At 74.4% G+C, this 57,671-nt stretch carries 45 protein-coding genes and 1 riboswitch (2 of these 46 only partly in view); of the genes, 24 read left to right on the top strand and 21 right to left on the bottom strand.

Annotated elements, in window-relative coordinates; genetic code table 11:
- The 6 genes from ACFVUY_RS06190 to ACFVUY_RS06165 all read left to right on the top strand — a co-directional run.
- Nucleotides 1–292, top strand: partial view of a gamma-glutamylcyclotransferase family protein gene (locus ACFVUY_RS06190; RefSeq protein ID WP_387727714.1) — the 3' portion only. Its footprint begins 149 nt before the window's first position; only the last 292 of its 441 coding nucleotides appear in the window; the start codon falls outside the window, past its left edge; the stop codon is at nucleotides 290–292.
- 88 nt (nucleotides 293–380) lie between these two features.
- Nucleotides 381–1,619 (top strand): precorrin-6y C5,15-methyltransferase (decarboxylating) subunit CbiE, encoded by a 1,239-nt coding sequence (gene cbiE / locus ACFVUY_RS06185; protein WP_387727712.1) that lies wholly within the window; start codon nucleotides 381–383, stop codon nucleotides 1,617–1,619.
- On the top strand, nucleotides 1,616–2,377 hold the full coding sequence (cobM, locus tag ACFVUY_RS06180) for a precorrin-4 C(11)-methyltransferase (protein WP_387727710.1): 762 nt from the start codon (nucleotides 1,616–1,618) through the stop codon (nucleotides 2,375–2,377). The genes cbiE and cobM overlap by 4 nt, the downstream gene beginning before the upstream one ends.
- Nucleotides 2,377–3,114: a cobalt-precorrin-6A reductase gene (locus ACFVUY_RS06175; RefSeq protein WP_387727821.1), complete on the top strand. Its 738-nt coding sequence runs from the start codon at nucleotides 2,377–2,379 to the stop codon at nucleotides 3,112–3,114. Before cobM ends, ACFVUY_RS06175 begins: the two co-directional genes overlap by 1 nt.
- A gap of 154 nt (nucleotides 3,115–3,268) precedes the next feature.
- A complete protein-coding gene (locus tag ACFVUY_RS06170) occupies nucleotides 3,269–3,772 on the top strand; it encodes a DinB family protein (protein WP_387685211.1) in 504 nt (167 codons plus the stop codon).
- A 102-nt stretch (nucleotides 3,773–3,874) separates the two neighbouring features.
- Nucleotides 3,875–4,381 carry a protein phosphatase gene (locus tag ACFVUY_RS06165; protein ID WP_387727709.1) on the top strand — a complete coding sequence of 169 codons (507 nt, stop codon included), beginning with the start codon at nucleotides 3,875–3,877 and terminating at the stop codon, nucleotides 4,379–4,381.
- Between the two features lie 34 nt (nucleotides 4,382–4,415).
- Here the strand turns inward: ACFVUY_RS06165 and ACFVUY_RS06160 are convergent, their stop codons facing one another.
- Both ACFVUY_RS06160 and ACFVUY_RS06155 read right to left on the bottom strand, forming a co-directional pair.
- On the bottom strand, nucleotides 4,416–5,945 hold the full coding sequence (locus tag ACFVUY_RS06160; protein WP_380348769.1) for a UDP-N-acetylglucosamine 1-carboxyvinyltransferase: 1,530 nt from the start codon (nucleotides 5,943–5,945) through the stop codon (nucleotides 4,416–4,418).
- Nucleotides 5,946–6,172: 227 nt separating this feature from the next.
- The gene (locus ACFVUY_RS06155) at nucleotides 6,173–7,459 is read right to left on the bottom strand and encodes a cobalt-precorrin-5B (C(1))-methyltransferase (RefSeq protein WP_387727707.1); all 1,287 of its coding nucleotides are present in this window, start codon (nucleotides 7,457–7,459) and stop codon (nucleotides 6,173–6,175) included.
- A gap of 331 nt (nucleotides 7,460–7,790) precedes the next feature.
- On the opposite strand from ACFVUY_RS06155, the gene ACFVUY_RS06150 reads away from it, so the two are divergent.
- Complete coding sequence (locus tag ACFVUY_RS06150; RefSeq protein WP_387727705.1) at nucleotides 7,791–9,530, top strand: TIGR03767 family metallophosphoesterase; 1,740 nt, start codon at nucleotides 7,791–7,793, stop codon at nucleotides 9,528–9,530.
- 131 nt (nucleotides 9,531–9,661) lie between these two features.
- Here ACFVUY_RS06150 and ACFVUY_RS06145 read toward each other — a convergent pair whose 3' ends face one another.
- Genes ACFVUY_RS06145 through ACFVUY_RS06135 form a run of 3 tightly spaced genes read right to left on the bottom strand, consistent with a single transcriptional unit; the run spans nucleotide 9,662 to nucleotide 13,082 of the window.
- Nucleotides 9,662–11,179, bottom strand: coding sequence for a precorrin-2 C(20)-methyltransferase (locus ACFVUY_RS06145; RefSeq protein ID WP_387727703.1), 1,518 nt, complete (start codon nucleotides 11,177–11,179; stop codon nucleotides 9,662–9,664).
- Nucleotides 11,176–11,802, bottom strand: a complete 627-nt coding sequence (locus tag ACFVUY_RS06140; protein ID WP_359901678.1) for a precorrin-8X methylmutase — start codon at nucleotides 11,800–11,802, stop codon at nucleotides 11,176–11,178. The genes ACFVUY_RS06145 and ACFVUY_RS06140 overlap by 4 nt, the downstream gene beginning before the upstream one ends.
- Nucleotides 11,799–13,082, bottom strand: coding sequence for a hypothetical protein (locus tag ACFVUY_RS06135; RefSeq protein WP_387727702.1), 1,284 nt, complete (start codon nucleotides 13,080–13,082; stop codon nucleotides 11,799–11,801). The genes ACFVUY_RS06140 and ACFVUY_RS06135 overlap by 4 nt, the downstream gene beginning before the upstream one ends.
- Nucleotides 13,083–13,407: 325 nt before the next feature.
- Nucleotides 13,408–13,493, top strand: a riboswitch (cobalamin riboswitch).
- A gap of 47 nt (nucleotides 13,494–13,540) precedes the next feature.
- Here ACFVUY_RS06135 and ACFVUY_RS06130 point away from each other — a divergent pair.
- Nucleotides 13,541–13,717, top strand: a complete 177-nt coding sequence (locus ACFVUY_RS06130) for a hypothetical protein (protein WP_387685200.1) — start codon at nucleotides 13,541–13,543, stop codon at nucleotides 13,715–13,717.
- Nucleotides 13,714–17,337, top strand: coding sequence for a cobaltochelatase subunit CobN (gene cobN, locus ACFVUY_RS06125; protein ID WP_387727700.1), 3,624 nt, complete (start codon nucleotides 13,714–13,716; stop codon nucleotides 17,335–17,337). Before ACFVUY_RS06130 ends, cobN begins: the two co-directional genes overlap by 4 nt.
- Before the next feature lie 27 nt (nucleotides 17,338–17,364).
- Here the strand turns inward: cobN and ACFVUY_RS06120 are convergent, their stop codons facing one another.
- Nucleotides 17,365–18,510, bottom strand: coding sequence for a tetratricopeptide repeat protein (locus ACFVUY_RS06120; RefSeq protein ID WP_387685196.1), 1,146 nt, complete (start codon nucleotides 18,508–18,510; stop codon nucleotides 17,365–17,367).
- A 134-nt stretch (nucleotides 18,511–18,644) separates the two neighbouring features.
- On the opposite strand from ACFVUY_RS06120, the gene ACFVUY_RS06115 reads away from it, so the two are divergent.
- Nucleotides 18,645–18,779: a hypothetical protein gene (locus ACFVUY_RS06115; RefSeq protein WP_387685194.1), complete on the top strand. Its 135-nt coding sequence runs from the start codon at nucleotides 18,645–18,647 to the stop codon at nucleotides 18,777–18,779.
- Between the two features lie 79 nt (nucleotides 18,780–18,858).
- A complete protein-coding gene (lnt, locus tag ACFVUY_RS06110; RefSeq protein ID WP_387727698.1) occupies nucleotides 18,859–20,475 on the top strand; it encodes an apolipoprotein N-acyltransferase in 1,617 nt (538 codons plus the stop codon).
- Here the strand turns inward: lnt and ACFVUY_RS06105 are convergent.
- From ACFVUY_RS06105 to gdhA, 3 genes are all read right to left on the bottom strand, one after another.
- Nucleotides 20,451–21,215: a VOC family protein gene (locus ACFVUY_RS06105; protein ID WP_387727696.1), complete on the bottom strand. Its 765-nt coding sequence runs from the start codon at nucleotides 21,213–21,215 to the stop codon at nucleotides 20,451–20,453. The genes lnt and ACFVUY_RS06105 overlap by 25 nt on opposite strands.
- A gap of 286 nt (nucleotides 21,216–21,501) precedes the next feature.
- Nucleotides 21,502–22,377 (bottom strand): GyrI-like domain-containing protein, encoded by an 876-nt coding sequence (locus tag ACFVUY_RS06100; protein ID WP_387727695.1) that lies wholly within the window; start codon nucleotides 22,375–22,377, stop codon nucleotides 21,502–21,504.
- Between the two features lie 215 nt (nucleotides 22,378–22,592).
- Nucleotides 22,593–23,987, bottom strand: coding sequence for an NADP-specific glutamate dehydrogenase (gene gdhA, locus ACFVUY_RS06095; protein ID WP_387727693.1), 1,395 nt, complete (start codon nucleotides 23,985–23,987; stop codon nucleotides 22,593–22,595).
- Nucleotides 23,988–24,330: 343 nt separating this feature from the next.
- On the opposite strand from gdhA, the gene ribA reads away from it, so the two are divergent.
- Nucleotides 24,331–24,960 (top strand): GTP cyclohydrolase II, encoded by a 630-nt coding sequence (gene ribA / locus ACFVUY_RS06090; RefSeq protein ID WP_387727691.1) that lies wholly within the window; start codon nucleotides 24,331–24,333, stop codon nucleotides 24,958–24,960.
- Nucleotides 24,961–25,102: 142 nt separating this feature from the next.
- Here the strand turns inward: ribA and ACFVUY_RS06085 are convergent, their stop codons facing one another.
- From ACFVUY_RS06085 to ACFVUY_RS06075, 3 genes are all read right to left on the bottom strand, one after another.
- On the bottom strand, nucleotides 25,103–28,483 hold the full coding sequence (locus ACFVUY_RS06085; protein WP_387727689.1) for a hypothetical protein: 3,381 nt from the start codon (nucleotides 28,481–28,483) through the stop codon (nucleotides 25,103–25,105).
- Nucleotides 28,484–28,908: 425 nt separating this feature from the next.
- Nucleotides 28,909–31,026, bottom strand: coding sequence for a putative bifunctional diguanylate cyclase/phosphodiesterase (locus ACFVUY_RS06080; RefSeq protein ID WP_387727687.1), 2,118 nt, complete (start codon nucleotides 31,024–31,026; stop codon nucleotides 28,909–28,911).
- A gap of 169 nt (nucleotides 31,027–31,195) precedes the next feature.
- On the bottom strand, nucleotides 31,196–32,002 hold the full coding sequence (locus ACFVUY_RS06075) for an SAM-dependent methyltransferase (protein WP_387727685.1): 807 nt from the start codon (nucleotides 32,000–32,002) through the stop codon (nucleotides 31,196–31,198).
- Between the two features lie 249 nt (nucleotides 32,003–32,251).
- On the opposite strand from ACFVUY_RS06075, the gene ACFVUY_RS06070 reads away from it, so the two are divergent.
- From ACFVUY_RS06070 to ACFVUY_RS06040, 7 genes are all read left to right on the top strand, one after another.
- Nucleotides 32,252–32,764 (top strand): SRPBCC family protein, encoded by a 513-nt coding sequence (locus tag ACFVUY_RS06070; RefSeq protein ID WP_387727683.1) that lies wholly within the window; start codon nucleotides 32,252–32,254, stop codon nucleotides 32,762–32,764.
- Complete coding sequence (locus ACFVUY_RS06065; RefSeq protein ID WP_387727681.1) at nucleotides 32,761–34,014, top strand: MalY/PatB family protein; 1,254 nt, start codon at nucleotides 32,761–32,763, stop codon at nucleotides 34,012–34,014. The genes ACFVUY_RS06070 and ACFVUY_RS06065 overlap by 4 nt, the downstream gene beginning before the upstream one ends.
- Before the next feature lie 188 nt (nucleotides 34,015–34,202).
- Nucleotides 34,203–35,579: an ergothioneine biosynthesis glutamate--cysteine ligase EgtA gene (gene egtA, locus ACFVUY_RS06060; protein ID WP_387727679.1), complete on the top strand. Its 1,377-nt coding sequence runs from the start codon at nucleotides 34,203–34,205 to the stop codon at nucleotides 35,577–35,579.
- Nucleotides 35,576–37,018 (top strand): ergothioneine biosynthesis protein EgtB, encoded by a 1,443-nt coding sequence (gene egtB / locus ACFVUY_RS06055; protein ID WP_387727677.1) that lies wholly within the window; start codon nucleotides 35,576–35,578, stop codon nucleotides 37,016–37,018. The genes egtA and egtB overlap by 4 nt, the downstream gene beginning before the upstream one ends.
- The gene (gene egtC / locus ACFVUY_RS06050; protein WP_359901730.1) at nucleotides 37,018–37,767 is read left to right on the top strand and encodes an ergothioneine biosynthesis protein EgtC; all 750 of its coding nucleotides are present in this window, start codon (nucleotides 37,018–37,020) and stop codon (nucleotides 37,765–37,767) included. Before egtB ends, egtC begins: the two co-directional genes overlap by 1 nt.
- Before the next feature lie 44 nt (nucleotides 37,768–37,811).
- Entirely contained in the window at nucleotides 37,812–38,783 is a 972-nt protein-coding gene (gene egtD, locus ACFVUY_RS06045; protein ID WP_387727675.1) for an L-histidine N(alpha)-methyltransferase, read from the top strand.
- Between the two features lie 143 nt (nucleotides 38,784–38,926).
- Nucleotides 38,927–40,351 (top strand): sugar porter family MFS transporter, encoded by a 1,425-nt coding sequence (locus ACFVUY_RS06040; RefSeq protein WP_387685166.1) that lies wholly within the window; start codon nucleotides 38,927–38,929, stop codon nucleotides 40,349–40,351.
- Between the two features lie 180 nt (nucleotides 40,352–40,531).
- On the opposite strand, the gene ACFVUY_RS06035 is transcribed toward ACFVUY_RS06040, so the two are convergent.
- Entirely contained in the window at nucleotides 40,532–41,251 is a 720-nt protein-coding gene (locus tag ACFVUY_RS06035) for a TetR/AcrR family transcriptional regulator (protein ID WP_387727673.1), read from the bottom strand.
- A gap of 173 nt (nucleotides 41,252–41,424) precedes the next feature.
- Between ACFVUY_RS06035 and ACFVUY_RS06030 the strand changes: the two genes are divergently transcribed.
- The 4 genes from ACFVUY_RS06030 to ACFVUY_RS06015 all read left to right on the top strand — a co-directional run bounded on the left by ACFVUY_RS06030 (nucleotide 41,425) and on the right by ACFVUY_RS06015 (nucleotide 46,261).
- Nucleotides 41,425–42,588, top strand: a complete 1,164-nt coding sequence (locus tag ACFVUY_RS06030; protein ID WP_387727671.1) for an acyl-CoA dehydrogenase family protein — start codon at nucleotides 41,425–41,427, stop codon at nucleotides 42,586–42,588.
- A 50-nt stretch (nucleotides 42,589–42,638) separates the two neighbouring features.
- On the top strand, nucleotides 42,639–43,838 hold the full coding sequence (locus ACFVUY_RS06025) for a thiolase family protein (RefSeq protein WP_387727669.1): 1,200 nt from the start codon (nucleotides 42,639–42,641) through the stop codon (nucleotides 43,836–43,838).
- Between the two features lie 84 nt (nucleotides 43,839–43,922).
- Nucleotides 43,923–44,681 carry a 3-oxoacyl-ACP reductase FabG gene (gene fabG, locus ACFVUY_RS06020; protein ID WP_387685159.1) on the top strand — a complete coding sequence of 253 codons (759 nt, stop codon included), beginning with the start codon at nucleotides 43,923–43,925 and terminating at the stop codon, nucleotides 44,679–44,681.
- A 209-nt stretch (nucleotides 44,682–44,890) separates the two neighbouring features.
- Nucleotides 44,891–46,261 carry a S8 family serine peptidase gene (locus tag ACFVUY_RS06015; protein WP_387685157.1) on the top strand — a complete coding sequence of 457 codons (1,371 nt, stop codon included), beginning with the start codon at nucleotides 44,891–44,893 and terminating at the stop codon, nucleotides 46,259–46,261.
- 192 nt (nucleotides 46,262–46,453) lie between these two features.
- Here ACFVUY_RS06015 and ACFVUY_RS06010 read toward each other — a convergent pair whose 3' ends face one another.
- A complete protein-coding gene (locus ACFVUY_RS06010) occupies nucleotides 46,454–48,757 on the bottom strand; it encodes a hypothetical protein (RefSeq protein ID WP_387727667.1) in 2,304 nt (767 codons plus the stop codon).
- A 406-nt stretch (nucleotides 48,758–49,163) separates the two neighbouring features.
- On the opposite strand from ACFVUY_RS06010, the gene ACFVUY_RS06005 reads away from it, so the two are divergent.
- The gene (locus tag ACFVUY_RS06005) at nucleotides 49,164–49,757 is read left to right on the top strand and encodes a hypothetical protein (protein ID WP_387685152.1); all 594 of its coding nucleotides are present in this window, start codon (nucleotides 49,164–49,166) and stop codon (nucleotides 49,755–49,757) included.
- A gap of 201 nt (nucleotides 49,758–49,958) precedes the next feature.
- On the opposite strand, the gene ACFVUY_RS06000 is transcribed toward ACFVUY_RS06005, so the two are convergent.
- From ACFVUY_RS06000 to ACFVUY_RS05970, 7 genes are all read right to left on the bottom strand, one after another.
- Nucleotides 49,959–53,927 (bottom strand): LysM peptidoglycan-binding domain-containing protein, encoded by a 3,969-nt coding sequence (locus tag ACFVUY_RS06000; RefSeq protein ID WP_387727665.1) that lies wholly within the window; start codon nucleotides 53,925–53,927, stop codon nucleotides 49,959–49,961.
- Nucleotides 53,927–54,376: a hypothetical protein gene (locus ACFVUY_RS05995; RefSeq protein ID WP_387685149.1), complete on the bottom strand. Its 450-nt coding sequence runs from the start codon at nucleotides 54,374–54,376 to the stop codon at nucleotides 53,927–53,929. Before ACFVUY_RS05995 ends, ACFVUY_RS06000 begins: the two co-directional genes overlap by 1 nt.
- 160 nt (nucleotides 54,377–54,536) lie before the next feature.
- Nucleotides 54,537–54,914, bottom strand: coding sequence for a pilus assembly protein (locus ACFVUY_RS05990; protein ID WP_387727663.1), 378 nt, complete (start codon nucleotides 54,912–54,914; stop codon nucleotides 54,537–54,539).
- Nucleotides 54,915–55,033: 119 nt separating this feature from the next.
- Nucleotides 55,034–55,408 (bottom strand): TadE/TadG family type IV pilus assembly protein, encoded by a 375-nt coding sequence (locus tag ACFVUY_RS05985; protein WP_387685144.1) that lies wholly within the window; start codon nucleotides 55,406–55,408, stop codon nucleotides 55,034–55,036.
- Nucleotides 55,409–55,446: 38 nt separating this feature from the next.
- A complete protein-coding gene (locus ACFVUY_RS05980) occupies nucleotides 55,447–55,737 on the bottom strand; it encodes a hypothetical protein (protein ID WP_359913790.1) in 291 nt (96 codons plus the stop codon).
- 110 nt (nucleotides 55,738–55,847) lie between these two features.
- The gene (locus tag ACFVUY_RS05975; RefSeq protein WP_359913793.1) at nucleotides 55,848–56,726 is read right to left on the bottom strand and encodes a hypothetical protein; all 879 of its coding nucleotides are present in this window, start codon (nucleotides 56,724–56,726) and stop codon (nucleotides 55,848–55,850) included.
- Nucleotides 56,723–57,671 carry the 3' portion of a type II secretion system F family protein gene (locus ACFVUY_RS05970; protein WP_387727661.1) on the bottom strand. Its footprint extends 17 nt past the window's final position, so 949 of the gene's 966 nt are visible here — the last part of the coding sequence; its start codon lies off the right edge, out of view; the stop codon is at nucleotides 56,723–56,725. Before ACFVUY_RS05970 ends, ACFVUY_RS05975 begins: the two co-directional genes overlap by 4 nt.

Here is a 57,671-nt window from a genome sequence, read left to right as displayed (position 1 = left end):
CCCGTACGCGGTGCCGGATCCGGCGCCCGGGCGCCGGATCCTGGGCGAGCTCGTCACCGTACGCCCGGGCGCGTACGCCGGAGCCCTGGCCGCCCTGGACCGGCTGGAGGACTGCCGGGCGGACGGGACCGGGCTGTACGTGCGGCGGCGGATGGCGGTGCGGACGGCGGCGGGCGAGCTGCGGGAGGCCTGGGTCTACCTCGCCGGACCGAGGGCCGAGGCACGGCTGCGGGAGCGGCCGGCGCTGATCGAATCGGGGGACTGGGGAGCGACCGGGGGGAGGGTGGGATGACGGGTGGCGGATGACAACCGCCAGGTAGGCTGCCCCGGCCAATGAGATTTCCCGCTCATCGGCCCATCGAACGACGAGGAGCCACCCGGTGCCCGAGCTGCCACCCCCGATCACCGTCGTCGGGATCGGGGCCGACGGCTGGCCCGGCCTCGCCGCCGGCTCCCGGGCCGCGCTGCGGGAGGCCGGGACCGTCGTCGGCGGCCCCCGCCAGCTGGACCTGCTCCCCCACGACGAGGTCACCGCCGAGCGCGTCCCCTGGCCGTCCCCGCTGCGCCCCGCCGTCCCCGGACTGCTCGCCGCCCACGCCGGCCGCCGCATCGCCGTCCTGGCCAGCGGCGATCCGATGTTCTACGGCATCGGCCGCACCCTCGCCGAGACCGTCGGCGCCGAGCGCCTGCGCGTCCTGCCGCACCCCTCCTCCGTCTCCTACGCCTGCGCCCGGCTCGGCTGGCCGCTGGAGGCCACCGAGGTAGTCAGCCTGGTCGGCCGGCCGCTGGACACCCTCTCCCTCGCCCTCCACCCCGGCCGCCGCCTGCTGGTGCTCAGCGCCGACGCCGCCACCCCGGCCGCCGTCGCCGAGCTGCTCACCGCACGCGGCTTCGGCGGCGCCCGCCTGCGGGTGCTCGAACAGCTCGGCGCCCCCGCCGAACGCCACCTCGACGGCCCCGCCGACGGCTGGCCGCACCCGCCCGGCGACCCGCTGAACGTCATCGCCGTCGACCTCGGCGACGGCCCCCGCGCCTCCCTCGTCCCCGGCCTGCCCGACGCCGCGTACGAGAGCGACGGCCAGCTCACCAAGCGCCACGTCCGCGCCGCGACCCTCGCCACGCTGGCGCCCTCCCCCGGCGAGCTGCTCTGGGACGTCGGCGGCGGCTCCGGCTCGATCGCCGTCGAGTGGCTGCGCGCCCACCGCGACTGCCGGGCCGTCGGCATCGAGCGCGACCCGGCGCGGGCCGAGCGGATCGTCCGCAACGCCGCCGCGCTCGGAGTGCCCCGGCTCCGCGTGGTGACCGGCCCCGCCCCCGCCGCTCTCGCCGGACTCCCCACCCCCGACGCCGTGTTCATCGGCGGCGGCCTCACCGCGCCCGGCCTGCTGGACGCCTGCTGGGCCGCGCTGCGCCCGGGCGGCCGGATCGTCGCCAACACCGTGACGCTGGAGTCCGAGGCGCTGCTCACCGAGTGGTACCGGCGCCACGGCGGGGAGCTCGTCAAACTCGCCGTCGCCCACGCCGTCCCGGTGGGCGGCTTCACCGGGTGGCGCCAGGCCATGCCGGTCACCCAGTGGTCCGCCATCAAGCCCGAAACCCCTCAGGAGAACGCCTCGTGACCGTCCACTTCATCGGAGCCGGCCCGGGCGCCGCCGATCTGATCACCCTGCGCGGCCAGCGCATCCTGGCCCGCGCCGAGGTCTGCCTGTACGCGGGCAGCCTCGTCCCGCGCGAGCTGCTGGACGAGTGCCCGCCCGGCGCCCGCCTGATCGACACCGCCCAGCTCAACCTGGACCAGATCACCGCCGAGCTGGTCGCCGCCCACCGGGCCGGCCAGGACGTCGCCCGGCTGCACTCCGGCGACCCGTCCGTCTTCTCCGCCGTCGCCGAGCAGATGCGCCGCCTGGACGCGGCCGGCGTGCCGTACGAGGTGGTCCCCGGCGTGCCCGCCTTCGCCGCCGCCGCGGCCGCGCTCAAGCGGGAGCTGACCGTCCCGACCGTCGGCCAGACCGTCATCCTCACCCGGATCGCCAAGCGCGCCACCCCGATGCCCGAGGGCGAGGATCTCGCCACCCTCGGCCGCAGCGGCGCCCTGCTGGTGCTGCACCTGGCCGCCGGCTACGTGGACGACGTGGTCGAGCAACTGCTCCCCCACTACGGCGCGGACTGCCCGGCCGCCGTGGTCGCGATGGCCAGCCGCCCCGACGAGCTGGTGCTGCGCGGCACCGTCGGCGACATCGCCGAGCAGGTCAAGGCGGCGGGCGTGGTCCGCACCGCCGTCATCCTCGTCGGCCGCACGCTGGCCGCCGGGCAGTTCCGCGACAGCCACCTCTACTCGACGGACCGCGAGCGCCCGCACGAGCCCTGCGGGGCGTGATGCGGCACGTCCTGATCCTCGGCGGCACCACCGAAGGGCGGGCGCTGGCCGCCGAGCTCGCCCCGACCGCGCACCGGGTCACCAGTTCGCTGGCCGGCCGGGTCGCCCAGCCGCGGCTGCCCGCCGGGGAGGTGCGGATCGGCGGCTTCGGCGGACCGGAGGGTCTGGCCGACTGGCTGCGCACCGAGCAGGTGGACGCGGTGGTGGACGCCACCCACCCGTTCGCCGCCGGCATCTCCCGGAACGCCGCCCTCGCGGCCGCCGCCACCGCGGTCCCGCTGCTGGTGCTGCGCCGCCCCGGCTTCACCCGCGTCGACGGCGACCACTGGCTCCCCGTCCCCTCCCTCGCCGCGGCGGCCGACCTGCTGCCCCGGCGCGGGGAACGGGTCTTCCTCACCGTCGGACGACAGGGCGTCGGCGCCTTCGCCCACCTGGACGGGGTCCACTTCCTCGCCCGCTCGGTGGACCCGCCCGAGCCCCCGGTGCCGCCCTCGTTCGAAGTCCTGCTGGACCGGGGGCCGTTCACGATCCACGGCGAAGAGGCACTGCTGCGCGGACACGACATCGACGTCCTGGTCACCAAGGACAGCGGCGGCGCCGCGACCGCCCCCAAGCTGACCGCCGCGCGCGGACTCGGCCTGCCCGTCATCATCGTGGAACGCCCGCCGGTCACGGAAGGCGTCCCGGTCGCACCGGACGTCCCCGGCGCACTGCGCTGGCTGGAGCACCTGGGCTAGCCGGTTCGGGCGCCGGACGGTCCGGGCACCGGCCGGCGTGGGCACCGGCCGGCGTCGGCGCTGCGGCTGCTCACCGTCGTGCTGGAGCCCGCTCGCCCGGTCGTCCCGCGGAAATTGCGGGGCGGCCCCGGTGGACGTCGGGAAGGATGGCCCGATGACCGATGACCAGCGTACGCAGACTCCCCGCACCGCCGACGAACGCGCCACCCTGGCGGGCTTCCTGGACTACCAGCGCGACACCCTCGCGATGAAGTGCGCGGGCCTCACCGCGGAGCAGCTCCGCGCCCGCGTGCTGGAGCCGTCCGGGCTCTCCCTGCTCGGGCTGGTCCGCCACCTCGCCGAGGTGGAGCGCAGCTGGTTCCGCAACGTCCTCGACGACGAGGGCCTGCCGGGCTTCTGGAAGCACCCGGACGGGTCCTTCGCCGAGTTCGACGCCGACACCGCCGACCCCGACGAGGCCTTCGCGATCTGGCGCCGGGAGTGCGACCACGCCCGGGAACTCGTCTCCGCCGCCGAGTCGTTGGACGTCCTGGGCCACTACGGCGACGAGGTCTTCTCGCTCCGCTGGATCCTCACCCACATGATCGAGGAGTACGCCCGCCACAACGGCCACGCCGATCTGCTCCGCGAGCACCTCGACGGCACCACCGGCGAGTAGCACCGAACGCCACCGGGCGGCACCGGACGGAACCGGGCAACGCCAGGACCGGCACCGGACGCAGCGCCGGACGCAGCCGGGCGACGAGGGAGCGAGCAGAGCATGCGGACCCGCCAGAAGGAACGCGACACCTCCGGGCCGTCCGAGCCCTGGAACGAGATCGTCCCCGGGCTCTGGATGGGCGGGCACTACTTCACCCGGCCCGGCGGCGAGCTGGAACTCGCGATCGTACGGGCCGAGTTCGACCTGGTGGTCAGCCTGTTCACCCGTTCCGGGCACGGTCCGGCACCGGGGGTGGAGCACGTCCTCCGGGAGGTGCCCGACGCCCCGCTCTCCCCCGGTCAGCTGCTCGCCGTCCAGGAGGCGGCCGAGCTCACCGAGGCGGCCGTCCGCCGGGGCCGGCGGACGCTGGTGCGCTGCCACTCGGGGTACAACCGCTCGGGCCTGGTGGTGGCGCAGGCGCTGATCGGCCTCGGCCACGAGAGCGGCGAGGCGGTCCGGCTGGTCCGGGAACGGCGCTCGCCCTGGGCACTGAACAACCCGGTGTTCGTGGACTACCTGGACACCGGGCTGGAGGTCGCCGTGCTGCTGACCGGCCTCAACGGGTGAGGCCGGTCAGCAGCATGACGTTCCGTCAGATTACTCAGATGTCGCGGAAGGTCTCGATCTGGGCGCCGATGGAGTTGAGGCGCTCGGCGAGGTCCTCGTAACCGCGGTTGATGACATAGACGTTGCGCAGCACCGAGGTGCCCTTGGCGGCGAGCATGGCGAGCAGGATGACCACGGCGGGGCGCAGGGCCGGCGGGCACATCATCTCGGCGGCGCGCCACCGGGTGGGCCCCTGGACCAGCACCCGGTGCGGGTCGAGGAGCTTGACGTCGGCGCCGAGGCGGGTCAGCTCGGTCAGGTAGATCGCGCGGTTGTCGTACACCCAGTCGTGGATCATCGTGGTGCCGTGCGCGGCCGCGGCGATGGCGGCGAAGAACGGCACGTTGTCGATGTTGATGCCGGGGAACGGCATCGGGTGGATGGTGTCGATCGGCGCGGTCAGCTTGGACGGGCGCACGGTGAGGTCAACCAGCCGGGTGTGACCGTTGTGGGCCCGGTACTCGGGGGTGCGGTCGTAGTCGAGACCCATGCCCTCCAGCACGGCGAGCTCGATCTCCAGGAACTCGATCGGTACCCGGCGGACGGTCAGCTCGGAGGAGGTGACGACGGCGGCGGCCAGCAGGCTCATCGCCTCCACCGGGTCCTCGGCCGGGGTGTAGTCGACGTCGCAGGTGATCTGCGGGACGCCGTGCACGGTGAGGGTGGTGGTGCCGATGCCCTCGATCCTCACGCCCAGCTTCTCCAGGAAGAAGCAGAGGTCCTGGACCATGTAGTTGGGCGAAGCGTTGCGAATGACACTGACGCCGTCGTGCCGGGCGGCGGCCAGCAGGGCGTTCTCGGTGACGGTGTCCCCGCGCTCGGTCAGCACGATCGGGCGGTCCATCGGGGCGCCCGGCTCGACCGAGGCGTGGTAGGCGCCGCCGGTGGTGGCGACCTCCAGGCCGAAGCGGCGCAGCGCGGTCAGGTGCGGCTGCACGGTGCGGGTGCCGAGGTCGCAGCCGCCCGCGTACGGGATGGCGAAGTGCTGGGCGCGGTGCATCAGCGGGCCGAGGAACATCAGCACGCTGCGGGTGCGGCGGGCCGCCTCGACGTCCATCGCCGCGAGGTCCAGCTCGGCGGGCGGGGTGAGTTCGAGGTCGCGGCCCTCGTTGATCCAGCGGCTCTTGACGCCGATGCTGGTGAGCACCTCGAGGATGCGGTAGACCTCCTCGATCCGCGCGACGCTGCGGATCGTGGTGCGGCCGGTGGTCAGCAGCGAGGCGCAGAGGATCGCCACGCAGGCGTTCTTGCTGCTGCGGACGTCGATCGCACCGGAGAGCCGGGTGCCGCCGGCGACGCGCAGGTGCATCGGGCCGGAGTAGCCGAGGGAGACGATCTCGCTGTCGAGGGCTTCGCCGATGCGGGCGATCATCTCAAGGCTGACGTTCTGCTTGCCCTGTTCGATGCGGTTGACCGCGCTCTGGCTGGTTCCGAGGGCCTCTCCGAGCTGCGCCTGGGACCAGCCGCGGTGCTGGCGCGCGGTACGGATGAGGGTGCCGATACGGGTGAGGTAGTCGCCTGTCACTCGCCAGACGATATCTCATGGTTGAGATGGCGACAGAACCGGGGCCCGGCGTGGTACTCCATTTGTCCGTTTCTCGCCCCGTATGGGCGTCAGTTCTTCACATCACCAGGTGAGGTTGTCACGCCGTCGTGACACTCGTGACAGTGTCACGGCCCCACGAGGTCACGACCCCGCGAGGTCACGGCCCGACGTCCTCACGGGCAGGACGTGCGACGGGCGGGCAAGGGTCACGGCCCGAGCAGCTCCGCCCGGCCGACGACGGTGCCCGCCCGGTCGATGCAGATGACGTCCACCGCGACCGGCGAGCCCAGCAGCACGCCGAGCGCCGTCGCCCGGGCCGCCTCGGCGACCAGATCCCCGAGCGGCACCCCGGCCGCCCGGCACAACTGCACCGCTTCCAGTGCGGTGTTGGCGCCCGCGACCGCCCCGGCCAGCGCCTCGTCGGCCCCGCCCCGACGGGCCAGTTCGGCCAAGTACCCCTTGTCCACCTGGGAGCGCGCCGAGTGGAGGTCGAGGTGGCCGGCCGCGAGCTTGGACAGCTTGGCGAAGCCGCCCGCGATGGTCAGCCGGGGCACCGGGTGGCGCTTGAGGTACTTGAGCACGGCGCCGGCGAAATCGCCCATGTCCAGCAGCGCGTCCTCTGGCAGCCCGTGCTCCGCGACCGCGACCTTCTCCGAGGTCGACCCGGTGCAGCCGGCCACGTGGGTGCGCCCCGCCGCCCGGGCCACGTCCACCCCTCGGCGGATCGAGTCGATCCAGGCCGAGCACGAGTAGGGGACGACCACCCCGGTCGTGCCGAGGATGGACAGACCCCCGAGGATGCCGAGTCGGGGGTTCCAGGTGGAACGGGCGATCTCCTCGCCGTGGTCGACCGAGATCTCCACCACCACGTCCCCGCTGCCGCCGCAGGCGGCGGCCACCTCGGCGACCGCGTCCCGGATCATCTGCCGGGGCACCGGGTTGATGGCGGGCTCGCCGACCGGCAGCGGCAGGCCGGCCTTGGTGACCGTCCCCACTCCGGGACCGGCCCGGAACACCACCCCGGTGCCGGGCGCGCCGGGCCGTACGGTCGAGCGGATCAGCGCGCCGTGGGTGACGTCGGGGTCGTCGCCCGCGTCCTTGACCACCCCGGCCATGGCGGCGATGCGCCGGTCGGGGCCGGGCGCACCGGGCACACCAGTCGTACCGGGCGCACCGGGCGTACCAGCCGGCTCTCCGGCGGTGGGGTTCGCGACGGTGGCCGGCTCCTCGGTGGTGGCCGGCTCTCCGACGGTGGCCGGCGCATGGGCGGCGGTCAGTTCCTCGGCGGCGAGGGCGAAGGCGGGCTGCTGACCCTTGGGCAGGGTGATGACCACCGGGTCCGGGAACTCGCCGGTGAGCAGCGCGGTGTACGCGGCCTTGGTGGCCGCGGTGGCGCAGGCCCCCGTCGTCCAGCCGGGCCGCAGGCCGCTGCTCTTCAGCTGGCCGGCCCGGCCTCCTGCCCCGGTTCCCGCCTCGGCTCCCGCTGCGGCCACCTGCGCCCCGTTTCCGACGGCGCCCGCGCCGTCCTGCTCCGCTCCGGCGGCCACACCGGCCGCCGCCGCCGATTTTCCCCCACCGGGCCGGGTGGGACCCGACCGGGGTGGGGGCACCCGCGTCCCGCGCGGTGCGGAGGAATCCCGCGCACGAGCTGCACGGGGCCGCTGCCCCGCGTTCCCGAAGAGTTCTCTGCACGGGCCTCGCCCACCGTGCCTACCAGTGAGTAATCTGGCGGTCCGCCAGAAGCGGGTTCATGACAGACGTGGGCCCGGCCGGGGTCGAAGCGCCCCGCCGGGCCATCAGCATGTGGGGGTTTTTGTGGCAGGGATGAGTCGGCGTACGTTCCTCACCGGTACGTCGGTGGCCGCCGCCTGGTCGGCCTTGTCGCTGGGCGGCGCGCAGTTCGCCTCGGCCGCGGCGCGCGACCGGGCGCTGGCGACGACGGCCGAGCGGGCCGTCAGGATCACCGGGACCACGCTGGAGCAGGTGGCCACCCCGGTCGGCACCGGTGGCTACAAGCGGCTGACGGCCGGACCGGGCTGGCCGCTGATGGTGCGCGGCGACCTGGCGTCGGCGACCACCGGACGGGACGACCGCCGGACCGGCCTCGCCAGCTTCGTCCAGTTCAGCGACCTGCACCTGGTGGACACCGAGTCCCCGGTGCGCTTCGAGTACCTGGCCAAGCTCAACGGCAGCGCCTACCGGCCGCAGGAGGCCCTGAACGCCCGCGGTGTCTCGGCCCTCGTCGAGCGGGTCAACTCGCTCGCCGGCGGCCCCTACACCGGGATGCCGTTCAGCATGGTGATGGCCACCGGCGACAACACCGACAACCACGAGCTCGCCGAACTCGACTGGTACCTCAAGGTCATGGGCGGCGGCCGGCTGGCCCAGAACACCGGTGACCCGAGCCGCTACGAAGGGGTGCAGAACTCCGGCAACGCGGCCTACTGGAACCCCGAACTCTCCTACAGCGACGGCTACAAGGCGAAGGGCTTCCCGCAGATACCCGGCTTCCTGTCCGCCGCCGGCCGCCCCTTCGACGCGCCGGGCCTGCGCACGCCCTGGTACACCACGGTCGGCAACCACGACGACAGCATCGAGGGCTCGCTGCCGGACCTCGGACTGCTGAACGACCTGTACACCGGCCAGTACAAGCTGGAGGGCTGCGACGACGCCACGGCAGCCCAGCTGACGGACTCGCTGCGCCGCGACCCGGCGGGCGCCGTGCTGCTGCTGGCGAAGCTGATCGCCAGCGGCGACCTGGTGCGCAAGGTCACCCCGGACGAGCGCCGCCGGCCGTTCACGCTCAAGGAGTTCGCCAAGGCCCACCTGAACCCGGCGGTCACCGGCGCCGGCCCCTACGGGCACGGCTTCACCTCGGACATGGCCAACAGCGGCAAGCTCTACTACACCTTCCGCATCTCGGAGAAGGTGGTCGGCATCAGCCTGGACAGCACCAACCAGGCCGGGTTCGCCGACGGTTCGCTGGGCACCGCGCAACTGCGCTGGCTGGAGCAGCAGTTGAAGGCGCACAGCGGACACTGGTACGACGCCGACGGACGCAAGGTGACCGGTGGGAGCACGGACGAGCTGATCCTCGTCTTCAGCCACCACACCAGCGGCACGATGGGCAACCTGCTGCCGGACCCGCGCAACATCTTCGAGGGGCGGCACGACGGCAACGAGCTGGTGGCGCTGCTCCAGCGCTACCCGAACGTGGTCGCGTGGGTGAACGGGCACACCCACATGAACAAGATCACGCCGCACGGCCACGCGGTGCCGGAGCGGGCGTTCTGGGAGATCAACACCGCCTCGCACATCGACTACCCGCAGCACGGGCGGATCATCGAGATCGCGGACAACGGGGACGGCACGCTCTCGCTGTTCACCACGCTGATCGAGTCCTCCGCGCCGTACGGGACGGACTTCGGCGGCACCTCGGACGCCAACCTCGCGGCGCTCTACCGCGAGCTGTCGTACAACGACCCGAACGGCCGGCCGACGGCGCTGCTGGGCACGGACGGGGACCACAACACGGAGCTGCTGCTCACCAAGCCGACCCGGTAGCAGCGGCCGGGGTCCGGCGGGTGACGGCCAACGGGTGACGGCCGACAGCCGACGACTGACAGCTGACGAATGACAAATAACGGATGACAGCGAACAGATGATGAAATCTGTTCGCTGTCATCCGTCGCCCGTCACTCCTCCGGGTACCGACGCGGCGTCCAGACGACCTCCACGCCGCCGCCCCGCTCGACCGCCCGGGTCTGCGAGGAGCCGATCAGCAGGACGGTCCGCATGTCGACCAGCGCCGGGTCCAGCTCGCCCAGCCGGACGATCCGCACCCGCTCGGTCGGGCCGCCGACGTCGCGGGCCATCACCACCGGGGTCTCCGGCGCCCGGTACTCCAGCAGCAGGTCCCGGGCGAGCCCGACCTGGGTGGTCCGGGACTTCGAGCCCGGGTTGTACAGCGCGAGCACCAGGTCCGCCCCGGCGGCGGCGCGCAGCCGCTTCGCCACCACGTCCCAGGGCTTGAGCCGGTCCGAGAGCGAGATCGTCGCGTAGTCGTGCCCGAGCGGGGCGCCGACCCGGGAGGCGGCCGCATGGGCGGCGGTCATCCCCGGGAGCACCCGCACCGGGACGTCCCGGTACACCTCCTCGCAGGCGACCTCCAGCACCGCGGTGGCCATCGCGAACACCCCCGGGTCGCCCGAGGAGACCACCGCGACGCGGTGCCCGCGCCGGGCGAGGTCCAGGGCGTACTCGGCGCGCTCCGACTCCACCTTGTTGTCCGAGCCGTGCCGCCGCTGCCCCGGCCGCTCCGGCACCCGGTCCAGGTACGTGGTGTAGCCGACCAGGTCGGTGGCCTCGGACAGCGCGCCGCGAGCCTCGGCGGTCAGCCAGAGCGGTCCGGCCGGCCCGGTGCCGACCACAGTCACACTGCCGACGCCGTCCGACAGCCGGATCTCCGGCTCCAGCGGCGCGACCTTGCTCGGCAGCACCGCGACCGAGAAGTACGGGACCGTTTCGTCCTCGACCTCGGCGAGCGGCGCGACCCGCTCCCCCGCCATGAAGGCCCGCTCCACGTACTGCGCGTCCGCCAGCCGCCCGGCCCGCTCCAGGGCCCGGCGGACGGTCGGGAAGGTGCGCCCCAGCTTCATGATCACGGCCGAGTCGGCGGCCGCGATCCGCGCCGTCAGCTCCTCCTCGGGCAGCGTGCCGGGGATGACGGTGAGCGTCTCCTCCGCCTCGGTCAGCGGCTGTCCGAGCCGGGCGGCGGCCGCGCTGAGCGAGGTCACGCCCGGCACCACCTCGGTCGGGTAGCGGTGCGCGAGCCGCTTGTGCATGTGCTGGTAGGAGCCGTAGAAGAGCGGGTCGCCCTCGGCGAGGACCACCACGTCGCGGCCGGCGTCCAGGTGGGCGGCCAGCCGGGCGGCGGCCTCCTCGTAGAAGTCGTCCAGCGCGCCGCGGTAGCCGCCCGGGTGGTCGGTGGTCTCGACGGTGAGCGGGTAGACCAGCTTCTCCTCGACCTGACCGCCCGTCAGGTACCGCTCGGCGATCGAGCGCGCGATGGACCGCCCGTGCCGGGCGCTGTGGTACGCCACCACGTCGGCCTTGCCGATGAGTTCGGCGGCCCGGACTGTCACCAGCGACGGGTCGCCCGGGCCGAGTCCGACACCGTACAGTCGGCCCGTGGGGTTCTGATGCTCCGTCACTCTTCTTCACTCGCAATCGCGTTGACGGCGGCGGCGGCCATCGCGCTGCCGCCTCGCCGGCCGCGCACCACCAGGTGCTCCAGGCCGGACGGGTGCTCGGCCAGGGCCTGCTTGGACTCGGCGGCGCCGATGAAGCCGACCGGAACGCCGATCACCGCGGCCGGTCGCGGTGCGCCCGCCTCGATCATCTCCAGCAGCCGGAACAGCGAGGTCGGCGCGTTGCCGACGGCGACCACCGCGCCCTCCAGCCGGGGCAGCCACAGCTCCATGGCCGCGGCGCTGCGGGTGTTGCCCATCTTCCGGGCGAGTTCGGGCACCGACGGGTCGGTGAGGGTGCAGATCACCTCGTTGTCGGCGGGCAGCCGCTTGCGGGTGACGCCGCTCGCGACCATGTTGACGTCGCAGAGGATGGGCGCACCGGCATGCAGCGCGGCGCGCGCGGAGGCGACCACACCGGGCGAGTACACCAGGTCCTCGACCAGGTCGACCATCCCGCAGGCGTGGATCATCCGCACCGCGACCTGGGAGACGTCCGCCGGGAGGGCGGCCAGATCGGCCTCCGCGCGGATGGTGGCAAAGGACTGGCGGTAGATGGACGCGCCGTCCTTCTCGTACTCGATCACTTCGTGGTCCTCCTGGCCTCGGCGACCGCCTCGGCCATCTCCTCGTTCGTCACGTCGACGCCCGTCGCGTCCTTGACGTCCACCGCATCGGCAGCCGTCGCACCGGCTCCCGCGGCGTTCACCGTCACCCGGTAGCCGCGCCCTGTGGCGAGCACGTCCACCCAGCGCCCGGCCGGGTGGCCGCAGCGCCGTTCACAGCCCGACCAGTGGACGGGCAGCACACCTGTGGGCCCGGCACCGGAGTCCAACGCCCGGGCCGCGTCCGAGCGGACGTCGGCCAGCGACTTGGCGCAGCCCGGCAGCCCGGTGCAGGCGGTGGCCCGCTCCCAGGCCGAGCCGGGCTCGGTACGGAAGCCGGCCGCGGCGAGCGCCGGCAGCCGGTCGGCCGGAGCACCGGGCAGCACCGCCCCGCGCCAGGGGGTCAGTCGCAGTTCGCCGGCCGAGGCGGCGACCAGCGCCCGCCACTGCCCGGCGCCCGCCCGGCCGAAGCGCAGTCCCACCGAGAGCCCGCCGGGCAGCGCGCCGACGGCGGGCGCGGCACCGGCGAAGGCGGGCAGCGGCACCGGGCCGGCCGGCAGCAGGTCGGGGACCTCGCGCAGGTGCCAGGCCTTGCGCCCATTGGTCCGCAGCGCCGCCAGGAAGGAGCGGGCCGCGTCCAGCACGGCCGTCACCTCCTGCCCGGCCTCGACCGGGTGTCCGCGGTCGGCTCGCCCGAGGCGCAGCAGCCGGGTGCCGTCCGGGCCTGCGATCAATGTCACATCGGCGTCGAGCGCGGCGACGTCGCCCCGCCCGTCGTCCAGCGCGAACAGGAACTTGCCGGAGAGCCCGGCCGCCCAGTCGCTCGCGCACAGTCGTGCGTCCAACTCCCGCACCCAGGCCTGTACATCGGCTCTGCCGGGGCCGCCCGCGGCGTCCAGTCCGGCCGCCGGTGAGGCGACGATGTTGCGGACCCGCTCGTGGGTGTCCGAGGGCAGCAGTCCGACGGCGCGCAGCCGGTCGGCGAGCTCGGCCGCGCAGTGCGGGGCCAGGCCGCGCAGCTGGACGTTGCCGCGCGAGGTGGTCTCCAGCTCGCCGTCGCCGAGGGCCTCGGCCGCCTCGGCGAGGGCGAGGGCCTGACGGTCCGTCAGCAGCCCGCCGGGCAGGCGGATCCGGGCGAGGGCGCCGTCGTCAGCCGTATGCAGACGAAGCGCTCCGGGGCAGGCGTCCGCACGCCCCCGGTCGGGCACCTCCCGGTCGGGTCCTGCGGCGCCCGGCGCGGTGGCGTCGGGTGTCGGTGGCATGGCGGCGAGCATACAGATGATCCGATCGCTTGCCTCCGTCCGCTGCATCACACCCGGGCCGCACCCCGGCCGCACCCCGACCACCTCGTCGGCTTCACCACCGGCCCCGCCCCCCGCTTCGGCCCCGCTGTGCCCCCGCCTCGGCCCCGCTTCGTCGCACTTCGGCCCCGCTTCGGCCCCGCTTCGCCCCCGCTTCACCGCCGCCTCGTCGTCGCCTCGCATGCCCGAACGTCCGAAAGCTCACTCTCCCCCAGGTCAGCCGTACCCCGTACGATGCTGACGGGCGGTCCCAGCGGGCCGCCCACACGCCAGCGACGGCGCAGGGGAGGAAACCGGTGCGAACCCGGTGCGGTCCCGCCACTGTGACCGCGGTTCACCGGTAGACCGGTCGGCCGCGGGAGCCAGGAACTCCTGCCGTCCTCCACCGGCCCGGGGCGCGGACCCCGAGGAAGGCAGACATGTTCCAGCGCTGTCGCATGCCCGCGCCCGCGTCCCCGGCCGCCATTACGGCCGTTCCGGCCGCCGCCACGACCACCCCGGTCGACCGCGCGGCCGTTCCGGCCACCTCAGCGGCCGACCCGGCCCAGATCCCGGCCGCCCTGGCCACCGACAAGGCCGGGAGGGCCTTCACATGATCCTGCTGCTGTCGACGTCCGACACCGACCTGCTCAGCGCCCGCGCTTCCGAGGGCCCGGTGCGCTACCGGCTCGGCAACCCGGCCCGACTCACCCCCGAGGACCTGCCCGCGCTGCTGGAGGGCACCGAACTCGTCGTGGTCCGCCTGCTCGGCGGGCGCCGCGCCTGGCAGGAGGGCCTGGACACGCTGCTGGCCGGCCCCCGCCCGGTCATCGTGCTGACGGGTGAGCAGGCCCCCGACGCCCAGCTGATGGAGCTGTCCACCGTCCCGGCCGGCATCGCCGCCGAGGCGCACGCCTACCTGGCCCACGGCGGCGCGGCCAACCTGGCCGAGCTGGGCGCCTTCCTCTCCGACACCGTGCTGCTGACCGGCCACGGCTTCGCCCCGCCCGCCTCCGCCCCGGCCTGGGGCCCGCTGGAGCGCGAAGCCCGTACGACCGAGGGCCCGACCGTCGCGGTGCTCTACTACCGCGCCCACCACATGAGCGGCAACACCGCCTTCGTGGAGACGCTCTGCCGGGCCGTCGAGGACCAGGGAGCCCGGGCCAAGGCCTACTACTGCGCCTCGCTGCGCGGCGCCGAGCCCGAGCTGCTGGCCGCGCTCGGCGAGGCCGACGCGATCGTCACCACCGTGCTCGCCGCCGGCGGCACCCGCCCGGCCGACGCCCAGGCCGGCGGGGACGAGGAGGCCTGGGACGCGGGCGCGCTGGCCGCCCTCGACCGCCCGATCCTCCAGGCGCTCTGCCTCACCTGGTCGCGCGCCCAGTGGGAGGCCAGCGACGACGGCCTGTCCCCGCTGGACACCGCCACCCAGATCGCCGTGCCGGAGTTCGACGGCCGCCTGATCAGCGTCCCGTTCTCCTTCAAGGAACTGGACGAGGACGGCCTCACCGTCTACGCCGCCGACCCGGAGCGCGCCGCCCGCGTCGCCGGCACCGCCGTCAAGCACGCCCGGCTGCGGCACGTTCCGGCCGCCGAGCGCCGCCTCGCCCTGGTGCTGTCCGCGTACCCGACCAAGCACGCCCGGGTCGGCAACGCCGTCGGCCTGGACACCCCGGCCAGTGCGGTGCGGCTGCTGGAGCGGCTGCGCGCGGAGGGCATGGACCTCGGGAACGACCTCCCCTCGTTCGACGGCGGCGAGGGCGGCCACGAGGGCGACGCGCTGATCCACGCCCTGATCGCGGCCGGCGGCTACGACCAGGACTGGCTCACCGAGGACCAGCTGGCCCGCAACCCGGTGCGCATCCCCGCGGCCGACTACCGCCGCTGGTACGCCACCCTGCCGCAGGGCCTGCGCGAGCACGTCGAGGAGCACTGGGGCCCGGCCCCCGGCGAGCTGTACGTCGACCGCTCGCAGAACCCGGACGGCGACATCGTGCTGGCCGCGATCCGCTCCGGGAACCTGCTCGTGCTGATCCAGCCGCCGCGCGGCTTCGGCGAGAACCCGGTCGCCATCTACCACGACCCCGACCTGCCGCCGAGCCACCACTACCTGGCCGCCTACCGCTGGATCGAGGCCGCCCAGGAGGACGGCGGCTTCGGCGCCCACGCGGTGATCCACCTCGGCAAGCACGGCAACCTGGAGTGGCTGCCCGGCAAGACCGCCGCGCTGTCCGCCGAGTGCGGCCCGGACGCCGTCCTCGGCGACCTGCCGCTGGTCTACCCCTTCCTGGTCAACGACCCGGGCGAGGGCACCCAGGCCAAGCGCCGCGCCCACGCCACGCTCGTCGACCACCTCGTCCCGCCGATGGCCCGCGCCGACTCCTACGGCGACATCGCGCGCCTGGAGCAGCTGCTGGACGAGCACTCCAACATCGCCGCGATGGACCCGGCCAAGCTGCCGGCGATCCGCGCCCAGATCTGGACCCTGATCCAGGCCGCCAAGCTCGACCACGACCTCGGCCTGGACGAGCGCCCCGAGGACGACGGCTTCGACGACTTCCTGCTGCACGTCGACGGCTGGCTCTGCGAGGTCAAGGACGCCCAGATCCGCGACGGTCTGCACGTCCTCGGCCAGGCTCCGGCCGGCACCGACCGGGTCAACATCGTGCTCGCCATCCTGCGCGCCCGGCAGATCTGGGGCGGCGTCAGTGCCCTGCCCGGCCTGCGCGAGGCGCTCGGCCTGGACGAGGCGGCGCTCACCCTCGGCGCCACCGACGCGGCCGAGGCCAAGGCGCGCGCCCTGGTCGAGGCCATGGAGGCGGAGGACTGGGCGCCCGAGGCGGTCGAGAAGGTCACCGCCGAGCTGCCGGAGACCGTCCAGGACGCCGTCCGCCAGGTGCTGGACTTCGCCGCCACCCAGGTGGTGCCGCGGCTGTCCGCCACCACCGACGAGCTGGACGCCGTGCTGCACGCGCTCCAGGGCGGCTTCGTCCCGGCCGGCCCGTCCGGCTCGCCGCTGCGCGGCCTGGTCAACGTGCTGCCGACCGGCCGCAACTTCTACTCCGTCGACCCGAAGGCCGTCCCCAGCAAGCTCGCCTGGGAGACCGGCCAGGCCCTCGCCACCTCGCTGGTCGAGCGGTACACCGCCGACAACGACGGCGCCTACCCGCCCTCGGTCGGGCTCTCGCTCTGGGGCACCAGCGCGATGCGCACGGCCGGCGACGACATCGCCGAGGCCTTCGCCCTGCTCGGCGTGCGCCCGGTCTGGGACGACGCCTCGCGCCGGGTCACCGGCCTGGAGCCGATCCCGCTGGAGGAGCTGGGCCGCCCGCGCATCGATGTCACGCTGCGCATCTCCGGCTTCTTCCGGGACGCCTTCCCGCACGTCGTCGCCCTGCTGGACGACGCGGTGCGCCTGGCCGCCGCCCAGGAGGAGTCTCCCGAGTCGAACTACGTGCGCGCCCACGTCCAGGCCGACCTCGCCGTCCACGGCGACGAGCGCAAGGCCACCGTCCGGGTCTTCGGCTCCCGCCCGGGCACGTACGGGGCGGGCCTGCTGCAGCTGATCGACAGCCGGGACTGGCGCACCGACGCCGACCTGGCCGAGGTGTACACGGTCTGGGGCGGCTACGCGTACGGCCGCGGGCTGGACGGGCGCCCGGCGCGCGAGGAGATGGAGACCGCGTACAAGCGGATCACCGTCGCCGCGAAGAACACCGACACCCGCGAGCACGACATCGCCGACTCGGACGACTACTTCCAGTACCACGGCGGCATGGTGGCCACCGTGCGCGCCCTCACCGGCAAGGCGCCGACCGCCTACATCGGCGACTCGACCCGCCCGGAGACGGTCCGCACCCGCACCCTGACCGAGGAGGCCGCCCGCGTCTTCCGCGCCCGGGTGGTCAACCCGCGCTGGATCGAGGCGATGCGCCGCCACGGCTACAAGGGCGCCTTCGAGATGGCCGCGACGGTGGACTACCTGTTCGGCTACGACGCCACCACGGGCGTGGTCGCGGACTGGATGTACGAGAAGCTGACCCAGGAGTACGTCCTCGACCCGGTCAACCGGGAGTTCCTCACGGGCGCCAACCCGTGGGCGCTGCACGGGATCAGCGAGCGGCTGCTGGAGGCGGCGAGCCGCGGGCTGTGGGAGCAGCCGGACCCGCAGCTGATCGAGCAGCTGCAGGCCGCGTTCCTGGAGACCGAGGGTGACCTGGAGGGCGGCGAGGAGTGACGCCCCGCTGAGCGGAGGCCGCCGGTGTCAGGACCGGCGGCCTTCGCGTTCCCACCACTGCGCTTCGAGGCGGGCCCGCCGGCGTTCGGCCTCCTCGGTCCGGCCGGCGGCGATCAGGACGTCCAGGTAGGTGGCCTGGAAGGCGAGACCGACGTGGTCGTCGTCGACGCGTCGTTCCACCAGCTTCAGCGCGTCGTCGTACCTCTCGGCGGTCAGCAGAATCCGGGCCAGGATCTGCGCGATGTACGCCCGGTCCGTCAACGGGCGCAGCTCCTGCTCCGCCTCGTCGAACTTCCCTTGGAGTGCCAGGGCCTGGGCAAGCCACTCCTTGACCTCGATGTCGTCGCTGCCCGACGACCGGGCGACCCGCTCGGCCTCGGCGAACTGGCCGGCCTTGACCAACGCCCTGGCACAGCCGGCCACGCAGAGGTTGTCGGTCGGGAAGAGCTCGGCGCCCCGCCGGTAGTACGGCAGAGCCTCCTCCGGACGGTTCAGGTAGTCGAGATAGCCCGCCACGGACCAGGCGTAGAGCCCGTTGCCGGGGTCGAGCCGAAGGGCGTTCAGCATGTGTCCGAGCGACGCCTCGACGTCCCCGAGGTGGTCCTCCAGGTAATCGGCGACCGCTTCGGCCGCGTCCGCCGACTCCATGTCCACGCCCCGGAGCATCTTCAGAACAGCTGTGATCCCGCTGTCGTTCGACTTGGCCAGAGCGCGCAGGTACAACACCGTCAACGAGCTCCGAGGGCTCCCTTCGAATTCCTTCTTCAGGAATTCCGCAGCTTCTTGATGATTTCCGGAGTCGAGCATTCTCTCGGCGATGCGGTACGCAATGCGCTGCCTCCCCAGACCCGTTTCCGTCCCTTCCGACAGCCGATAGCGGCGACTGCCTGCGGGCATCGCCCGGTCGGCGGGTTCCTCCGGGCGGTCCTCCTGAAGCCGAGCGGACTTCCAGGCGGCGCGGAACTCCTCCGGATCTCCCCCGAGCGCCTCCACGATCAGCTCCAGCGCACCCCACCTGGGCAGGCGCCTGCCGGTCAGCGCCTGGTGGACGGTGCTGTGGCTCACCGCGCCGGCGGTCCCGGCGGCGATCCGGCGGGTGCTGGGCTCGCCGGCGTTGAGGTGCAGCTCACGAAGTCGCATGGTCAGGTCGGCGAGCGCTCCACCATTTTGCACGTATTGCCCCCTTTTTCCGTAATCCCTCGTAAAACGTTACACCACTCCCGTCCCGCCGGGTCCCGCCACGTATCACTCGGTAACGCTTTGCCCGGCCCCGTATTCGACACGTCCCGGTACACCAGATTTGAAGCATGACGACGAACACCGAAACCAGCACGGCCGGGAACGGGAAACTCCTCGAGCGCATCAAGGTCACGGTCGGCCTCCTTTCCGCGGCCAATCTCCTCACGCAGGTGATTTCGGGGGTGATCCAGCTGTTCCGATGATTCGCCTGTCCGCCGATCCGCGTCGGCCTCGCGTGCGGCCCTCTGGCACCGAGGGCGGTCCGAGCGGACAATACGGGGCATGTCGCGCCGCACCGCTCCCACCGGCCCTGCTCCGACCACGACGACCACGACGACCACGCCCCCCACCGAGGGGCGGGAGCCGCACGCGCCACACCGGTACCGGGGGCGGGTCGGAGCGCTGGCGGCCGGAGCGGTTCCGGTGCTCGCCTTCCCCGAACCCGGGCAGGCGTGGCTGGCGTGGATCGCGCTGGTGCCCGGGCTGCTGCTGATGCAGCGGGCGCCGTCGGGCCGGGAGGCGGCGGTGCGCGGCTGGTGGTTCGGGGCGGGGTTCATCCTCGCGGCGATGTCCTGGCTGGTCCCGTCCATCGGGCCGGGGCTGCCGGTGCTCGCGGTGCTGCTCGGGGCGCTCCAGAGCGGCGTCGGGTACACCGTGCACCGGCTGCTGCACCCCCCGCTCTCCGCCCGGCGGGCGCTCCTGGCGCTCCTGGTCGTCCCGGCGGTCTGGGTGACCACCGAGTACGCGCGGTCCTGGCCCGCGCTCGGCGGCCCGTGGGCACTGCTCGGTGCCACCCAGTGGCGGCACCCGGCGATCCTCGCCCTGGCCTCGGCCGGCGGGATCTGGCTGGTCAGCGCGGCGGTGGCGGCGGTGAACACCGGGGTGCTGATCGCGCTGACCGCGGTGCACCGGCGGCCGCGGGCCGTCGCCGCCGGCTCCGTCGTGCTGGTGCTGGCCTCCGGCCCGCTGCTGTTCGCACTGCGCGAGGCACCCGCCAGGGACGGGGCCGCCACCGTGGCACTGGTCCAGCCCGGCATCGTGGAGGACCCCGGGGCCCGGTTCGAGGCGAGCGCGCGGATCACGGCCGGACTCGTCGGGCAGCCGGTGGACCTGGTCGTGTGGGGCGAGAGCAGCACCACCGCCGACCTGGACCGCGACCCGGCCGCGCTGGACACTCTGCGCGGGCTCGCCGCGACCACCGGCGCCGAGGTCGTCGCCGGGGAGGACGCGCGCAAGGCGGACGGGCGGATCTCCAAGGACGCGGTACTGGTCTCCCCCGCCGGCGTGGTGGACCGCTACCGCAAGATCCGGCTGGTGCCGTTCGGCGAGTACATCCCGCTGCGGCCGGCGCTCGGCTGGATCGCCGGGGTCAGCCGGGCGGCGGGCGAGAACCGGGCGCCCGGCACGTCCTTCCACGTCCTGCCCGCCACCGACCGGGCGGGCGCGCCGCTGCCCGTCGGGGCGCTGATCTGCTTCGAGTCGGCCTTCCCCGACATGGCCCGCACCGCCGCCCGGGACGGCGCCCGGGTGCTGGTCTACCAGTCCTCGACCTCGACCTTCCAGCGCACCTGGGCGCCCGAGCAGCACGTCTCGCTGGCGGCGATCCGGGCCGCCGAGACCGGGCGGCCGGCCGTGCAGGGTTCGCTGACCGGGGTCTCGGCCGCCTTCGACGCCCAGGGCCGGGAGCTCGCCCGGCTCGGTACCGGCGGCACCGGCGCGCTGAGCGTCCGGCTGCCGCTCACCGCGCCCGGAACCCTGACCTGGTACGACCGGATCGGCGACGTGGTGCCGCTCGGGGCACTGCTGGTCACGGCGGGGGCGACGCTGGTGGCCGTGGCCGGGTGGCGGCGCTCGCGCGGCGCCCGGCGGGCCGGTCAGCCCTCGGCGCCGGCGGTGTAGACCCCGAACGCGGCGCCCTGGGGGTCGCGCAGCACGGCGATCCGCCGTCCCCCCGGCAGTCCGGTGGCGGGCATCAGGACGTCCCCGCCGAGCGCCGTCGCCCGCCCGACGGTGTTGTCGACGTCGGCGACCGCGAAGTACGGCAGCCAGTGCGGCGGCACCTGGGGCGGGAAGCGGTCGTCCATCGTCAGCATGCCGCCGAAGTCCCGTCCGTCCAGGCCCCATTGGGGGTAGTGCTCGGACGGGGCGACGGACCAGCCGAAGACCTTCGGGTAGAAGGCGAGCGCGCCGGCCGGGTCACGGGTGAGCAGCTCCACCCAGCCGAGCGAGCCGGGCTCGTTGAACACCCCGGCGCCCCGGAAGGCGCGGGCCTGCCAGACGATGAGCACCGCGCCGGAGGGGTCGGCGGCCACCGAGAAGCGGCCGAAGTCGGAGACGTCGGTGGGGTCCTTCAGGACCCGCCCGCCGGACTCCTTGACCCTCGCGGCGGTGGCGTCGGCATCGGCGACCGCGATGCAGACCGTCCAGGCGATCGGCTGCTGCGGGGCGTAGCGCGGGGTGATGGCGGCGGCCGGGGCGCCCCCGACCAGCACCTGGGTGTAGTCGCCGTGCCCGGGGCGGGCCGTGTCGTCCACCTGCCAGCCGAAGAGCTCGGTGTAGAAGGCCAGGGCGGCGGGCGGGTCGGAGGTGCCCAGCTCCGTCCAGCAGGGGGCGTTGGTGGTCACGGAGGTCTGCTTCATGGCGTCTGTCCTCGCAGCTTGCTCGGGAACTCCCGGGTTTTTCGGCGCCTCGGCCCCCGCACCTCCCGCCCCAGCATGCGGGGCGGGGGCGGAGCTTGGCGGGCGGTGGTGGGCCGAACGGGGTGGACGAACAGATGACAGCTGACAGATTTCGAAATCTGTCAGCTGTCATCTGTTATTCGTCATCTGTTATCTGTCGGCTTTGTCCGACGGCGGGCGTCCGGCGACGGGCGTCCGGCGACGGGCGTCCGACAGCAGGAGCCCGCCGGCTGCCGCCCGCCATCCATCAGCTGCGCACGGGCCGTGCCACCGGGATCCACAGCTCCGCCTCGGCGTCGCCCGTCCCCGGCACGGGGCGGACCCGGAGGATCTCCGGACCCGGCCGGGCCTCGTACGGGTTGGACGGGAACCACTGGCTCGCCACGTCCCCCCACATCTCCTGCAGGGCCTGCGGGAACGGCCCGGTGTTGGTGAACACCGCCCAGGTGCCGGCCGGGACGTCGAGCACGTCCAGATCCGCCGGGACGGCGACACCGTCGCGCGCCACCACCGCGTGCCAGTAGTCGAGTTCGGACCCCTCCTCGCGGTTCGGCGAGAAGTCGTCGCTCACCGAGAGGATCCCGGCCGGGTCGTCCCCGGACAGGGCCGCGATCCGAGCGACCGTGTCCTTGTCGAGCCCCTTGATGAACTCGGCGATCCCCGGGTTGATCCCCACGTAGATCAGGGTGACCCGGGCCTTCTTGCCGACGATCCGGAAGTCCGGCTTCTCCACGATCCGGTATTCCATGCTGCTGCTCCCCTCCACGACGAGTCGGAAGGACATCCGGGGCTGGGAGACGAGCACCGCACCGTCGCGCCGGACCTCGCCCGGCCCGACTCCGTGCATGGCCCGGAACGCCCGGGCGAACGCCTCTCCCGAGGAGTACCCGTACCGGACCGCGATGTCGAGCAACGTCTGCTCACCGTCGAGGACTTCGGCCCCGGCGACGGTGAGCCGCCGACGCCGGACGTACTCCGACAACGGCATCCCGGCGAGCATCGAGAACAGCCGCCGGAAGTGGTACTCCGACGTCATCGCGATCCGCGCCAGCTCGGCCACGTCGACCTCGCGGTCCAGGTCTCGTTCGATCCGGTCCATCGCCCGGTTCAGGTGCTCCAGCACGCCAACCCCGTCCTTCCCTTGTGACACTCACCGTAGGAAGGACCCACCCTGCCGCACCCGACAATCGGTGCCCGCTCCGGTCGGGTACCGATCGCCGGCTACCGATCGCCGGGTGACGGCCGTCGGGTGACGGCCGTCGGCGGCCCGGATTCGGCGGTGCCGCCTCGGCGGCGCCGAGGCAGCGGCCTTGCGCCGGCGGGCCTCGCGTCAGCGGCTCAGATCAGGCCCTGGGCCAGCATCGCGTCGGCGACCAGCTCGAAGCCGGCGATGTTCGCACCGACCACGTAGTTGCCCGGGTGGCCGTAGCGCTCGGCGGTGGTGAAGCAGGAGTCATGGACGTGCTTCATGATCCCGGCCAGCCGCTCCTCGGTGTGCTCGAAGGTCCAGGAGTCGCGCGAGGCGTTCTGCTGCATCTCCAGGGCGCTGGTCGCGACGCCGCCGGCGTTCGCCGCCTTGCCCGGACCGAAGGCCACCCCGGCCTCCTGGAACACCCGCACCGCCTCCGGGGTGGTGGGCATGTTCGCGCCCTCGGCGACGGCCAGCACCCCGTTGCGCACCAGGGCCAGCGCGTCGGTCTCCGCCAGCTCGTTCTGGGTGGCGCAGGGCAGCGCGACGTCGCAGGGAACGCTCCACACCCCCGGGCCCTCGACGAACCGGACGTGGCCACCGCGCAGTCGGGCGTAGTCGGAGACCCGGCCTCGCCGGACCTCCTTGACCTCCTTGAGCAGGTCGAGGTCGATGCCCTTCTCGTCCACCACGTAACCGGAGGAGTCGGAGCAGGTGAGCACGGTCGCGCCGAGCTGCTGGGCCTTCTCGATCGCGTAGACCGCGACGTTTCCGGCCCCGGAGACGACCACCCGGCGCCCGTCCAGGCTCTCGCCGCGACTGTGCAGCATCTCGGAGGTGAACATGACGCAGCCGTAGCCGGTGGCTTCGGTACGGACCTGCGCGCCGCCCCAGCCGAGGCCCTTTCCGGTGAGCACGCCGCTCTCGTACCGGTTGGTGATCCGCTTGTACTGGCCGAAGAGGTAGCCGATCTCCCGGCCGCCGACGCCGATGTCCCCGGCCGGCACGTCGGTGTACTCGCCGAGGTGGCGGTAGAGCTCGGTCATGAAGGACTGGCAGAACCGCATGATCTCGGCATCCGACCGGCCCTTGGGGTCGAAGTCGGAGCCGCCCTTGCCCCCGCCGATGGGCAGACCGGTGAGCGCGTTCTTGAAGATCTGCTCGAAGCCCAGGAACTTGACGATCCCGAGGTTCACCGAGGGGTGGAAGCGCAGCCCGCCCTTGTACGGCCCGAGGGCGCTGCTGAACTCCACCCGGAAGCCGCGGTTGACGTGGATGTCGCCGGAGTCGTCCGTCCACGGCACCCGGAACATCAGCTGCCGCTCGGGCTCGCAGATCCGCTCGATGATCCGGGCGTCGAGGAGCTCGGGGCGGTGGGCCAGCACCGGCGCGAGGGTCTCCAGCACCTCGTGGACGGCCTGGTGGAACTCGTCCTCGCCCCGGTTGCGGCGGACCACGTCCGCGTAGAGCGCCTCTATCGCGCGCCGCTCGGCGTCGAGGGAGGAGTCGAGGGAGGAGTGGGGGGTGGCGGGGGTCAGCGGCATCTGGTCAGGACCCTTCCGTGGTCGTCGATTGGCGTGCGCGGTGTCCCGGCGGGCCTGAGGGACGTGCCCAGGAAACGCGGCAAGTGTCGCAGTGTCCACACCGCGGGTCCCGCACCATCCACATGCTGGAAGGCCTGGTGGGAACAGTCGGGACCGGTGGGGTGTTGTGCGCCTCCGCGGTCGAGCCCCGTCCCATCGGCCCGGTAGTTGTTCAAATTGGAACTACCTAGTACGGTCGACCTCCGATCCACCGCGATCCGTCCGGACCGGTCGAACCCACCCGGTTCGTCCCGGTCCACCCCTGATTCGTTCCGGTCCACCCCCGATCCACGGAGGCCCACCCATGCCGCAGCCCGGCTCCGCCACGGTGCGCTCGCGTGTGCGCATCCCGCTGACCTTCCCCGACGGCTACCGCGCCGAGGCGGAGACCTTCACCTTCCACGGCCTCGCCGACGGTGCCGAGCACCTGGCGCTCGCGCTCGGCACGGTCCCCGAGGGCGGGACGCCGCTGGTGCGGCTGCACTCCGAGTGCCTGACCGGCGACGTCTTCGGCTCCGACCGCTGCGACTGCGGGCCGCAGCTGCGCGAGTCGGTGGAGCGGATCAGCGAGGCCGGCGGGTACCTGCTCTACCTGCGGCAGGAGGGCCGCGGCATCGGGCTCTACAACAAGCTGGACGCGTACGCCCTCCAGGACTCCGGCCTGGACACGTACGACGCCAACACCGCCCTCGGCCTGCCCGAGGACGGCCGGGACTACACCGCGGCCGCCCAGATGCTCGCCGCGCTCGGCGCCACGGGCATCGACCTGCTGAGCAACAACCCGGACAAGGCGGCGCAGCTGGCCGAGCTGGGGATCGTCGTGCGGCACCGGGTGCCGACGGGCGTGCACCTGTCGGCGAGCAACGTCCGCTACCTGCGGGCGAAGGTGGAGCGGACGGGACACTCGATCGAGCTCTCCCGACTGGTCGGCTGAGCGCCGACAGAGAACGGGCCGCAGCGAACAGAGAACAGCGAACAGATGACGGATGACAGCTGACAGATTTCGAAATCTGTCAGCTGTCATCCGTCAGTCGTCATCTGTCATCTGTCCGCTGCCAGCTGTCAGTCGTCGCCCCTCACCTGCGCCCCGCCCGTCCCCGGACCGTCCACAGCCCCCCGTACGCCGCCAGTGGCAGCATCACCAGCAGGGCGGCCCAGAAGGCCCCGTGCCCCCACAGCCCGGCGATCGACCTGAACGGCCCTTCGAACACCGGTATCCGCAGTGCCTCGACCGGTCCCAGCGGCCCGGGCCAGGCCCCCAGGAACAGGGTGGCCGGGATCCAGAGCGCGAACAGCCCCCGGGCGGTGGCCGGAGTCCCGAGGGCGCTCACCAGCGACACCACCGCCAGCAGCAGGACGAACCCGGCCTGGTAGGCCGCGCCGCTCTGTCCCGTCCCCCAGGAACCGGGCGTCCGGTGCACCCCGGTGGCCGCGAGTCTGACCTCGACCGCCGCCCACAGCAGCAGTACCAGCACCGCCGTCGTCCCGAGCGCGAACCGCACCCGGTCGCGGGTCCCCGCGCCGCCCGTCCGCCACCGCGCGGACGGCGCGCTCCACATCCGTTCGCCGCCGGCGGCCCCGGGCGAGTGCTCAGCGCTCCGCTCGTCCAGCCGCCGCCAGGCCGCCCGGACCCGGCTGCGCGCCTCCTGAGCGGGCTTCAGCAGCCGGTTGGAGGCCCGTTCCACCAGGACGAGCGAGACCACGATCGCCACCACCGCCGCGATGCCGGCCCAGCTCCCCATCCCGCCCTCGAACACGACCACCCGGTCGGCCACCGACTGCGGCGTCGCCGGCACTGTCACCGGCGGCCCGAGCCGCAGGTAGCCGATGGCGAGGGCCCCGGCCCCGGTCAGCAGCGCCGTGCCGATGCCCACCCGGGCGGGGAAGAAGGCGATCACGGCGGCCGCCACGAGCCCCGCACCGAGCTGTCCGACCACCTGCCGGGCCGCGTGGTCGCCGGCGTCGCGCAGGTGACCGCCGAAGGCGCCGGCGGGCGAGAGGTCGAGCTTGTCGCCCGCCTCGACCGGGTAGCGGAGCACCGCTCCCGCCCACAGCAGCAGTCCGAAGGCGAGGAGCAGCACCAGGACCGCCCCGGCCCGGCGCGGCAGCGCGGTGCGGGCGTAGGGCCACCAGGCCGCCAGTCGGGCCCGCCGGTCCACCGGGGGCCGCCGGCGCCGGTTGCGCCACAGCCGGGCCACTCGCCCTTCCTGTCGTACCCCGGCCTCCGGCTCGGGCCGATCGGGCCGCTCGGACTGCTCGGACCGTCCCCGGCCGCGCCGCCGCAGTGCCTCCGCCGCGATCAGGACCGCCCGTCCGCCCGGCTGCGCCGGGTCGGCGCCCACCGCCCGGCGCCGCAGCGCGGACCAGCGGCGCCGCACCACGTCCCGGGCGGTGGCCGCCGCCGGGTCCGGCGCCGGCCTGCGGGCCGCTGCCCGTACGGCGGTGCGGGCGCCCGCGTCCACCGCCAGCGCGCCGTCCACCACCGTGGCGGCCACCACGGCCGCGAGTTCGGACACCCGCTCGGGCAGCGGCAGCCGGTGCAGGGCGGCGGGCAGCGGCGAGAGCCGGCCGAGCAGCCGTGCGCGCTCCTCGGGCCGGATGCTCAGCCAGACCGCCTGCCGGTGCGCCTCCTCGCGTTCCTCCGGGCTGAGCCCGTGGCCGCCGCGCCGGCCGCCGCCGACGGTGCGCGCCAGCCGGTCCACCTCGGCCAGCACCTCCGGCAGTCCGGCCAGCGCGAGCTGCCGCGAGCAGTGCTCGCCCGCGCACTCGGGGTGGAAGCAGTCGTAGCGGGCGACCACGGTCGGCGCCCCGCCCCGGACCAGTTCGTCGATGAACTCGGCGCCGTCCGGTTCGGTGACGACGCGTTCCAGGCCGGTGGTGTCGATCGGGCGGTCGCGGTAGTGCGGGACGGTGCCCGGGGCGAAGGCGGCGCCCAGGGCGAGTACCGCGACCGCCGCCACGGACTCGCGCCGGGAGCCGGGCGCCCGGGCCACGTCGGAGAGGTAGTGCAGGTCGAAGACGGTGTCCTCGACCTCGTCCCGCAGCCAGTCGCGCACTCGTTCCGCTCCCCCGGTGGCGAGCCAGCGGGCCGCCGCGCCGGAGTTCTTGAGCAGCGCCTCGGTGAGCCGGACCGGGTCGGTGAACGGGTTGCCGAGGAAGGTGACCGGCCGGTGCGCCCGGGCCTGCGCCTGCGGCCGGCGGCGGATCACCTCGGGGGTGCCGCCGGCCAGCCAGCCGCGGACCTGCGGCGCGGTCCAGCGGTCCTCCGGCTTCTTGGTGAACAGCCCCTGGAGGAGCAGCAGTTGGCGCGGGTCACGGACTGCTGCGAGGTCCACCTCCTCGCCCATGACCAGTTCCAGTTCCAGCTCCTGGTCGGCCGGGCGCTCGCCGTCCGCGCCGATGAAGCGCGGGCGGCCGACGAACAGCTCGTACAGCACATTGCCGAGCCCCCACCAGGGCCCGGCCTGGTGGTTCTTGCCGGCCAGTTGCTCGGGGGCCATGTAGGCGACGGTGACCATCATCGCGGAGGTGAACCGGCGGCTGTCGGTGAGCCGGTCGACGCCGCCGAAGTCGGCGATCACGAACTCCCCGGACCCGCTGCCGGGGCGCACCAGGATGTTGGCGGGCTTGAAGTCCAGTGGGTTGCGCTTGATCCGCTGCTGCCAGAAGTCGAGCAGGGCGACGAGCTCGTAGACGATCTGCTCGGTGGTCCGCGGGTCGCCGTGACCGCCCTCCCGCCACAGCCCGGCGACGTGCGCGGCGAGGGTGACCGGCAGGTACTCCATGGCCACCCAGTCCACCTGGGCGCCGTGGTGGCCGACCCGGCCGAAGTCGATCAGGTGCGGGACGTGCCGGCGGAATCCGTCGTTGCGCAGGTGGGCGAGCAGGTCGTGGTCCATCGGGTGGCCGGCGACGGCCACCTTGACGGCCGCGTCACCGCCTCCGTCGGTGCGCCGGACGTACCAGACGGTGCCCTCGGAACCGGCCCCGGCCCGGCCCAGCGGGATGAAGCGGCCGCGCAGGGCGTCCGGGAAGGCGCCCTCGAACGGGCCGTCGGAGCCCGGGCGTCCGCCGGGGCCTCCGGCCGGAGCGGGACCGCCGGGCCCGATGCCGTCCTGCCAGGAGGGCGAGCCGCCTCCGCCTCCCGCCCCGGACCTGGGCCGGACGACCTCGGTGACCGCCTCCGGGTCGGCGCCGACCGAACGCCCCGGGTGCGTCGGATGCCCCGGCCGGCCCGGACTCCCAGGACTCCCCGGCCTCCCCGGCCGGACCTCCGTCAGGGCGTCCGGGTCGGACCCCCGCCCGGCATCCGGCCTGCGGCGGGTGGCCGCCTCCGGGTCGAAGCGCGGCTCGGCGCGGGAGGTCCGACGCGTCGCCGCCTCCGGGTCGAAGCGCGGCGGGACGGCGGGCGCCCGACGGGTCGCGGCGCGCGGGTCCACCCGGGTCGGCGGATCCACCCCGGGCGGCACCGACCCTGAAGGCACCGACTCTGAAGGCACCGACCCGGGCGGGACCGACCCGAGCCGGGAGGGCCGGTCAGAGGAGGCTTCGGAGCGCCAACGCCCCCGCGACCACCGCTCCACCCTGCTCCCCGGCGGATTCCCCGGCTCGGCTCCGGCGGCCGACCGGGGCCTCGGCCCGCGCCGTTCACCCTCGGCCGAATCCGCGTCCTCCGTCGTGCCCATGCGACGTTTCCCTCCCCCGCAGCCCGGACCGGCGCGGGGTCGTGACCGCGGGCGCACCGGTGCCGGGGTGGATTGTGACGCGTCATCATCCCGCACGGCGGGCGCGGGTGTCGGGCGCTTTTCCGGATCAGGACCGACCCGTCGCAGGACCGGTACGCAAGCGCCTCCCGCGACGCGCAACCGGGCGCCGTCGGCCCTCAGCGCTCCCCGACCGGGCGCCCCGTCGGCTCCTCCACGATCCGCCGGGCGATCTCGTCGGGCCGCACCGGGCGCCCGAAGTGCCACCCCTGCGCCCAGTCGCAGCCCATGGTCCGCAGCCGCTCCGCGTCCCGGTGGGTCTCCACGCCCTCGGCGGTGACGTTCAGCCCGAGCGCGTGCGCCATCGACACCAGTCCGCTGACGATGCGCCACCCGGTGGACTCGTCCTTTCCCGGTTCGTGCAGGTCGCCGACGAAGGAACCGGCGATCTTCAGCCCGGAGACCGGCAGGTCGCGCAGGTAGGCGAGGTTGGACCAGCCGGTGCCGAAGTCGTCCACGGCCAGCGACACCCCGAGGTCGACCAGCCCGTGCAGGGTGCGCAGCGCCTCGTCCTCGGGCCCGACCACGGTCGACTCGGTGATCTCCAGCTGCAGCCGGGCCGGGTCCAGTCCGGTGCCGTCGAGGATCCGGCCGAGGTCGGTGACCAGGGCGGCGCTGCGGGCCTGCCGGACCGCCAGGTTGACGTTCAGCTGCGGGGCGGCGTCGCCGTACTGCTTGATCCAGTCCGCGGCCTGACCGCAGGCCTGCTCCAGCACCCAGCGGCCGAGCGGCATGATCAGCCCGGTCTCCTCGGCGGTGGTGACGAACTCGTCCGGGCCGAGCACGCCGAGCTGCGGGTGGCGCCAGCGCACCAGTGCCTCCACGGCGGCCAGCCGGCCGTCCGCGAGGCGGTAGAGCGGCTGGTAGTCGATGAAGAACTCGCCGCGGTCGAGGGCCGCGGGCATCCGCACCGACACCGCGTAGCGGCTGACCGCGCGGGCGTTCTCCTTGGGGTCGAACAGCGTCCAGCGGCCGCGGCCGGCCTCCTTGGCGCGGTACAGCGTGAGGTCGGCGGCGCGGACGGCCGCGCCCGGGGTGGTGGTGGACACCCGCCGCTCCAGCACGCCGACGCTGGCACCGACGGCGAGCTTGTGGTCGCCGATCAGCACCGGCCCGGCGAGCGCCTTGAGCACGGTCTTCGCGGCGGCCACCGCCTCCTGCTCGCCCCGGCAGCGCTCCAGCAGGACGACGAACTCGTCGCCGCCGAGCCGGGCGACCAGGTGGCCCAGCGGGCTGAGGGCGGCCTTCAGCCGGGCGCCGACGGCGGCCAGCAGCTGGTCGCCCATGTCGTGGCCGAGGCTGTCGTTGACCACCTTGAAGCCGTCGAGGTCGACGTAGCAGAGGCCGAAGCGGGCACCCGGCTCGGGCTCCTCGAACAGCTTCTCCAGCCGCTCGAAGAAGGCCGCGCGGTTGGGCAGGCCGGTCAGCGGGTCGTGGGTGGCCTGGTGGCGCAGCCGCTCCTGGAGCCGGTAGCGGTCGGTGACGTCCTCCAGCATCGCGACCTGGTACTGCGGGATGCCGTCGTCGTCGCGGATCAGCGAGACGGTCAGGTGGGTCCAGATCACCTCGCCGTCCTGGCGGTAGTACGGCTTGTCGAACTGGAAGTAGTCCCGCTTGCCGCTGATCAGCTCCTCGTACGCCTCCCACACGCCCGGGGTGTCCTCGGGGTGCACGAGGTCGCCGACCCGGCGCCCGATCATGTCCTCCGGGCCCGCGCCGAACAGGTCCTGGAGGGCCTTGTTGACCGCCATGATGTTGCCGTCGGTGTCGCCGATGCCGATGCCGATCGCGGCGCTCTCGAACAGCGCCCGGAACCGGGCCTCGGACGCGCGCAGCGCCCGCTCGGCCTCCTTGCGGGCGGCGTCGGCGGCGGTGCGGATCGCCTCCTGCTCGATCAGCGTGCGCTCGCGCAGGGCGCCCGCCCAGCCGGCCGCGAAGGCGCCGGTCAGGGCCGGGCCGCGGTCGTCGTGGACGGGCTGCGCCTGGAGCAGCTCGACCGCCCGGGCCAGCAGCACCGGGTCGGTGAAGTGCGCGTCGACCAGTTCGGCGCCGGCCTGCGCGGCCAGCCGCGGCTCGAACGGGTCGTCCTCCTGGGCGCGGTGCAGCAGCGCGGCGGTGCGCGCGACCAGCCGGCCGAGCAGGCCGGGGTGGACGGCGATGCCGTGGTCGGCGGAGAGCAGCCGGGCCCAGTCCTCGTGGAACCGCTCCGCGTTGCCGCGCACCGGGGTGGTACTCATCTGCTGAACCTGGTTCCTCTGCTGTGCGCGCCGGTCGCGGCGGGCCCGGCGACGGCCGCTCGGCCGCTCCCGTTGCCCCGGGTCGTGCTGCCGCCCGGGCCCGGCACCGCGCTTCCGGCGGCCGCCGCGCGGGGCGCACGGCCGTCGGTGCCTCGTCCGTCGCGTCCGATCAAGGGCGGAACCCCACGCCCGCCACCCCGGTCATCCGCTCGGGGTGCTCACCGACCGTACCGGGCTGGTCCGGGCGCCACTGCGGCAGGTAGACCACACCCGGCTCGACCAGCTCGAAGCCGGAGAACATCGCGGTGATCTGCTCGTGGGTGCGCATGGTCAGCGGGGTCGGCGTCATCCGGTACAGCTTCTGGTGGTCCTCCGCCTGGTCCGGGCGGCCCTCCAGTGAGGCGTGCGAGAGCACCAGCGCGCTGCCGGGCGGGAGGGCGTCGCGGATCACGCCGATCAGCTTCCACGGGTCCTCCTCGTCGCTGACGAAGTGGGCGACGGCGACCAGCAGCACGGCCACCGGCTCGCCGGCCGCCAGCAGCTCGGCGACCTCGGGGCGGGCCAGCAGGTCGGCCACGTCGCGCAGGTCGGCCTGGACGACGGCGCTGTCCGGGTCGTCCTCCAGCAGCAGACGGCTGTGCGCGACGGCGACCGGGTCGCGGTCCACGTAGACGACCTTCGCCCCGGGGCGGATCTCGCGGGCGATCTCGTGCACCGCGCTGAAGGTCGGGATGCCGGAGCCGATGTCCAGGAAGCGGCTGACGCCCTGCTCGGCGAGGAAGGTCACGGCGCGCCGCAGGAAGGCGCGGTTGGAGCGCATGATCTGCGGCAGCTCCGGCCACAGGGCCATCGCCTTGCGGGCCATCTCCCGGTCGACCTCGAAGTTGTGGGAGCCCCCCAGGTAGTAGTCGTAGACCCGCGCGGCGTTCGGTTTGTCCAGGTCCGTACCCTCCGGTACCCAGCTCGGTCGCCGCATGCCTGTGACTCCTTCACTCCGGTTTCTGGGGTGGCAGCACCCTGGGGATGCCGCTGTGACTGTTGAGACTACAAGCACACAAGATCCTCCCCCGCACCCCGAACGGGTGCAAGCGGAATGCATCCCTCCCGAAGGACTGACACCTCCGGAACGCCCGCCCTCCGGCGCGGGTCCGCACCGGGGACCAACTCGACAACGGTCCACCGGCGTTCGCCCCTCGGGCCGGCCGGGCCGCACTAGGGTGGGGTGGTGGACCCCAACCACTACCGATTCCGGGGCGTCTGGCGGCTCGCGGCTCCGGCGCCCGCCGTGTACGCGGCACTGGAGGACGTGCGGAGCTACCCGCTGTGGTGGCCGGAGATCCGCGAGGTCCGGCCGACCGGCGAGGGCCGCGGGGACGTAGTGGTGCGCGCGCTGCTGCCGTACCGGCTGGTGATCGGCCTGGTGGCGACCCGGCGCGACCCGGACGCCGGGGTGCTGGAGGTGATCATGCGGGGCGACCTGACCGGGTGGACGCGGTTCACGGTGACGCCGGACGCCACCGGCGGCGCGGGCAGCGCGGACAGCGCGGGCAGCCGGGTGCTGTTCGAGGAGGACACCCGGCCCGGCAAGCCCTTGCTGCGCCGGCTCGCCCTGCCGCTGCACCCGCTGTTCCGGGCCAACCACGCGGTGATGATGCGCCGGGGGCGGCGGGGGCTCGCCGCCCATCTGGCGGGCGGCGGGACGACGGACGACGAGCGGCGGGTGACGGCGAACAGATGACGGACGACAGCTTTCAGCGAACAGATGACAGATTTCGAAATCTGTCATCTGTTCGCGGCGCTCCCGCCTCCGACCCCCGCTCCGCCCCAGACCCCGGCGCCGCCCCCGACTTCGACTTCGGGTTCGACTTCGGGTTCGACGCCCCCTTCGACCGGACCGGCACCGGCAGCAGCAAGTGGGCCCGCGCGGACGCCCCCGGGGTGATCCCGATGAGCCTCGCCGACATGGACCTGCCCGGCCCGCCCGCCGTCGCCGAGGCGCTGGAACGGCGCGCCCGCCACCGCGCGTACGGCTACACGGTGTGCGACCCGGCCGGCCGCACCCTGGTGGCCGACTGGTACCGCGCCCGGCACGGCGCCGCGGTGGACCCGGACTGGGTCCTGCTGCTGCCCTGCGGTCCGCGCACCGCGCTGCGCATTCTGCTGGAGACCGTACGGCCGCAGGCCCCCGTCCTCTTCCCCACCCCCGAGTGGGGCGGTTTCGCCCAGCTCTGCCGCGCGGCCGGCCTCCCCCACCACGCGCTGCCGCTGCACCTGGGCCCGGACGGCTACCGGCTCCCGCACGGCCCGCTCCCCCGCCCCGCCGGCGCCGTACTGCTGAGCAACCCGCACAACCCCTCCGGCACCGTGTGGCCCCTCGGCGCGGTGCGCGGTCTCGCCGCGTGGGCGGCCGAGAGCGGCGCGCTGCTGGTCTCGGACGAGGTGCACGGCGACCTCACCCACCCCGGCCGCGCCCACCCCGTCGCCGTCGCCACCGCCGACCCGGCGCACCTGCGCCACGTCGTCACCCTCAACTCCGTCGGCAAGACCTTCAACTGCTCCGGCATCCCCAGCGGTTTCGCCCTCGTCCCCGATGCCGGGCTGCGCACCCGGTTCGCCGAGGCGCTGGCCGGCTACGGCCTCTGGGAGGGCGGCCTGCTGGAGCAGACCGTGCAGCAGGCGGCACTGCGCGAGGGCGGCCCCTGGCTGGACGCGCTGCTCTGCCACCTGGCCGCGGCCCGCACCCGGCTGACCGACCGGCTCGGGCCCGCCGTCCGCTCCGCCCCGCACGCCTCCTACCTGCTCTGGCTGGACGCCGCCGCGCTCGGCCTGCCGCCCGCCGACGCCCGCCGGGCCCTGCTGGAGCGCTGCGGCCTGGAGGCCTCCGACGGCGCCGAGTTCGGCTCCGGCGGCCGGGGTTCGCTGCGGCTGAACTACGCCCTGCCGGGGCCGGTCCTGACGACCGTCCTGGAGCGGCTGGAGCGCCTGTGACCCCGGCACATGCCCCGGCCGGATCGGGCCCGGGCCCCGCCCTCCGGTCAGCCGGAAATCCCGCCCTCACCCGTTCGCCACACCTCTGACCTGCAGAAACGAACGTTCACGCGAATTTTGCGGGGCGCCCCCGCATGCTCCGTAGCAGACTGGGCAGGGTAGACCGGGCCGCAATCGTGATCCCGAGGATGGTGAGTCCGGTGATACCGGTATCCCGCACCACTCCGCCCGAACGGCAGAGCACGCCACTACCCCCGTCGGGGGTGACCCCGTTGACCGAATCGGGGGCGCGCAGCCACGTGTCGGGCGTCTGCTTCAAGATCGGACCGCCCCGCCTGGTGGGGGTGGAGGTCGAGTGGTTCGTCCATGACGATCAATGTCCCACCCGGCCCGTACGGCCGGAACTGCTCCACGCCGCACTGGATTCGCTGCCCCTCGGCGGCCCGGACGGCGACTCCCTCCCCTCCGGTTCGCGCCTCACGCTCGAACCCGGCGGACAGGTCGAGCTCAGCTCCCCGCCCGCCACCGGCCTCCTGGCCTGCGTCGAGGACACCCGACGTGATCTGACCGCCCTGCGGGCCGCCTTCGCGGCGCAGGGCCTTCGACTCACCGGCACCGGAACGGACCCGCTGGCCCGTCCCCGACCGATGGTGCTGGACCACCCCCGCTACCTCGCGATGGAGCGCTTCTTCGACTCCGCGGGGCCCTGGGGCCGGATCATGATGACCGGTACCGCGTCGGTGCAGGTGTGCCTGGACGCCGGCGACACGGACGGCCCGCACGCGGTGGAGCGCCGCTGGCGACTGGCCCATCTGCTGGGCCCGGTGCTGGTCGCCGCCTTCGCCAACTCGCCGATCCTGGACGGCAGTCCGACCGGTCACCGGTCCACCCGGCAGACCGTCTGGTCCAGGATGGACCCGACCCGCACGCTGGCCCCCGAGCCGGACCACGGCGATCCGCGCGAGGCGTGGGCGCAGTACGTGCTGGACGCCCGGGTGCTGTGCGTGCGACGGCCCGAGGGCCTGCCCTGGACGGCCCCGGCCGGTCTGACGTTCCGCGACTGGATCCGCGGCGCGGGCGAACGCCCGCCCACCCTCGACGACTTGGACTACCACCGCACCACCCTCTTCCCGCCGGTGCGCCCGCGCGGCCACCTGGAGCTGCGGATGATCGACGCCCAGCCCGGGGACGGCTGGGTGGTGGTCACCGCGCTGGTCACCGCACTGCTGGAGGACGCGCTGGCCGCCGATGCCGCACTGGCCGCGCTGGAGCCGCTGGACGCCGTCGACCGGCGGGAGGGGGGTCCGCGACCGCCGCGCAGCGGGGTCTGGCGCCGCGCCGCCACCCTGGCGACGGCCGACCCCGAGCTGCGCCGCGCCGCCCTCGCCTGCTTCGCCGCCGCCGACGCCGCACTGGGCCGTCTGCCCGGTGCCGGGCGGCTGCGCACCGCCGTCGCCGAGTTCGCCGAGCGCTACCCCGCGCGCGGCCGCTGCCCGGCCGACGACCAGCTGGACGCCCTGCGCTCCGGCACCCGACGCACTCCCCCGGAGGAGGCCGCATCATGACCGACGTCCGACCCCACGGGGACGCCGGGGCAGGCAGCACGGACCGCACCGACGCCACGGGTGGAACCGGCTCCACCGGCCCCACCGGCAGCACCGGCGGCCTCGACGGCCTCGGCACCGCCGGCACCGCCGGTACCGAGGCACTGCGCGAGAGCATCGCCACCGAGCTGCTGGCCGCCCGCGCCCGCACCGCCGCCCTGACCGACTGCGTCGAGGACGGCGATCTCACCGCCCAGCACTCCCCGCTGATGTCCCCGCTGGTCTGGGACCTCGCGCACATCGGCAACCAGGAGGAGCTCTGGCTGCTGCGCAACGTCGGCGGCCGCGATCCGATGCACCCGGAGATCGATCCGCTCTACGACGCCTTCCAGCACCCCCGCGCCGAGCGCCCCGCCCTGCCGCTGCTGCCGCCGGCCGAGGCCCGCGCCTACGCCCACGAGGTGCGCGGCCGGGTGCTGGACCTGCTGGCCGCCAGCCCGCTGGAGGGCGCGCCGCTGCTGGAGGCCGGGTTCGCGTTCGGGATGATCGCCCAGCACGAGCAGCAGCACGACGAGACCATGCTGATCACCCACCAGCTGCGCACCGGCGAGCCGGCCCTGGCCGCTCCCCCGCCGCCGCCCGCGCCCGCCGACGCGGCCACCCTGCCCGCCGAAGTGCTCATCCCCGCAGGGCCGTTCACCATGGGAACGGACACCGAGCCGTGGGCGCTGGACAACGAGCGCCCGGCGCACACCGTCGACCTGCCGGCCTTCCTGCTGGACACCGCCCCGGTCACCAACGCGGCCTACCAGCGGTTCATCGCGGACGGCGGCTACGACGACCCGCGCTGGTGGACGCCGGAGGGCTGGGAGCACCGCCGGCGCGCCGACCTGACCGCCCCGCTCTTCTGGCGCCACCTGGACGGCCAGTGGCTGCGCCGGCGCTTCGGAACGGTCGCGCCGGTCGAGCCGGACGAGCCGGTCCTGCACGTCAGCTGGTACGAGGCGGACGCGTACGCCCGGTGGGCCGGACGGCGGCTGCCGACCGAGGCCGAGTGGGAGAAGGCGGCCCGGCACGATCCGGCCACCGGCCGCTCCCGCCGCTACCCCTGGGGCGACGGGCCGCCCGGCCCCGAGCACGCCAACCTCGGCCAGCGCCATCTGCGCCCGGCCGGTGCGGGCAGCTACCCGAAGGGGCAGTCCCCGTACGGGGTGCGCCAGTTGATCGGCGACGTGTGGGAGTGGACGGCCAGCGACTTCCGCTCCTACCCGGGGTTCCGGGCCTGGCCGTACCAGGAGTACTCGGAGGTGTTCTTCGGCCCCGAGTACAAGGTGCTGCGCGGCGGCTGCTTCGCGGTGGCGCCGGTGGCCTGCCGGGGCACCTTCCGCAACTGGGACTACCCGATCCGGCGGCAGATCTTCGCCGGGTTCCGCACCGCGCGCGACCTGGAGTCGGCCTGATGTGCCGTCACATCGCCTATCTGGGCGAGCCGTTGACCCCCAGGGAACTGCTGGTGCACCCGCCGTACGGCCTGTACCGGCAGTCCTGGGCCCCCCGGGTCCAGCAGTACGGCACGGTCAACGCGGACGGCTTCGGCCTCGGCTGGTACGCGGACGGCGACGAAGTACCCGCCCGCTACCGCCGGACCGGTCCGATCTGGGCGGACGAGACCTTCGCCGACCTCGCCCGGGTGGTCCGCACCCGGGCGCTGCTGGCCGCCGTCCGCTCCGCCACCGAGGGCTGCGCGCCGGGCGAGGGCGCGGCCGCGCCGTTCGCCGCCGAGCGCTGGCTGTTCAGCCACAACGGCGCGGTGGCCGGCTGGCCCGGCAAGCTGGACGCCCTGGCCGCCCTGCTGCCCCCGGCCGAGCTGCTGGACCTGCAGGCGCGCACCGACTCGGCGCTGCTGTGGGCACTCGCCCTGCACCGGCTGCGGGCCGGCGCGGGGCTCGGCGAGGCGCTGGCGGGCACCGTGGCGGACGTCGCCGCGCACACCACCGGCCGGCTCAACCTGCTGCTCACCGACGGCACCGCGATCGCCGCGACCACCTGGGGCGACACCCTGTACCACCGCACGCTGCCGGGCCTCGGCACGGTGGTGGCCTCCGAGCCGTACGACGACGCGCCCGGCTGGACGCCCGTCCCGGACGGTTCGCTGCTGCTGGTGGACGCGCGCGGCATCGCCGTGAACCGCCTCCCCGGCCGCGACTGACCCCCACTCTCCCTTCATCTTCTGAACAGAGGAACCACCCTGTCATGGACACCTTCGATCTCGTCCGACTGCTGCCCTCCGACCACTTCAGCACCGCGCTGCGCCATGACGTGCGGCACGGGCTGACCTCGCAGCCCAAGTGGCTGCCGCCGAAGTGGTTCTACGACGCGCGGGGCAGCGAGCTGTTCGAGGAGATCACCCGACTGCCCGAGTACTACCCGACCCGTGCGGAGCGGGCCATCCTGACCGCCCGGGCCGGCGAGATCGCGGCCGCCACCGGGGCCCGCACCCTGGTCGAACTGGGCTCCGGCTCCTCCGAGAAGACCCGGCTGCTGCTGGACGCCCTGCGCGCGCTCGGCACCCTGGAGACGTACGTCCCGGTGGACGTCAGCGAGAGCGCCCTGACCGCGGCCGGCGCCGCGCTCGCCGCCGAGTACCCCGGACTCGCGGTGCACGGCGTGCTCGCCGACTTCACCACCCGGCTCGGGCTGCCGCCGGAGGGCGGCCCGCGCCTGGTCGCCTTCCTCGGCGGCACCCTCGGCAACCTGCTGCCCCAGGAGCGCGCCGCGTTCCTGCGCGGCCTGCGCGCCGCCCTCGACCCGGGCGACTTCCTGCTGCTCGGCACCGACCTGGTCAAGGACCCGGCGGTGCTGGTCGCCGCCTACGACGACGCCGCCGGGGTGACCGCCGAGTTCAACCGGAACGTGCTGAACGTGCTCAACCGCGAGCTGGGCGCCGACTTCGACCCGGAGGCCTTCGAGCACGTCGCGCTCTGGGACGCCGAGCAGGAGTGGATCGAGATGCGGCTGCGCTCGCTGCGCTCGCAGACCGTGAAGATCCCGACCCTGGACCTGCCGGTGCACTTCGCCCGGGGCGAGGAGCTGCGCACCGAGGTCTCGGCCAAGTTCCGCCGGGAACGGGTGGCCCGGGAGCTGTCGGCGGCCGGGCTGCGACTGAGCCACTGGTGGACCGACCCCCGGGGCCGGTTCGGACTCTCCCTCGCCTCGCCGGCCTGACCGACGCGCCCGGCGGCCCAATTTGCTTGTTCACCTTACGAATTCTCAGAGCGAAACTTGAGGGTCCAGGTGTACAAGACTTAAACGAATAGGGGTTACGATCTCGGCTACCGAGCTCAGCGTTGAGTACCAGGAGTCAGATCGTGAGCGTCACCCAGAAGCCCTCCGGGGCGGTCGAGGCCCCCGCGCCCGGCCGCCTCGGCTTCGTCGTCTTCATCACCGCGGCAGCGGCCCTCGGCGGCTTCCTCTTCGGCTACGACAGCTCCGTGATCAACGGCGCCGTCTCCGGGATCCAGGAGAAGTTCGGCGTCGGCAGCGGAGTGACCGGCCTGATCGTCTCCTCCGCGCTGCTGGGCTCGGCGGTCGGCGCCGCGTTCGCCGGACGGTTCGCCGACCGGTACGGCCGCATCAAGGTCATGAAGGCGGGCGCGCTGCTCTTCGCGATCAGCGCGGTCGGCTCGATGCTGCCGTTCTCCGCCTGGGACCTCGCCCTCTGGCGCGTCCTCGGCGGCGCGGCGATCGGCATCGCCTCGGTGATCGCCCCGACCTACATCGCCGAGGTCGCGCCGACCAAGTACCGGGGCCGGCTGGCCTCCTTCCAGCAGGCCGCCATCGTGCTCGGCATCGCGATATCCCAGCTGGTCAACTGGGTGCTGGCGCAGGCGGCCGGCGGCGACACCCGCGGCCAGCTGCTCGGACTGGAGGCCTGGCAGTGGATGCTCGGCATCTGCGTCGTCCCGGCCGCGGTCTACTTCGTGCTCTCCTCGGTCATCCCCGAGTCCCCGCGCTACCTGATCCAGGCCGAGCGCCTGGACGACGCCCGCAAGGTGCTCGCCGAGGTCGAGGGCGAGCGAACGGACACCGACGCCCGGATCGCCGAGATCCAGTCGCTGATCGCCTCCGACCACCGCCCGCGCTTCCGCGACCTGCTCGGCGGCCGGTTCGGTCTGCTCCCCGTCGTCTGGGTCGGCATCGGCCTGTCGGTCTTCCAGCAGCTGGTCGGCATCAACGTGATCTTCTACTACTCGTCGATCCTGTGGCAGTCGGTCGGCATCGACCAGAGCAACTCGCTGCTGATCAGCTTCGTCGGCTCGGTGATCAACATCCTCGGCACCGTGATCGCGATCGTGCTCGTCGACCGGATCGGCCGCAAGCCGCTCGCCCTGATCGGCTCGGTCGGCATGGCGGTCGCGCTGGGCACCGCCGGCTGGGCCTTCTCCTCGGCCACCGGCAGCGGGGACAACCTCACCCTGCCCGACCTCCAGGGCACCGTCGCGCTGGTCGCCGCCAACGCCTTCGTGCTGTTCTTCGCGATGTCCTGGGGCGTGGTCGTCTGGGTGATGCTCGGCGAGATGTTCCCGAACCGGATCCGCGCCGCCGCCCTCTCCGTCGCCGCCTCCGCGCAGTGGATCGCGAACTGGGTGATCACCGTCTCGTTCCCGTCCATGTCGCGCTGGAACCTGTCGGCGACCTATCTGGTCTACGCCGCCTTCGCGGCGCTGTCAGTCCTCTTCGTGGCGAAGTTCATGAAGGAGACCAAGGGTGTCCGGCTGGAGGACATGGGCTGATCCGCCGCCCCTCGGCCTCCCGGCCCCCGCGTCCCCGCGCGATCGGCGCGGAGGCGCGGGGGCCGCGTCGTTTCCGCGGGGCCGGGCCCGCACGGCGAAGCGAGCCCGGCCCCGCGAAGGGGGAAGTCCGGCGAGGCGTCGCGCGGCGGGGCCTTTCGACGGGTCTGGCCCGCCGACGGGTCAGGGCCGCTCGGCGAGCCGGGCGTAGCGCAGGGCGAGCCCGTCGAGCAGCGCCTCCAGCCCGGTCTCGAAGGCGCCCTCGTCCACCGTCCCCCGGTGCCCGGCCAGTCGGTGCGCCTCACCGAGGTGCGGGTAGTCGGCCGCGTCGTAGACCTCGGCGTCCGCCGGGAAGCCGGCCGCGAAGGAGGCGAGCGCCGAGCCCGTGACGAAGTAGCGCATCAGCGCGCCGATCCTGGTGGCCTGTCCGCGGGGCCACCCGGACTCGACCAGGTGGCCGAAGACCGCGTCGGCCAGCCGCAGCGCGTTCGGCCGGCGCCCGGGGCCCTGGGCCAGGACCGGGACGATGTTGGGGTGGGCGGCCAGCGCGGCGCGGTAGGAGCGCGCCCAGTCGCGCAGCGCCTGCGGCCAGGCGATCCCGGTGCCCCCAGCGGCTCCCGCCGTTCCTGCGGCCCCCGCGACCCCTGCGACCCCTGCATCCCCCGCGGCCCCGGCGGCGGCCCCGAACATCGACAGGTCGACCTCTCCGATGACGCTGTCCACCACCGCGTCCAGCAGGTCGTCCTTGGTGGCGAAGTGGTTGTAGAGCGAGGGCCCGCTGACGGACAGCTCGGTGGCGAGTCGGCGGGTGGAGAGGGCGTCCAGCCCCTCGTCGTCGATCAGCCGCAGTGCGGCGGCGACGATGCGCTCGCGGCTGAGCAGCGGGGTGCGTGGACGGGCCATCGCGGCGGGTTCCTCCGGTTCCTCCGGTCGGGTGTGTCGGGGACCGATTCTGGCAGGTGCCCCTTCCCAGCGCGGGCCGGGCGGGGCTACAGTCGCCCTCATAAAACTTGCAGCGCTAGTTTAATCGGCCCGGACCCCGTACCGGGCCCAGGACACCGGATTCGGGAGCCGCCGTGAACCTGGAGCTGTCCGAGGAGCAGAGCGCCGTCCGTGACCTCGCCGCCTCCTTCACCGACCGCGAGATCGTCCCGTACGCCGCCGAGTGGGACCGCGCCGAGTCCGTCGACCGGGCGATCGTCGGCAAGCTGGCGAAGGTCGGCTTCCTCGGGCTGACCATCCCGGAGGAGTACGGCGGCAGCGGCGGCGACCACCTCGCGTACTGCCTCGTGCTGGAGGAGCTCGGGCGCGGCGACTCGGCCGTGCGCGGGATCGTCTCGGTCTCACTCGGCCTGGTCGGCAAGTCCGTCAACGCCTTCGGCACCGAGGAGCAGAAGCGGCACTGGCTGCCCCGGCTCACCTCCGGCGAGTCCCTCGCCTGCTTCGCGCTCACCGAGCCGGGCACCGGATCGGACGCCGCCAACCTCACCACCCGGGCCGTCCGGGACGGCGACCACTGGCTGATCAGCGGCGCCAAGACCTTCATCACCAACGGCACCTGGGCCGACGTCGCGCTGGTCTTCGCCCGCACCGGCGGCGACGGACCGCAGGAGCGCGGCCACCGGGGCATCACCGCCTTCCTGGTCCCCACCGACGTGCCCGGCTTCACCCGCACCGAGATCCACGGCAAGCTCGGCCTGCGCGGCCAGGCCACCGCCGGGCTCTCCTTCGAGGACGTCCGGGTGCCGGACACCGCCCGGCTCGGCGAGGTCGGCAAGGGCTTCACGGTGGCGATGGCCGCGCTGGCCAAGGGCCGGATGTCGGTGGCGGCCGGCTGCGTCGGCATCGCCCGGGCCTGCCTGGAGGCCGCCGTCCGCTACGCGGGCGAGCGCGAGCAGTTCGGCAAGCCGATCGCCGCGCACCAGCTCGTCCAGGAACTGCTGGCCGGAATCGCCGTGGACGTCGAGGCGGCCCGGCTGCTCACCTGGAAGGTCGCCGACCACATCGAGCGCGGCCTGCCGTTCGCCACCGAGTCCTCCGTCGCCAAGCTGTACGCCAGCGAGGCCGCCGTGCGGGCCGCCAACAACGCGCTCCAGGTCTTCGGCGGCTACGGCTTCATCGACGAGTACCCGGTCGGCAAGTACCTGCGCGACGCGCGGGTGATGACGCTCTACGAGGGCACCAGCCAGATCCACCAGTTGCTCATCGGACGCGCCCTGACCGGCGTCAACGCCTTCTGAACCCGCCCACGGACACCACCGCCCCGCCACCCGACAAGGAGCCCGACGACGTGCGTCCCGTCTACTTCGCCGCCGCCCGCCGCACACCCATCGGCCGGCTGCGCGGCGCGCTCGCCACGGTCCGCCCGGACGACCTCTCGGCCACCGTGCTGCGCGCCCTGCTCGCCGACGTCCCCGCGCTCGACCCTGCCCGGATCGACGACGTCTACTGGGGCGCCGCCAACCAGGCCGGCGAGGACAACCGCAACGCCGCCCGGATGGCCGTCCTGCTGGCCGGCCTGCCGGAGACCGTCCCCGGAGCCACCGTCAACCGGCTCTGCGCCTCCGGCCTGGAGGCCGTCACCCTCGCCGCCCGGGCCATTGGCTCCGGCGAGGCGGACGTGGTGCTGGCCGGAGGCTGCGAGTCGATGACCCGTGCGCCCTTCGTCCTGCCCCGCCCGGACGAGGCGCTGCCGCACCGGATGGAGACCTTCGACACCCGGCTCGGCTGGCGGCTCACCAACCCGCGGATGGCCGAACTGCACGGCGTGCTCAGCATGGGCGAGACCGCCGAGGAGGTGGCCGCCCGGTACGGCATCGGCCGGGAGCGCCAGGACGCCTTCGCGCTGCGCAGCCACCAGCGGGCCGGCGCCGCCCGCAAGGACGGGCACTTCGACGCCGAACTGGTCCCGGTCGAGCGGCCGGACGGGGTGACGGTGAGCCGGGACGAGGGCATCCGCGAGGACACCAGCCTGGCGAAGCTCGCCGGCCTCAAACCGGTGTTCCGCGCCGGGGGCACGGTCACCGCCGGGAACGCCTCGCCGATGAACGACGGCGCGGCCGGGCTCGTCCTGGTCGGCGAGGAGGCGCTGCGCGACCTCGGGCTCCAGCCGCTCGGCCGGTACGTGGCCGGCGCCTCGGCCGGGGTGCACCCGGACATCATGGGCATCGGTCCGGTGCCGGCCACGGCGAAGGTGCTCGCGCGGGCCGGCTGGTCGCTCGCCGATCTGGACACCGCCGAACTGAACGAGGCCTTCGCCGCCCAGGCGCTGGCCTCCGCCGACGGCATCGGTTTCGGCCCGGAGCAGGCCGAGGAGGTGGTCAACCCCAGCGGCGGGGCGATCGCGCTCGGCCACCCCCTGGGCGGCTCCGGCGCCCGCATCCTCACCACCCTGCTGCACCGGATGCGCCGCACCGGTGCCCGGCGCGGCCTGGCCACCATGTGCGTGGGCGTGGGGCAGGGAACGGCCGTGCTGGTCGAAAACGTCTGACCATCCGTGGTCCACCGCTTGTCGACCGTCAACTTGTCGACCGTCAACTTGTCGACCGTCGATCCTAACCACCGAGGAGTTCACATGACGCGGTTCGCGGGCAAGGTCGCCGTGGTGACCGGCGCGGCGCAGGGCATCGGGGCGGCCACCGCCCGCCGGCTGGCGGAGGAGGGCGCGGCGGTCGCCGTCGTCGACCTCACCGCCGAGCGGGCGGCCGGGACGGTCGCCGAGATCACCGCCAAGGGCGGCACCGCACGGGCGTACGGCTGCGACGTGGCCGACTACGACGCCGTGGAGGCGGTGTTCGCCCAGGTCGCGGCGGACCTCGGCGGACTGCACATCCTGGTCAACAACGCCGGGATCACCCGGGACAACCTGTTCTTCCGGATGCCCAAGGCCGACTGGGACGCGGTGCTGACGGTCAACCTGACCAGCGCGTACAACTGCAGCCACGTGGCCCAGAAGTACATGGTGGCGCAGAAGTACGGGAAGATCGTCTCGCTCAGCTCGCGCTCCGCCCTCGGCAACCGGGGCCAGGCCAACTACGCGGCCGCCAAGGCCGGCATCCAGGGCCTCACCGCGACCCTGGCGATCGAGCTGGGCCCGTTCAACATCAACGTCAACGCCGTCGCGCCCGGGTACATCGCCACCGCGATGACCGCGGCCACCGCCGAACGGGTCGGCAGCAGCGCCGAGGACCACCAGGGCGAGGTCGCCGCCCGGACGCCGCTGCGCCGGGTCGGACAGCCGGAGGAGATCGCCTCGGTCGTCGCCTTCCTGGCCAGCGAGGAGGCCTCCTACGTCAGCGGGCAGACGCTGTACGTCAACGGCGGGGCGCGCTAGCCGATGTCCTGACGCATCGTCACCAGGTCGTCCCAGGTGGGGAGTTACTTTCCCCTGGGGCGGCCTTTACCTTTTCGCGTGGCCGAGCATGACCATGCCCTTGATCATACGACCCCACCAATTGACTATGGCATGATCATGCGGCTCTCGATGGGATGGCCGGACCGACCCGACCGAACCAGGTCAGGCCCTGCGCCCCAAGGAGCCCCATGGGCAGCCCCGCCACCCTCCGCCGCGCCCTGGCCCTTCTCGCCGTGGGGGCCACCGCCCTCACGGCCGGCACCGTCGCCGTACCGGCCGCCGGTACCGCGATCGCCTCCCCCGCCCACGACCTCACGGGCGTCCACGTCCGCCCCGCCTCCTTCGGGCAGCACAGCGCCCAGGGCCGCCCCGCCCCGCTGAGCACCACCCAGTGCGTCAGCCAGGTCGGCATCCACTGCTACTCGCCGCTCCAGTACCGGGCCGCCTACAACCTGAACCCGCTGTACCAGGAGGGCATCACCGGCAAGGGCCGCACGATCGTCATCGTCGACTCCTTCGGCTCGCCGACCATCCAGCACGACCTGGAGGTCTTCGACAAGCAGTGGGGCATCCCGGACACCAACGTCGAGGTGGTCAAGTGGGGCAACGTCCCCACCTGGGACCCGAAGAACCCCGACCACACCGGGTGGGCCGGCGAGACCACCCTGGACGTCGAGTACGCCCACGCGATCGCCCCCGACGCCCACATCATCCTGGTCGAGACCGGCGTCGCCGAGACCGAGGGCACCACCGGCCTGCCCGAGATGATGGACGCCGAGAAGGCCCTCATCAAGGCCGGCCGCGCCGACGTCATCTCGCAGAGCTTCGGCGCCACCGAGAACACCTTCCCGGGCTACGACAAGGGCGACTTCAAGTCGCTCACCGATCTGCGGTACGCCTTCCAGGCCGCCGCCGACCACAACGTGACCGTGCTCGCCGCCTCCGGCGACAACGGCGCCACCGACGCCCAGGAGAACGGCAGCGACCTGTACCCGTACAAGGTCAACTCCTGGCCGTCCTCGGACCCGCTGGTCACCTCCATCGGCGGCACCCAGCTCACCCTGGACGACTCCGGCAACCGCACCGCGCCCGACAAGGTGTGGCACGACAAGTCCGGCGCCGGCGGCGGTGGCGTCTCGGGCATCTTCGAGCGCCCGTGGTACCAGGCCGGCGTCGCCGGCGTCACCGGCAACCACCGCGGCACCCCGGACATCAGCATGAGCGCGGCCGTGGACGGCGCCGCCTGGACCTACGAGTCCTACGACCCGACCTCGGTCGGCTGGCACCTCACCGGCGGCACCAGCGAGGCCACCCCGCTGTTCTCGGGCGTCGTCGCGCTCGCCGACCAGCTCGCCGGCCACCGCCTCGGCCAGCTCAACTGGCGCCTCTACGGCATGAACCTGCTGCCGAGCAAGTGGAGCGGCATCGTGGACGTCAAGCAGGGCGACAACGGCTGGAACGGCGTCACCGGTTACAACGCCACCGAGGGCTACGACCTCGCCAGCGGCCTGGGCACCATCGACGGCGCGAAGTTCGTGCACGCGATCGCCGGTCGGTGAGCCGCCCGGTCGCCGGGTCGCGAGTGACAGGTGACCGGTAACAGGCGACCGGTAACAGATGACAGCGAACAGCTGACAGATTTCGAAATCTGTCAGCTGTTCGCTGTTTTCCGTCTGCTGTCGTCCGTCCGCCGTTCCCCTCCGGGCGGCGGACAGCAGACGGCGGACGGCGGTCCCGGCGGACGCCGGCTGTCAGCCGGTGGCGGCAGCGGCCAGTTGGGCGAGGTAGCGCTCGGCGGCACGGAGCTTGCGGCCGTCGGGGCCCGGGAGGTGGGCGCGCAGTTCGATGATCTCCGGGGCGATCCGGATGGCCTCCGCGCGGTCCGTGATCGCACGCCAGCAGGCCTCGGCGTTGGTGGCCGCCCGCTGGGTCTCCGGATGGTCCGGCCCCTGGGAACGGAGCAGCGTCAGGGCCACCTCGCGGTAGATCTCCGCGGCCTCGGCCGACCGACCCGCGAGCCGGCAGACGTGCGCCCGGACCTGCCGGACCTGCAGCACCGGCTCGGAGACGGCACCGTGCTCGGCGATCGCCTCCAGTTCGAGGGCGAAGGCCAGGTCGGTGGCGGCGGCGTGGTCCCCGGTGTCGGCACTGCGGACGATCCGTCCGATGACCTCGCGGTAGTCCGCCCGGGGCGGCCTGGCCGCAGCGGCCTCGTCGGCCGACGCTTCGGCAGCGGTACCGGCCGGGCTGTCGGCCGGGCTGTCGGTCGGGCTGTCGGCCGGGGCGTCGGCCTGGACGGGCGGCGCGTCGGCGGGAGCTTCGCCGGCCGGTCCCTCGACACCTGGTCCCTCGTCTGCCGGTCCCTCGACGCCCGGTCCATCGCCCTGCGGCACGGCGTCGACCGGTGCCTCGTCAGCGGGCTGCTCGTCGGCCGGAACGGCGTCAGCAGGCTCCTCCTCCGTCGGCGCCTCGTCGGCCGGAACGGCGTCGGCGGGAGTCTCCTCGGCGGGCGCCTCCTCCGCCCCCGCGGGCGCCTCCGGGACGGCGTCCCCGGGCTGCTCCGTGACCGCGGGGGCCTCTTCGGCCCCGGGCCCCTCCGCAGCCTCGGACTCCTCCGCGACGGCCTCGCCGGTCGGATCCCCGCCCGCCACTCCGGCCGTCTCCCCTGTTGTCTCCGCCGTCGCCCCCGCAGCCGTCCCCTCGACCGCCTCCGCCGCGGCCTCGAAGGCCACCACGGCTTCCTCCTGCGGGAGTTCGGGCTCGGCGACCGCGACGTCCGCGGGCTCCGGCCGGGGCTTGAGGAGCGTGACGCCCGCCGGGGGCGTGCCGTCCTCGGGCACGGCGTCGGCCGGGGCGGGCTTGCGCAGGGTCACGCCCGGCGCCTCGGCCGTTCCGCCCTCCTTCAGCAGGCTCACCGGGCGGGCCGGCCGCGGCGGAGTGGGCGGGACGCCCGGCTTGACCAGGCTGACCGGACCACCCGCGGTCGCCGGGGAGCCGACGGCCGCGGTCGACGGCTCGGGCATCGCGGCCGGTACCGGCGACGGCCACCCCGGGACGGCGTCCCGCGGTTCCGTCGGACGCGGCAGCGGCGGTGCCGGGGGCGGCGGCAGGTCGGAGAGCGCCACTCCGGCGGCCGGCACCGGCGGCACGTCGGCCGGCAGGCCCTCGCCGCGACGGGCGGTGTTGCGGAAGAACGGCCGGTCGGGGGCGTGGGTGGCCAGGACGATCACGTCCGGCCGCAGCACCGAGTACACCTGCTGCCGCAGTTGCTCGGGCGCGAGCACCTCGCCCGCACCGGGCCGTCCGCCGTGCAGCGCCTCGATCAGCGCGCGGGTGAAGGTGCCGATCTGCTCCGGGTCCGGGCTGACCACCGCCCACAGCGGGATGCCCTCGCTGAGCGGGGAGACGGTGCCCTGGAGGTACGGCCAGGCGTTCTGGTCGGCACTCAGGTCGGCGATGACGAGGGTCTGCCACTCCGCCGGACGGTGGCTCAGCTCGGCGGCGACGGACTGCCAGGGGAGGCCGTCCTGCTTGGCGTCGCGCAGGGTCAGCTGGAGCTGCCCGCCGCGCTTGTCGGCGACGATGTGGCCGCCCAGGTGGACCAGCAGCGGTCCCGGGTGACGGGAGGCGGCGCGCAGGTGGGCGAGGACGGTGTGCGGGTCACCGGCGCCGGGGAGGTGGACGGCGTCCACCGCGTCCGCCGCGAGCAGCACCTGCGGCGAGACGGCGGCGAGCATCGCCGAGAGCACCGGGGCCTGGGCCGGTCCGCCACGGCCCCAGGTGCGGCGACCGGAGTTGCCGTACCCGCCCTCGATCACCAGGATCCGCCCGCGCGGGGCGGCACCGAGGCCACCCGCACCGATGCCGCCGGCGCCGAGCCCGCCCGCATCGCCGACGGTGGCCGGCGTCGCGCTCTGGACCGGGAACGGCGGCGGGGTCGCCGAGGAGGCGAACCCGGCGGTGGGCAGGCCGGTGAGGGTCCACCCGGTGGGCGGAACGGGCGGTGCGGCCGGGGGCGCGGGCGGCGGCATCGGCGCCTGTCCGACCGGCTGCACGCCCCCCTGTGCGCCCGCCCCGGAAGCAGGTACGGCCCCCGGAGGAACACCCGGTACGGAAGCGGCGGCCGGAACGGGGGCAGGGGCGACCGGGGGCGGCGGCGGCTCGTACAGCGCTGCGGGGCCGGGCGGATGCTCCTCGGCCGGGAGGCGCGGGGGCGGCGGTACGGCGCCCCAGGGCCCCGAGCCGCCGGCCGGGTCGGGACCTCCGGAAACCGCTGTCGTCTCCGCCATCTCCTGGTCACCGCCCCGCCCCGCCGCTCCCGCGGCGCTGATGCCCTCGCCTGTGTGGTGCCTGCCACCACACTCCGTGCGCGCCACCCTACGAGATCCCGGCTCACCCGTTCCAGGCCGGGTGGCCGATCGGCGCACCGCACCACCCGCGCCGCCCCGCTAAGGTGCCGTCATGGTCGATGCCGATCGCCCCTTGCTCTTCCTCGACGTGGACGGCCCGCTGATCCCCTTCGGCGACCCTCCCCCCGGCGGCTACCCCACCTACCGCAGCCCGTACGCCCCGCCCGGCACGGCGATGGGCGGGAATCCGCTGATCGCCCGCGTGAACCCGGAGTTGGGGCCGCGGCTGCTGAGTCTGCCGGGCGAGCCGGTGTGGGCCACCACCTGGCTGGAGGACGCCAACGAGTGCCTCGCGCCCTGGCTCGGCCTGCCCCGACTCCCCGTCGTGGACTGGCCGGTGGACGACACGGGTGGCATGGACGCCCCGGGCGCCCCGGACGCCTTGGACGCCCCTGCGACGACGGACCGGCCGGACATCACGAACTGGCCGGACGGGCCGGACGGCCTGCACTGGAAGACCCGTGCGCTGGTCGCATGGGCGGACGGGCGGCCGTTCGCCTGGGTGGACGACGAGATCACCGAACCCGACCGCCGCTGGGTCGCCGCCCACTCCCCCGCCCGCGCCCTGCTCCACCGGGTGGATCCCCGACGCGGGCTCACCGAGGCGGACTTCACCGCCCTGGACGCCTGGCTGCGGGCGGTCTGACCGGCCACCGGCCCGCCGATCCGCCGGGCCGCCGGGCCGCCGGGCCGCCGCTCCACCGATCGGCCCGCCGATTGATCCGCCGATTGATCCGCCGACCGCACCCGTACCGAATGTCCACACGGCCGCCACATCCGTCGTCGGCCCGTCAACACGACTGCCCGGCCACCCCCGTGGGAGTGGCCGGGCAGTCGGCGATCCACCTCAGGAACCCGCGAGCAGGTCCCGCAGCAGGGCGACGGTGTCGGCGTCCAGGTCCCGGCCGGTCCGGCGGCTGAGCGCGTCCAACCGGTTGACGGCGCGCAGGAGTTGGTCGCGGGCGCCGGCCGAGGCGTAGGCGTAGAAGAGGTCCCGGTGCAGCAGTTCGACGTCCGGGGCGACGGCGAGGCCGCGGAACACGGCGGCCTCGGCGCTGCGGTGGTCGCCGTACTGCAGACGCCGGGCGGCCAGTTCGTGGGCCGTGTCGACGATCGCCGCGATCATGTCCTGCCGCTCGGCCTCGGCCCAGCCGTACGAGGCCGGCGGGGCCTCGGCGAACGGCGCCCCGCGGACCAGGGCCAGGGCGTGGGCGAGGGCCGCGTCGGCGGTGGCACTGGTGCTGCGCATGCCGCGCCGGTAGAGGCCTCGGAACTCGTCCCAGTCGCAGGTGACCGCCGGGGCGAAGGAGTACCCCTCGGTGCTCTCGGTGGGCAGGAAGGCGCGGCCCTCCGGCGAGGTGCCGAACCAGGCGGCCAGGTCGCCGAGTTTGGCCACCACCGGGCTCTTGGCGTCGCCCGCGGTGGGGTGCGGGTCGAGGTGCGCCGCGCCGGGGTGCAGATCGTGGTCGAGCGCGTGGCGGTCCGACCCCGGACGCAGCGCCAGGTAGACGGCCAGCTCGGTGAGCCGGGGCAGCGCGCCGGGGACGGCGGTGCCGAGGACCCCCGCGACGTCCACCGGGCCGAGCAGCCGGATCCTGGGAGCGTTGCGGGCGGCGTGCGCCTCCGGGGAGCGGAGGATGGCGAGCAGGTCGTCGCTGTCGCTGCGCCCGGGGGTGGTCCGGGCGACCGGGGCGACGGCGGCGGGGCCCGGTTCGACGGCGGGCTCGAACTCCCCCGTACCGGCGGGGTCCGCGGTCCCGACCGTCTCGGCGGTCCCGGCCGGACCGGTCCCGGCGCCGACGGCGGGCACCGCGGCGGACGGCGCCGACTCCTCGGCCCCCGTCGGCGCGGTCGGCTCCGCCGTCCCCGGCTCCGCCACCACGGGAGGCGACACCACGGACTGCGGAACGACGGGCTTCGGGACGACCGGCTGGACGGCGAGCACGACCGTCGCCGTGGACTCCGAGGAAGTGTCCCCCGGCTCGTCCGCCCCCTCGCCGTCCGGCAGGCCCGGGCGCCGCAGGTCCCGGGTGGTCTCGTCGGTGGCCGCCTGCCTCCCCTGCCCGTTGACGACGAACCGCGCCGGACCGACCGGAACCGGCGCTGGGGCCGGAGCCGGGACCGCGGCCGAAGCCGCGGGCGGCAGGGCGGCGGGCCCCGGAGCGGGCGTCACCGGATCGGTGCCCGCGAACGGGCTGGCCCCGGTGCCGATGACCCGGGCGAGCAGCCGCGGACCGGCGGCCGCGTCCGCACCCTCCTCCGCCCCGCCGGCCGAAGCCCCACCGACCGAGGCCCCACCGACCGGCAACCCACCGGCCGAAGCCCCGCCGGCCGAGGCCCCGACGGCGGCCAGCACCGGTACGGCGGCCGGCAGTTCGGCGGTGTCGGGGTCCTCCTCCGGCCCGTCCAGGGTCCAGGCCGGGGCCGGGTGCTGGGTGGTGTCGTCGGCGGCCCGGAGCAGCTCGGCGACCTGGTCGTACTGGTGGCCGCTGAGCCGCTGGAGCTCGACCGTGAGGTGCAGGCCCGGGATCGCGGCCTGCCCGGAGGTCGGCAGGGTCCAGCGGGCGACCGGGCCGGTGCCGCGCTCGGGGGCGCGGGTGATGACGGCGACGCAGGTGCGCGGGCGGGCGTCGAGCAGGCGTCCGAGCTCGGCCGGGACGTCCCCGCCGGGCTGGTGGGCGCAGAGCACGATCTCGGGCGTCCAGGACTCGTCGGCCTGGCCCCGGCTGCGGGCCTCGCGCGGGCTGGTGGCCTCGGCGGCGACCAGGGTGGCGCGGGCCTTGGCGGTGCGCGGGCCGAGGGCGGCGAGCGCGGCCTCCAGGGTGGGGTGGCGGTGCACCCGTTCGGCGGCCGGTCCGCTGATCGGCAGCTCCTCGGCGAGGTCCACCAGGTGCAGGTGGAGCCGGTCGGCCAGCGGACTGTGGGCCAGTTCGACGGCGAGGGTGCGCAGCACGTCCCGGGCGTCGTCCGGGTGGCCGGACAGGTGGAGCAGCCGGACGGCCTCCAGGTCGGCGAGGACCACCGAGCCGTCCGGCGAGGTGCCGAGGGTGACCAGCGCGGGGTACGGCGCGGCGGTCCGCCGGGCCTGGCCGGGGCTGAGCAGGTCGCCCGAGTCGGCGCTGCACCACCATACGTTGGCGGCGTGCGCGGCGCGGAACGGCGCGATCGGGGTGGCCGGGCCGGACAGGTGCAGCTCGATGGTCTGGCCCTGGGTGATCCGGGCGGCGACGATGGCGGGCAGCCGCTTGCCGCCGCGCACGGTGTTGCGGGCCATGGTGCGCAGGGCGCGGTCCAGCAGTTCCAGTCCGGCCTGGTCCTGCCGGGCCATCAGCTCGTTCTCGAAGGCGGCGGCCTCGGCGTCGGGCATCGCGATGCGGTGCCGGGGGCGGCGGGCGCGCTGCTGGCCGCCGCGCTTGTGGGCGACGGCGCCGACCATGATGGCGGCGAGCAGGACGCCGACGGTGGAGGCCGAGAGCGCGACGGTGTAGTCGTCGCTGGGGGCCGGGTCGGCGTGCGCGGCGGGGGCCGGCGCGTGGGCCGGTGCGTGCGTGGGCGCGGGGGCCGACTGCGGCGTGCCCTGCGCCGGAGCGCCCTGCGAGGGAACGCCCTGTGCCGGAGCGGGTGCTGGGGCCTGGTCGGCAGGAGCCGGTGCGGGCGCCGGCGCCGGTGCGGCTCCGCCCGCCCCCGGCACCGTGAGCACCATTCCCGGCACGACCACGTCCGGGTCCGTCAGCTGCGCCCCGTCCGGGGCCTGCGCCCCCTTGTTCGCCTCGAACAGCTTCGGCCACTGTTCCCCGTCCCCCAGCTCCCGCTGGGCGATGGCCGACAGGCTGTCCCCGGCCTGGACAGTGACGGTCCGCTGCCCGCCGGATCCGCCCGCGCCACCGGCGCCACCGGGCCCCCCGGCCTCCGTCCCGGACTGCGGAACGTTCTGCGGGGCACCCTGCGCCGGGGCCTGGTCGGCGGGAGCCGGCGCGGGGGCCGGAGCCGGTGTCCTCGCCTCGTCCGGCTTGGCGTCCGCCGGCATCAGCAGTTCCCAGCCGGGCTGGATCGGCCGTTCGGCGTCGAAGCGGACGCCCGAATCGCCCATCACCCGGCCCTCGTTGAGCTTGGCGATCTCCATCCACCGCTCGCCCGAGCCCAGTTGGCGCTCGGCGATGGACCACAGGCTGTCGGCCGGCCGGGCGTCGCGCACCGTGTAGGTGCTCTGCTGTTCGGCGGCCGGGGTCGGGGCCGGTGCGGCCTGCGCGGCGGGCAGTGCGGCGCGCTGCACGCCCGGCGTCAACTGCGCCTGGACGACCGGGCCGTGGGCGGCGTCGGGGACGGCCGCGAAGGCCGAGCCGGCCACCGGCAGCAGGGCGAGCACCGAGCCGACCAGTCCGGCCGCGATCCGCTGGCTCCAGCCGAAAGCCGGGATCCGGCGGGCGATCCGGCCGCGCAGCTGGGCGGGGATCTCCAGCAGGACGGAGAGCGCGAAGCAGGCCCAGCCGAGCCAGCCGACCACCACCAGCGCCCACAGGAACAGGCTTCCGTCGTCCGGGCTGGTGAGCGCCTCGCCTACCCCGCCCGAGGCGACCTCTCCCATCCCGGCGACCGCCTGGGTGCCGTACAGCAGCAGTGCGGGAACGCCCAGCAGCAGGGCGAGCAGGGTGACCAGCGCGCCGAGCGCGGTGATCACGGCACGGCCGCGCCCGCGGGGTGGTCGGGGCGCCGGGTCGGCGGGCCTTCGGGCGCCGCCGGCGCGATGGGACGTCCCGGCCCGGCCGTTGCGGGCCTGGGCGGTACGGGCCTGGTCCTTGGCACGTGGCGCGGCCATCAGTCGGTCTCCGCTTTCTCGACTCCGTGGACGAGGGTCGCACTGCCCTTGCCCGTTACCTTCCGTTGCCCGAGGGCGCCCAGCAGGACCGGGTGGTAGTCGGCCTGCACGGTGACGGTGACGACTTTGCCGTCACCGGAGAACTCGATGTCGCCCGCGTGCAGGCCGTACAGGCGCAGATAGGCGTCGGCGGCGTCCCGGACGTAATTCTCCTGGACCTTGAAGCCCTTGCCCTGCAGGACGGCCGCCCGGTCGAGCTGCTGGCCGCCGACCCGCGCGGCCTCCAGGGCGTAGGCGTCGGTCCGCTCGGCGACCCGCAGCCGGCCGCCGGCGTCGATCACCAGGGCGATGACGAGCACGACGTAGGCCGCGCAGATCGCCACGAAGAGGGCCACCGCGCCCCGGTCGGACCGGCGCGCCGACAGCCGTCGCCGCAGACGGCTCACCACTCCCGTCCCCTCCCCCCACTTCGCACGCTGCTCTCCCCACCGGCCCCCACCGGGCGCCACTCGGTACCGCTGTGTCATCCCCCGGGCGCTCTCCGCTTGCGTCTCCCCCGCACGGGCCGTCTCCAATCCCCCGTCTTCCCGGAGGCGGCGCCGCGCGCCGTCATGTGCCCCGGTAACGGTCCACCACCGAGGTGAACTCGCCGACGAGGTGCTTCGTCACGGGTACCCCGGACGGTCCGCCGAGCAGGTCGGCCAGTTCCACGTCGCAGATCACCGTGACGGTGACGGTCGTGGCCGGTCCGCCCGGCAGGTTCAACTCCCCCTTGCCGACCCGCACGTCCCCGTTGCGGCAGGACACGCCCTGCTGGCGCAGGGTGGCGAGGGCGGACTCCCTGGCCGGCTGGTCCATCCCGTCCACGCTGCGCTGCAGGGAGGCGGTCCGGGCCCCGGCCCGGGCGGCGGCCTCCACGGTGCCGGCCGTGGTCTGCACCCGACCGGCGGCGATGGCCAGCAGGACCAGTCCGACGACCCCCGGCACGACGATCGCCGCCTCGATCGCGATCCCGCCGCGGTCCCGCCTGCGCGGCCGCGACCAGAACCGCCGCCGCGGCGGCCGCGACGGCCGCCGCCACCCGCCAGGTGCCCGCAGTTCACTCCTCACGGCTTCACCACCGGCGCCACGAAGCGCTCGCGCGGCGCCTCGGCGAACTGGGTGACGGTGGGCGCCCGGAGCCCGGGTATCAGCAGCGGCGGGGTCAGCTCCACGGTGACCCGGACGGTCTGGGCCGTGCTGCCGTCGGTCCGCACCACGTACCCGCGCACGCCCTGCCGGTCGAGGAAGTCGCGGGCCTGCCGCTGGGCCGCCTCGTTCTTCTCGCCGTCCGTCGCGCTGCTCTGCACCCGTCCGGCGTCCACACCCTCGCGGGCCGCGGTGAGCGCGACCTGCCGGTCGTACCAGAGCAGCGCGGCCTGGACGACGAGCAGCAGGAGCAGCAGGACGACCGGGAAGACGATGGCGAGACTCACGCTCATCGACCCCCGGTCGCCCCTGCGGCGGAGAGCAGGACGCATCACTGGGTGGCGCCGCCCGCGCCCGCGCCGCCCGGCATGTTCGGGTCCTGCTCGACCTTCTTGACGACCTTGTCCTTCAGCAGGTAAAGCGCCGTCGCCACGGCACCGGCGACGAAGACCAACGCGATGATGGCGAGGGCGAGTTCGATGCTGATCGCACCGCGGTCGCCGCGCGCCCGGGCGGCCCGCAGCCGGCCGAGCCGCAGGGTGAACAGCATCAGTGCGAACTGGACCGGTAGCAGGGCGGGTCGCAGCACCCGGTCTGCCAGGTGGGCGAGTCGTGCGGTCATCGGGTTCTCCCGGGGATGTGGCGGTGTGGTGTGGTGGTGCCGGCTGCTCTGAACTGGCGGGTGGGGCTGGCGAGGTCTGGTCGGGGACGGTACGCGGCCCTGGAGCAGGGTCAGTTGAGCATCTGGTGCAGGGCGGGGAAGACGATCAGGACGGTCATCAGCAGGGTCAGCGCGGCCCCGGGCGCGACCATCCGTTCGCTGTCGGCGTTCGCCCGGGCGAGGTCCTCGGCGAGCAGTTCCCCGCGCAGGCCCTTGGCGCGGGCCCGCAGGGTGTCGTAGACGGCGGCGCCGTCGGTGCCGGACAGCCGCATGATGTCGGCCACGTCCTGGAGCGGGCTGAGTCCCAGTTCCTCGGCCAGCGCGTCGAGTCCGGCCCACGGCGGGAGCCGGTCGGTGGCAGCGCGCTCCAGGGCGTCGCGGATCCGCCGGAACACCGTGCCCTGCCCGACCGCGGCGGCCCGGCGCAGCGCCTCGGCGGGGCCGCAGTCGGCGGCCCGCTCCATCGCGACGAGTTCCAGGTAGGCGGCGATGCCGTGCAGGTACTCGGTGCGCGCCTCCTTGGCCTCGCCACGCACCACGGCGTCCGGGACGAACCAGAGCAGCCCGGCCAGCAGCGGCCCGGCGACCAGCGGCAGCGCGAACGGCAGGCCGGTGTCCATCAGCACGGCCATCGCCCCCAGGTAGGCGGGCAGCAGCAGGCCGAGCGCGGCGAACAGCAGCTTGTGCACCATGAACCGGGCCGGGGTGCGGCCGATCAGGGCGAGTTCACGGCGCGGTACGGAGACCCCGCGCAGGTGGACGGATCGCTCGCCGATCCGGTCGTACCAGCGGGGCCGCTCGTCCGGGTCCTGCTCGCGGTCGGCGGGGGTGGCGTGCAGCCGGTCCAGCGCCTGGCGCAGGTCCGGCGGCGCCGGCCGCAGTTCGGCGACCAGCAGGGCGAGGCCGCCGGCCGCGAAGGCGCCGGCCAGCACGGACCAGGGCGAGATCACCGGACCTCCCCGAGCTGCTCGGCCGGCTCCGGCGCGGCCGCCGGTGCGGCGGACCGGCGCCCGCTCCTGCTGCGCCGGTCCGGCGTCAGCAGCCGGGGCACCGGCGGGTGGGAGGCCAGAGCCCGCATCCAGGCGATGATCGCCACGAACAGGGCGGCGACCACGGCGAGCACCACCTGACCGAGGAAGCTCCCGTACGGCCGGGTGTACTCGGTGTTGAAGGAGCCGACGGTGACGACCAGCACGATGATGCCGACCAGCCAGCGGATGGTGGTCCGGTGCTTGGCCCGGTCCGCCTCGATGGCGCGGCGCTGGCGGACCTCCTCGCGCACCGAGTCGGCCATGTCGGAGAGCGTGCGGGCCAGGCCGGGGCCGCTGTCCCCGGCGCGCAGCACGAGCGCGGCGAGCACCTTGTCGGCGGTGGCGTCGGCGAGGCTGTCGGCGAAGGCGCGCAGCGCCTCCTCGGGCCGCCAGCGGGCCTGCAGCCGGGCGGCCAGCTCGCCGATCTCGTCCTCCAGGGCGGCCGGGGCGGTGCGGCGGCTGGTGACGATGGCCTGGTTGAGGCCGACGCCGAGCAGCAGCACGTCGGCGATCCGCTGGGTCCACTCGGAGAGCGCCTCCAGCCGCTCGATCCGGTGGGTGTCCGGGCGGGTGGTGTCGAACAGCCAGGGCAGGCCGAAGACGGCCAGCGGCACCAGCAGCGCGGTCAGCGGGATTCCGGTGAACAGCCAGGCCAGCGGCGCGCCGGCGAGCGCGAGCGGCAGCTGGACGCGGCGCAGCCGCACCATCCGGTGCGCGGCCGTCCCGGGGGCGCCGTACCAGAACACGTGGATCCGGCCGGCCAGCGGGTTGGGCTCCCGCTCGGCCTCGTCCTCGGCGCCGGGCTCGCTGCCGCGGGCCCAGGCCACCAGGGCGACCAGGCCGCCCGCGACCGCCAGCCCGCAG

Origin of the sequence: Kitasatospora sp. NPDC058063 (genome assembly GCF_042885395.1) — a bacterium.
GTDB classification, from domain to species: Bacteria; Actinomycetota; Actinomycetes; order Streptomycetales; family Streptomycetaceae; genus Kitasatospora; species Kitasatospora lactacystinica.
The sequence above is the reverse complement of the archived record's forward strand: the minus strand, read 5'-3'. Positions and strand labels throughout refer to the sequence as shown.

Bases quoted from the DNA above. Each gene is read 5' to 3' on its own strand.
- ACFVUY_RS06130 (WP_387685200.1), top strand. From the start codon at position 13,541: ATGTTCCAGCGCTGTCGCATGCCCGCGCCCGCGTCCCCGGCCGCCATT.
- ACFVUY_RS06000 (WP_387727665.1), bottom strand. From the start codon at position 53,927: ATGGCCGCGCCACGTGCCAAGGACCAGGCCCGTACCGCCCAGGCCCGC.
- fabG (WP_387685159.1), top strand. From the start codon at position 43,923: ATGACGCGGTTCGCGGGCAAGGTCGCCGTGGTGACCGGCGCGGCGCAG.
- ACFVUY_RS06080 (WP_387727687.1), bottom strand. From the start codon at position 31,026: ATGAGTACCACCCCGGTGCGCGGCAACGCGGAGCGGTTCCACGAGGAC.
- ACFVUY_RS06135 (WP_387727702.1), bottom strand. From the start codon at position 13,082: ATGCCACCGACACCCGACGCCACCGCGCCGGGCGCCGCAGGACCCGAC.
- egtB (WP_387727677.1), top strand. From the start codon at position 35,576: ATGACCGACGTCCGACCCCACGGGGACGCCGGGGCAGGCAGCACGGAC.
- ACFVUY_RS06150 (WP_387727705.1), top strand. From the start codon at position 7,791: ATGAGTCGGCGTACGTTCCTCACCGGTACGTCGGTGGCCGCCGCCTGG.
- ACFVUY_RS06170 (WP_387685211.1), top strand. From the start codon at position 3,269: ATGACCGATGACCAGCGTACGCAGACTCCCCGCACCGCCGACGAACGC.
- ACFVUY_RS06115 (WP_387685194.1), top strand. From the start codon at position 18,645: ATGACGACGAACACCGAAACCAGCACGGCCGGGAACGGGAAACTCCTC.
- gdhA (WP_387727693.1), bottom strand. From the start codon at position 23,987: ATGCCGCTGACCCCCGCCACCCCCCACTCCTCCCTCGACTCCTCCCTC.
- ACFVUY_RS06065 (WP_387727681.1), top strand. From the start codon at position 32,761: ATGACGGACGACAGCTTTCAGCGAACAGATGACAGATTTCGAAATCTG.
- cobN (WP_387727700.1), top strand. From the start codon at position 13,714: ATGATCCTGCTGCTGTCGACGTCCGACACCGACCTGCTCAGCGCCCGC.
- ACFVUY_RS06175 (WP_387727821.1), top strand. From the start codon at position 2,377: ATGCGGCACGTCCTGATCCTCGGCGGCACCACCGAAGGGCGGGCGCTG.
- ACFVUY_RS05980 (WP_359913790.1), bottom strand. From the start codon at position 55,737: ATGACCGCACGACTCGCCCACCTGGCAGACCGGGTGCTGCGACCCGCC.
- ACFVUY_RS06005 (WP_387685152.1), top strand. From the start codon at position 49,164: ATGGTCGATGCCGATCGCCCCTTGCTCTTCCTCGACGTGGACGGCCCG.
- egtD (WP_387727675.1), top strand. From the start codon at position 37,812: ATGGACACCTTCGATCTCGTCCGACTGCTGCCCTCCGACCACTTCAGC.
- ribA (WP_387727691.1), top strand. From the start codon at position 24,331: ATGCCGCAGCCCGGCTCCGCCACGGTGCGCTCGCGTGTGCGCATCCCG.
- ACFVUY_RS06035 (WP_387727673.1), bottom strand. From the start codon at position 41,251: ATGGCCCGTCCACGCACCCCGCTGCTCAGCCGCGAGCGCATCGTCGCC.
- ACFVUY_RS06015 (WP_387685157.1), top strand. From the start codon at position 44,891: ATGGGCAGCCCCGCCACCCTCCGCCGCGCCCTGGCCCTTCTCGCCGTG.
- lnt (WP_387727698.1), top strand. From the start codon at position 18,859: ATGTCGCGCCGCACCGCTCCCACCGGCCCTGCTCCGACCACGACGACC.
- ACFVUY_RS06165 (WP_387727709.1), top strand. From the start codon at position 3,875: ATGCGGACCCGCCAGAAGGAACGCGACACCTCCGGGCCGTCCGAGCCC.
- egtC (WP_359901730.1), top strand. From the start codon at position 37,018: ATGTGCCGTCACATCGCCTATCTGGGCGAGCCGTTGACCCCCAGGGAA.
- ACFVUY_RS05985 (WP_387685144.1), bottom strand. From the start codon at position 55,408: ATGAGCGTGAGTCTCGCCATCGTCTTCCCGGTCGTCCTGCTGCTCCTG.
- ACFVUY_RS06075 (WP_387727685.1), bottom strand. From the start codon at position 32,002: ATGCGGCGACCGAGCTGGGTACCGGAGGGTACGGACCTGGACAAACCG.
- ACFVUY_RS06105 (WP_387727696.1), bottom strand. From the start codon at position 21,215: ATGAAGCAGACCTCCGTGACCACCAACGCCCCCTGCTGGACGGAGCTG.
- egtA (WP_387727679.1), top strand. From the start codon at position 34,203: ATGGTGAGTCCGGTGATACCGGTATCCCGCACCACTCCGCCCGAACGG.